General features: G+C 71.0%; 51 protein-coding genes and 1 tRNA gene (1 of these 52 cut by a window edge). 16 read left to right on the plus strand and 36 right to left on the minus strand.

The features are described 5' to 3' along the window. Positions 1-176: 176 nt before the first annotated feature. Both ACWGQ1_RS09565 and ACWGQ1_RS09570 read left to right on the plus strand, forming a co-directional pair. Positions 177-1,391, plus strand: a complete 1,215-nt coding sequence (locus ACWGQ1_RS09565) for a YihY/virulence factor BrkB family protein (protein WP_247639050.1) — start codon at positions 177-179, stop codon at positions 1,389-1,391. Positions 1,392-1,400: 9 nt separating this feature from the next. Continuing rightward, entirely contained in the window at positions 1,401-2,240 is an 840-nt protein-coding gene (locus ACWGQ1_RS09570; protein ID WP_452312851.1) for an exodeoxyribonuclease III, read from the plus strand. 31 nt (positions 2,241-2,271) lie between these two features. Here the strand turns inward: ACWGQ1_RS09570 and ACWGQ1_RS09575 are convergent, their stop codons facing one another. Beyond that, positions 2,272-2,931, minus strand: coding sequence for a DUF4166 domain-containing protein (locus ACWGQ1_RS09575; RefSeq protein WP_206253104.1), 660 nt, complete (start codon positions 2,929-2,931; stop codon positions 2,272-2,274). 60 nt (positions 2,932-2,991) lie between these two features. Here ACWGQ1_RS09575 and trpS point away from each other — a divergent pair, with 60 nt between their 5' ends. Both trpS and ACWGQ1_RS09585 read left to right on the plus strand, forming a co-directional pair. After that, positions 2,992-3,996 (plus strand): tryptophan--tRNA ligase, encoded by a 1,005-nt coding sequence (gene trpS, locus ACWGQ1_RS09580; protein ID WP_452312852.1) that lies wholly within the window; start codon positions 2,992-2,994, stop codon positions 3,994-3,996. 49 nt (positions 3,997-4,045) lie between these two features. Beyond that, on the plus strand, positions 4,046-4,750 hold the full coding sequence (locus ACWGQ1_RS09585) for a hypothetical protein (protein ID WP_452312853.1): 705 nt from the start codon (positions 4,046-4,048) through the stop codon (positions 4,748-4,750). Between the two features lie 12 nt (positions 4,751-4,762). On the opposite strand, the gene pth is transcribed toward ACWGQ1_RS09585, so the two are convergent. Together pth and ACWGQ1_RS09595 are read right to left on the minus strand one after the other, a co-directional pair. After that, positions 4,763-5,344: an aminoacyl-tRNA hydrolase gene (gene pth, locus ACWGQ1_RS09590; protein WP_136036311.1), complete on the minus strand. Its 582-nt coding sequence runs from the start codon at positions 5,342-5,344 to the stop codon at positions 4,763-4,765. 96 nt (positions 5,345-5,440) lie between these two features. Continuing rightward, positions 5,441-6,055, minus strand: a complete 615-nt coding sequence (locus tag ACWGQ1_RS09595) for a 50S ribosomal protein L25/general stress protein Ctc (RefSeq protein WP_136030399.1) — start codon at positions 6,053-6,055, stop codon at positions 5,441-5,443. Positions 6,056-6,277: 222 nt separating this feature from the next. Between ACWGQ1_RS09595 and ACWGQ1_RS09600 the strand changes: the two genes are divergently transcribed. Next, positions 6,278-6,403 (plus strand): hypothetical protein, encoded by a 126-nt coding sequence (locus ACWGQ1_RS09600; RefSeq protein WP_275090547.1) that lies wholly within the window; start codon positions 6,278-6,280, stop codon positions 6,401-6,403. On the opposite strand, the gene ACWGQ1_RS09605 is transcribed toward ACWGQ1_RS09600, so the two are convergent. Both ACWGQ1_RS09605 and ACWGQ1_RS09610 read right to left on the minus strand, forming a co-directional pair. Continuing rightward, a complete protein-coding gene (locus tag ACWGQ1_RS09605) occupies positions 6,388-6,909 on the minus strand; it encodes a gluconokinase (protein ID WP_136030402.1) in 522 nt (173 codons plus the stop codon). The genes ACWGQ1_RS09600 and ACWGQ1_RS09605 overlap by 16 nt on opposite strands. An 11-nt stretch (positions 6,910-6,920) precedes the next feature. Next, the gene (locus ACWGQ1_RS09610; protein ID WP_136030404.1) at positions 6,921-7,979 is read right to left on the minus strand and encodes a D-2-hydroxyacid dehydrogenase; all 1,059 of its coding nucleotides are present in this window, start codon (positions 7,977-7,979) and stop codon (positions 6,921-6,923) included. A gap of 149 nt (positions 7,980-8,128) precedes the next feature. Here ACWGQ1_RS09610 and gndA point away from each other — a divergent pair, with 149 nt between their 5' ends. Continuing rightward, positions 8,129-9,583, plus strand: a complete 1,455-nt coding sequence (gndA, locus tag ACWGQ1_RS09615; RefSeq protein ID WP_136030406.1) for an NADP-dependent phosphogluconate dehydrogenase — start codon at positions 8,129-8,131, stop codon at positions 9,581-9,583. Between the two features lie 60 nt (positions 9,584-9,643). Here gndA and ACWGQ1_RS09620 read toward each other — a convergent pair whose 3' ends face one another. Then, on the minus strand, positions 9,644-10,894 hold the full coding sequence (locus ACWGQ1_RS09620) for an FAD-binding protein (RefSeq protein ID WP_452312854.1): 1,251 nt from the start codon (positions 10,892-10,894) through the stop codon (positions 9,644-9,646). Between the two features lie 104 nt (positions 10,895-10,998). Here ACWGQ1_RS09620 and ACWGQ1_RS09625 point away from each other — a divergent pair, with 104 nt between their 5' ends. Further along, positions 10,999-11,727 carry a response regulator transcription factor gene (locus ACWGQ1_RS09625; protein WP_136030408.1) on the plus strand — a complete coding sequence of 243 codons (729 nt, stop codon included), beginning with the start codon at positions 10,999-11,001 and terminating at the stop codon, positions 11,725-11,727. Between the two features lie 11 nt (positions 11,728-11,738). Beyond that, positions 11,739-13,247 (plus strand): sensor histidine kinase, encoded by a 1,509-nt coding sequence (locus tag ACWGQ1_RS09630; protein ID WP_240753228.1) that lies wholly within the window; start codon positions 11,739-11,741, stop codon positions 13,245-13,247. Here the strand turns inward: ACWGQ1_RS09630 and ACWGQ1_RS09635 are convergent. The 6 genes from ACWGQ1_RS09635 to ACWGQ1_RS09660 form a co-directional block, all read right to left on the minus strand. Beyond that, positions 13,241-14,815, minus strand: coding sequence for an FAD-dependent oxidoreductase (locus ACWGQ1_RS09635; protein ID WP_452312855.1), 1,575 nt, complete (start codon positions 14,813-14,815; stop codon positions 13,241-13,243). The genes ACWGQ1_RS09630 and ACWGQ1_RS09635 overlap by 7 nt on opposite strands. Positions 14,816-14,829: 14 nt before the next feature. Continuing rightward, on the minus strand, positions 14,830-15,708 hold the full coding sequence (locus tag ACWGQ1_RS09640) for an FAD:protein FMN transferase (RefSeq protein ID WP_452312856.1): 879 nt from the start codon (positions 15,706-15,708) through the stop codon (positions 14,830-14,832). Positions 15,709-15,723: 15 nt separating this feature from the next. After that, positions 15,724-16,194, minus strand: coding sequence for an FMN-binding protein (locus tag ACWGQ1_RS09645; protein WP_136030415.1), 471 nt, complete (start codon positions 16,192-16,194; stop codon positions 15,724-15,726). Between the two features lie 81 nt (positions 16,195-16,275). Then, positions 16,276-17,310 carry a ribose-phosphate diphosphokinase gene (locus ACWGQ1_RS09650; protein WP_136030418.1) on the minus strand — a complete coding sequence of 345 codons (1,035 nt, stop codon included), beginning with the start codon at positions 17,308-17,310 and terminating at the stop codon, positions 16,276-16,278. A 7-nt stretch (positions 17,311-17,317) separates the two neighbouring features. Next, positions 17,318-18,748, minus strand: a complete 1,431-nt coding sequence (glmU, locus tag ACWGQ1_RS09655) for a bifunctional UDP-N-acetylglucosamine diphosphorylase/glucosamine-1-phosphate N-acetyltransferase GlmU (protein WP_136045702.1) — start codon at positions 18,746-18,748, stop codon at positions 17,318-17,320. Position 18,749: 1 nt separating this feature from the next. Continuing rightward, positions 18,750-18,821: transfer RNA gene (locus ACWGQ1_RS09660), tRNA-Gln, on the minus strand. Between the two features lie 114 nt (positions 18,822-18,935). Here ACWGQ1_RS09660 and ACWGQ1_RS09665 point away from each other — a divergent pair. From ACWGQ1_RS09665 to ACWGQ1_RS09680, 4 genes are all read left to right on the plus strand, one after another. Beyond that, complete coding sequence (locus ACWGQ1_RS09665) at positions 18,936-19,448, plus strand: GNAT family N-acetyltransferase (RefSeq protein WP_452312857.1); 513 nt, start codon at positions 18,936-18,938, stop codon at positions 19,446-19,448. Next, positions 19,445-19,939, plus strand: a complete 495-nt coding sequence (locus tag ACWGQ1_RS09670) for a MarR family winged helix-turn-helix transcriptional regulator (RefSeq protein WP_136030425.1) — start codon at positions 19,445-19,447, stop codon at positions 19,937-19,939. Before ACWGQ1_RS09665 ends, ACWGQ1_RS09670 begins: the two co-directional genes overlap by 4 nt. Before the next feature lie 73 nt (positions 19,940-20,012). After that, on the plus strand, positions 20,013-20,762 hold the full coding sequence (locus ACWGQ1_RS09675; protein ID WP_452312858.1) for an NAD(P)H-binding protein: 750 nt from the start codon (positions 20,013-20,015) through the stop codon (positions 20,760-20,762). Positions 20,763-20,827: 65 nt separating this feature from the next. Next, the gene (locus ACWGQ1_RS09680; RefSeq protein WP_247981952.1) at positions 20,828-21,751 is read left to right on the plus strand and encodes a pseudouridine synthase; all 924 of its coding nucleotides are present in this window, start codon (positions 20,828-20,830) and stop codon (positions 21,749-21,751) included. Positions 21,752-21,769: 18 nt separating this feature from the next. On the opposite strand, the gene ACWGQ1_RS09685 is transcribed toward ACWGQ1_RS09680, so the two are convergent. From ACWGQ1_RS09685 to ACWGQ1_RS09710, 6 genes are all read right to left on the minus strand, one after another. Further along, entirely contained in the window at positions 21,770-22,429 is a 660-nt protein-coding gene (locus tag ACWGQ1_RS09685) for a methionine ABC transporter permease (RefSeq protein ID WP_136030431.1), read from the minus strand. After that, positions 22,429-23,472, minus strand: coding sequence for a methionine ABC transporter ATP-binding protein (locus tag ACWGQ1_RS09690; protein ID WP_136030433.1), 1,044 nt, complete (start codon positions 23,470-23,472; stop codon positions 22,429-22,431). Before ACWGQ1_RS09690 ends, ACWGQ1_RS09685 begins: the two co-directional genes overlap by 1 nt. A 103-nt stretch (positions 23,473-23,575) precedes the next feature. Then, positions 23,576-24,478 (minus strand): MetQ/NlpA family ABC transporter substrate-binding protein, encoded by a 903-nt coding sequence (locus tag ACWGQ1_RS09695; RefSeq protein WP_452312859.1) that lies wholly within the window; start codon positions 24,476-24,478, stop codon positions 23,576-23,578. Between the two features lie 125 nt (positions 24,479-24,603). Further along, the gene (locus ACWGQ1_RS09700; protein ID WP_136036320.1) at positions 24,604-26,370 is read right to left on the minus strand and encodes a Na+/H+ antiporter; all 1,767 of its coding nucleotides are present in this window, start codon (positions 26,368-26,370) and stop codon (positions 24,604-24,606) included. A gap of 41 nt (positions 26,371-26,411) precedes the next feature. Then, the gene (locus tag ACWGQ1_RS09705; RefSeq protein ID WP_452312860.1) at positions 26,412-28,235 is read right to left on the minus strand and encodes an ATP-binding cassette domain-containing protein; all 1,824 of its coding nucleotides are present in this window, start codon (positions 28,233-28,235) and stop codon (positions 26,412-26,414) included. 45 nt (positions 28,236-28,280) lie between these two features. Beyond that, positions 28,281-29,021 carry an alpha/beta fold hydrolase gene (locus ACWGQ1_RS09710; protein ID WP_136036322.1) on the minus strand — a complete coding sequence of 247 codons (741 nt, stop codon included), beginning with the start codon at positions 29,019-29,021 and terminating at the stop codon, positions 28,281-28,283. A 102-nt stretch (positions 29,022-29,123) separates the two neighbouring features. Between ACWGQ1_RS09710 and ACWGQ1_RS09715 the strand changes: the two genes are divergently transcribed. Together ACWGQ1_RS09715 and ACWGQ1_RS09720 are read left to right on the plus strand one after the other, a co-directional pair. Continuing rightward, positions 29,124-30,500 carry a DUF222 domain-containing protein gene (locus ACWGQ1_RS09715; RefSeq protein WP_452312861.1) on the plus strand — a complete coding sequence of 459 codons (1,377 nt, stop codon included), beginning with the start codon at positions 29,124-29,126 and terminating at the stop codon, positions 30,498-30,500. A 303-nt stretch (positions 30,501-30,803) separates the two neighbouring features. Continuing rightward, complete coding sequence (locus ACWGQ1_RS09720) at positions 30,804-32,033, plus strand: Cmx/CmrA family chloramphenicol efflux MFS transporter (protein WP_452312862.1); 1,230 nt, start codon at positions 30,804-30,806, stop codon at positions 32,031-32,033. Positions 32,034-32,118: 85 nt separating this feature from the next. On the opposite strand, the gene ACWGQ1_RS09725 is transcribed toward ACWGQ1_RS09720, so the two are convergent. From ACWGQ1_RS09725 to mgrA, 6 genes are all read right to left on the minus strand, one after another. Continuing rightward, positions 32,119-33,237, minus strand: a complete 1,119-nt coding sequence (locus ACWGQ1_RS09725) for a substrate-binding domain-containing protein (RefSeq protein WP_136045801.1) — start codon at positions 33,235-33,237, stop codon at positions 32,119-32,121. 59 nt (positions 33,238-33,296) lie between these two features. Then, entirely contained in the window at positions 33,297-34,670 is a 1,374-nt protein-coding gene (gene mmsB, locus ACWGQ1_RS09730) for a multiple monosaccharide ABC transporter permease (protein WP_136045802.1), read from the minus strand. Further along, positions 34,667-36,280 (minus strand): multiple monosaccharide ABC transporter ATP-binding protein, encoded by a 1,614-nt coding sequence (gene mmsA / locus ACWGQ1_RS09735; protein ID WP_443677175.1) that lies wholly within the window; start codon positions 36,278-36,280, stop codon positions 34,667-34,669. Before mmsA ends, mmsB begins: the two co-directional genes overlap by 4 nt. A 185-nt stretch (positions 36,281-36,465) precedes the next feature. Continuing rightward, positions 36,466-37,479 (minus strand): LacI family DNA-binding transcriptional regulator, encoded by a 1,014-nt coding sequence (locus tag ACWGQ1_RS09740; protein ID WP_136028596.1) that lies wholly within the window; start codon positions 37,477-37,479, stop codon positions 36,466-36,468. Positions 37,480-37,597: 118 nt separating this feature from the next. Then, positions 37,598-38,530 (minus strand): 4-(cytidine 5'-diphospho)-2-C-methyl-D-erythritol kinase, encoded by a 933-nt coding sequence (locus ACWGQ1_RS09745; RefSeq protein ID WP_136045803.1) that lies wholly within the window; start codon positions 38,528-38,530, stop codon positions 37,598-37,600. Between the two features lie 7 nt (positions 38,531-38,537). Continuing rightward, a complete protein-coding gene (gene mgrA / locus ACWGQ1_RS09750; RefSeq protein ID WP_452312863.1) occupies positions 38,538-39,605 on the minus strand; it encodes an L-glyceraldehyde 3-phosphate reductase in 1,068 nt (355 codons plus the stop codon). A gap of 271 nt (positions 39,606-39,876) precedes the next feature. Here mgrA and ACWGQ1_RS09755 point away from each other — a divergent pair, with 271 nt between their 5' ends. Continuing rightward, the gene (locus tag ACWGQ1_RS09755; protein WP_452312864.1) at positions 39,877-40,698 is read left to right on the plus strand and encodes a carbonic anhydrase family protein; all 822 of its coding nucleotides are present in this window, start codon (positions 39,877-39,879) and stop codon (positions 40,696-40,698) included. Between the two features lie 198 nt (positions 40,699-40,896). Here the strand turns inward: ACWGQ1_RS09755 and rsmA are convergent, their stop codons facing one another. After that, on the minus strand, positions 40,897-41,766 hold the full coding sequence (rsmA, locus tag ACWGQ1_RS09760) for a 16S rRNA (adenine(1518)-N(6)/adenine(1519)-N(6))-dimethyltransferase RsmA (RefSeq protein ID WP_452312865.1): 870 nt from the start codon (positions 41,764-41,766) through the stop codon (positions 40,897-40,899). Between the two features lie 54 nt (positions 41,767-41,820). Between rsmA and ACWGQ1_RS09765 the strand changes: the two genes are divergently transcribed. Continuing rightward, positions 41,821-43,104 (plus strand): MFS transporter, encoded by a 1,284-nt coding sequence (locus ACWGQ1_RS09765; protein WP_452312866.1) that lies wholly within the window; start codon positions 41,821-41,823, stop codon positions 43,102-43,104. Here ACWGQ1_RS09765 and ACWGQ1_RS09770 read toward each other — a convergent pair. The 11 genes from ACWGQ1_RS09770 to rsmI all read right to left on the minus strand — a co-directional run. Beyond that, positions 43,083-43,976, minus strand: coding sequence for a TatD family hydrolase (locus tag ACWGQ1_RS09770; RefSeq protein WP_136045807.1), 894 nt, complete (start codon positions 43,974-43,976; stop codon positions 43,083-43,085). The genes ACWGQ1_RS09765 and ACWGQ1_RS09770 overlap by 22 nt on opposite strands. A 10-nt stretch (positions 43,977-43,986) precedes the next feature. Next, positions 43,987-45,564, minus strand: a complete 1,578-nt coding sequence (gene metG, locus ACWGQ1_RS09775) for a methionine--tRNA ligase (protein WP_136045808.1) — start codon at positions 45,562-45,564, stop codon at positions 43,987-43,989. A 39-nt stretch (positions 45,565-45,603) separates the two neighbouring features. Continuing rightward, positions 45,604-47,145 (minus strand): molybdopterin-dependent oxidoreductase, encoded by a 1,542-nt coding sequence (locus ACWGQ1_RS09780; RefSeq protein WP_452312867.1) that lies wholly within the window; start codon positions 47,143-47,145, stop codon positions 45,604-45,606. A gap of 28 nt (positions 47,146-47,173) precedes the next feature. Further along, positions 47,174-48,343 carry a family 1 glycosylhydrolase gene (locus ACWGQ1_RS09785; RefSeq protein ID WP_452312868.1) on the minus strand — a complete coding sequence of 390 codons (1,170 nt, stop codon included), beginning with the start codon at positions 48,341-48,343 and terminating at the stop codon, positions 47,174-47,176. A gap of 42 nt (positions 48,344-48,385) precedes the next feature. Next, entirely contained in the window at positions 48,386-50,113 is a 1,728-nt protein-coding gene (locus tag ACWGQ1_RS09790) for an ABC transporter ATP-binding protein (RefSeq protein WP_247639073.1), read from the minus strand. Further along, positions 50,110-51,042 (minus strand): ABC transporter permease subunit, encoded by a 933-nt coding sequence (locus ACWGQ1_RS09795; protein ID WP_452312869.1) that lies wholly within the window; start codon positions 51,040-51,042, stop codon positions 50,110-50,112. The genes ACWGQ1_RS09790 and ACWGQ1_RS09795 overlap by 4 nt, the downstream gene beginning before the upstream one ends. Then, positions 51,039-52,019 carry an ABC transporter permease gene (locus ACWGQ1_RS09800; RefSeq protein ID WP_136028586.1) on the minus strand — a complete coding sequence of 327 codons (981 nt, stop codon included), beginning with the start codon at positions 52,017-52,019 and terminating at the stop codon, positions 51,039-51,041. Before ACWGQ1_RS09800 ends, ACWGQ1_RS09795 begins: the two co-directional genes overlap by 4 nt. Next, positions 52,016-53,680: an ABC transporter substrate-binding protein gene (locus ACWGQ1_RS09805; RefSeq protein WP_247981966.1), complete on the minus strand. Its 1,665-nt coding sequence runs from the start codon at positions 53,678-53,680 to the stop codon at positions 52,016-52,018. The genes ACWGQ1_RS09800 and ACWGQ1_RS09805 overlap by 4 nt, the downstream gene beginning before the upstream one ends. Positions 53,681-53,823: 143 nt before the next feature. After that, entirely contained in the window at positions 53,824-54,933 is a 1,110-nt protein-coding gene (locus tag ACWGQ1_RS09810) for a substrate-binding domain-containing protein (protein WP_452312870.1), read from the minus strand. Positions 54,934-54,984: 51 nt separating this feature from the next. Next, positions 54,985-55,611, minus strand: a complete 627-nt coding sequence (locus ACWGQ1_RS09815) for a methyltransferase domain-containing protein (protein ID WP_452312871.1) — start codon at positions 55,609-55,611, stop codon at positions 54,985-54,987. Positions 55,612-55,627: 16 nt separating this feature from the next. Beyond that, positions 55,628-56,387 carry the 3' portion of a 16S rRNA (cytidine(1402)-2'-O)-methyltransferase gene (gene rsmI, locus ACWGQ1_RS09820; RefSeq protein ID WP_452312872.1) on the minus strand. 62 nt of this gene lie beyond the right edge of the window, so the window shows 760 of its 822 coding nt (coding positions 63-822); its start codon lies off the right edge, out of view — the gene reads right to left on this strand; it ends in the stop codon at positions 55,628-55,630.

The following is a 56,387-nucleotide window of genomic DNA, read 5'->3' on the forward strand; positions in this document are numbered from 1 at the left end:
GACAGGAAAAATGGCCAACATGAGGGGGGGGGGGTTGTGGGGGGGGGGGAGGGGGGGAAAAGAAACACCTCGGGGGACCCCTCCCCCAAGGGAGAAGGGCCTGCTCCAGTCCCGCCCCCCCCCTCCCCGCGTCTCGGAGGCGTCCCGGCGTGGGGCGCCTTGGATAGGGTGGGGTCGTGTCCGACCCCACTGGTGCCGCGACCGAGCCCGGTCGTCTCGATGCGGCGGTCGAGCGCGCGACCGCGCTGACGCAGCGCACCCTGGGACTGTTCCCGGTGCGGGTGTGGCGACACTTCCTGCAGCACAACGGCTTCCTGCTCGCCGCGGGCGTGAGCTATCAGGCGCTGTTCGCGATCTTCGCCGCTGTGTACCTGGCCTTCGCCATCGCCGGTCTCTGGCTGGGCGGCAGCGAAGATGCAGTCAACGGCCTCATCGACATCATCAACAACTACATCCCGAACCTGATCCTCGACCAGGGCGGCGTGTTCACACCGCAGCAGGTGCAGGAGATCGCCTCCAACACGACCGGCGTGCTCGGCGTCACCGGCCTCATCGCCCTGGGCACGGTGATCTGGACCGCGATCGGCTGGGTCACCTTCTCCCGCCGCGCCGTGCGAGACATCTTCGGGCTCGAGCCCGACCGCCGCAGCTACCTGCTGCTGAAGGCCCGCGATCTGCTCGCGGCCCTCATCTTCGGGGTGGCCCTGATCCTCGGGTCGGCCCTCAGCTCGGCCAGTGCGGCCGTGCTGCGCTGGCTCCTCACCCTCCTCGGGTGGGACTCCGGATCGGACGGGCTGAACCTCAGCATCCGGATCGGGACCGTGCTCGTGTCCTTCGTGCTCCTGACCGGGGCCCTGGCCGCGATGGTGCGATTCCTCACCGGGACCTCGCTGCACTGGGGAGTGATCTGGCCGGGCGCACTCCTCGGCGGTGCGGCCATGACCGTGCTGCAGTTCGGTGTCGGCTTCCTGCTGAGCTACACGCCGTCGAACCCTCTCCTGGCCACGTTCGCGATCTTCGTCGGACTGCTGCTGTGGTTCCGCGTGAACGGCGTCGTGATGCTCGTCGCGGCGTCGTGGATGGCGGTGACGGCACAGGACCGCGACCTGCCGCTCCTCGCCCAGACCGAGGCGGAGCGCCGCATCGACGAGCACCGGGCGCTGCTCGTCGCCGCGCGCATCCGAGCCCGAGACGCGCAGGCGGAGCGCGATGCCGCCCCCTGGTACCGCGTGTGGGCGACCGAGCGGGCGCTGCGCCGCGCACGGGAGGAAGTGACGCACCTCGAGGCCACTGCCCCGCCGCCGCTGCCGGCGGGTTCCCCGCTGGCACAGCGTCTGCTCACGGAGCTCAACCACCGCCAGGACCGCGGTGATGTCGGAGGCGCTCGTTAGGCTGGAGGAATGCCTCATCTGCGTATCGCCACGGTCAATGTCAACGGGATCCGAGCGGCGGCTCGCAACGGGATGAGCTCGTGGCTCGACGCGGCGGACATCGACATCCTCACCCTGCAGGAGGTCCGCGGCCAGGACGAGCACATCGAGGCCGCCCTCCCCGGATGGACCTTTGTGCACGACGCGGCAACGGCGAAGGGGCGCGCAGGCGTCGCGATCGCCAGCCGCCTCCCCGCCGTCGCTTCCCGCACCGACTTCGGGCCGGAGGACTTCGATTCGAAGGGTCGCTGGATCGAGGCCGACTACGTGATCGGCGACCGGCCGCTGACGGTGGTCAGCGCCTACGTACACTCGGGCGAGGCGGACACCCCGAAGCAGGACGAGAAGTGGAAGTTCCTCGACGCGTTCGAGGCCCGACTCGCGTCGCTGAACACCGACGGCGCCCTCGCCCTCGTCACGGGCGACCTCAACGTCGGCCACCGCGAGCTCGACATCAAGAACTGGCGCGGGAACCGCACCAAGGCCGGCTTCCTCCCGCGGGAACGCGCGTACTTCGACCGGTTCCTCGGCGAGGCGGGCACGTCGATCACGGGGACCGATGGCTCGGTCGGCACCGGCCTCGGCTGGGTCGATGTCGGGCGCCGCTTCCACGGTGAGGTCGACGGTCCGTACACGTGGTGGTCCATGCGCGGGAAGGCATTCGACAACGACTCCGGGTGGCGCATCGACTACCACCTCGCAACTCCCGCTCTCGCGGAACGGGTCGAGGCTTACCACGTCGCCAGGGCCGCCGCCTACGACCAGCGCTGGAGCGACCACGCACCGGTCGTCGTCGACTACTCGTACTGAGGACGCCTCACCCCGGACACGGATCGGCTCGCTAGGAGCCGGGCTGCGCAGCCGCGTGCCGGTCATGTTCGCGGTACCACCCTCGGTACTCCAAGACCGTCCCCAGCACCGGGTTCACCGCGCGCATGTCGATCGTGCGGCGACGGTGCTCCTCGTCCCAGCCGTCCACGAGATCGACGTGCACGCCGAGGGGTCCGCGGAGCGCGACCCGTCGACCGCACAGACGCAGCGCGACCCGCACCGTGCTCATGCGGAGGAACCCCTCCGATGTCACGGAGCACGCCTCGATCAGCTCGACCCGACCGCGCGAGCCGAGGAGGTTGCGCACCAGCCCAGGGCGGACGCTCACGGTCAAACGGTCGGCGATCTCCTGCGCACCGCGGGAGAAGCCGAACACGCGGACGGAGTCGAGCGTGGCACGCCCCGACGGAGACCGCCCGGACACCGTCATCAGCGTGAATGGCACCGCGCGGCCCCGGGCGGTGACGAGCAGACGCGGGCCCACGACGGGACGGGCGAGCGCCGACCATCGACCGAAGCGGCTTCCCGCGATCGCGAACACCCCCTCCGCGTGACCGACGGCCGAGGGGCGACGGAACGAGGCGAGCAGTTCCGGATGCAGTCGCTCCGCCTCCGCTCCGAGGGCGTCGAGGAAGACCTGGCCTCGTGCGGGCGGGGGTGTCTCGGTCATGCCGCCAGCGTAGGCGACGGCCGCGCGGAGGGCCGCGCGACGGGCGCATAGGATTGACGGGTGAACAAGCCTCGTCTCTACTCCGGAATGCAGCCCTCCGCCGACTCCCTCCAGATCGGCAACTACATCGGCGCTCTCCTGCAGTGGCGAGAGCTGCAGAACTCGTACGACGCCTTCTTCTCCGTGGTCGACCTGCACGCCCTGACCGTGGCCCAGGAGCCGGCGGAGCTGCGGGAGAAGACGCGCCGGACGGCTGCGCAGTACATCGCAGCGGGCATCGAGCCCTCGCAGTCGACGCTGTACGTGCAGTCCCACGTGCGCGCACACGCCGAGCTGGCGTGGATCCTCAGCACGATCACCGGCTTCGGCGAGGCCGGTCGCATGACGCAGTTCAAGGACAAGTCCGCCCGGTACGGCGCTGACGCGACCAGCGTCGGACTCTTCACCTATCCAGTGCTCATGGCCGCGGACATCCTCCTCTACCAGACCGACGTCGTTCCGGTCGGCGACGACCAGAAGCAGCACGTCGAGCTCACGCGCGACCTCGCCGAGCGCTTCAACTCGCGCTTCGGTCCCACCTTCACGGTGCCGATCCCCGTCATCCAGAAGGAGACGGCACGGATCTACGACCTGCAGAACCCGACCGCGAAGATGTCGAAGTCGGCGGAGAGCGACGCCGGCGTCCTGTGGATGCTCGACGACCCGGCCAAGTCGGCCAAGAAGATCATGCGGGCCGTGACCGACAACGAGGGCTCGGTGCGGTTCGACCGCGAGAACAAGCCCGGTGTCTCGAACCTGCTGACGATCTACGCAGCCCTCACCGGTCGGCAGATCGCCGCGATCGAGGACGAGTACGCGGGCCGTGGCTACGGAGACTTCAAGAAGGGCCTGGCAGAGGTCGTGGTGGCGGAGTTCGGGCCGGTGCGGGAACGCGCGCTCGAGCTCCTCGACGACCCGGCCGAGCTCGATCGCATCCTCGCCGCGAACGCCGCCCGCGCGGACGCCGTCGCCGATGCGACGCTGTCCGACGTGTACGACCGCGTCGGACTGCTCCGGCGGGTCTGACGGCTGCGGCGCCCGGGGGCGAGGACGGCAGCGCCTCTAGGATGGGGGCGTGACCGATCCACAGCTGCCTCCTCCCCCCGGCGCACGCTCGACCCCCGACGGACCCCCGCCGGCACTCCCGGCATACGCCCCCGCGCCGTCTGCCGCCCCGGTCCCGCCCGCATACGATGCCGCCCCGGTCCCGCCGTCGTACGCAGCCGCCCCGGTCCCGCCGTCGTACGGCGCTGCCCCGGCACCGCAGGCATACGCCGCTGCCCCCGGCGCGTACCCGACCGCGGCTCCGGTCGCACCCGCCGCCCCTCCCGGTGCCTACGCCGTGCCCGTGGGCGGCTACGCGGTGCCGTCCGGGGCCTACAGTGTGCCGGATGCGGCTCCGCAGCGCTCCGGCGTCCTGGGCTCGCTCGCCCTCGTCTTCTCCCTCGTCGCGGCCGTCGTGGCCCCGATCCTCGGCGGCATCAGCGCCTTCGAGATCGGCCGACGACTCCCCTACGGCGTCTCGAGCGGCAACGACCTGAGCGTCCTCAGCCCGGCGCGAGATCAGGTGCTGTGGGCGGAGCTGTCGTTCTGGACCGGGACGGTGTTCGGCGTCGCCGCGCTCGTCCTCGGCATCATCGCGATCCGCCGTCGGCAGGGTCGCGGTGCCGGGATCGCCGCGCTCGTGCTCGCCGTGCTCGGCGTCGTGATCTTCTCCGCCGTCGTGCTCGTCACGTTCGCCGTCGGTGGTGCCGCCGGATTCGCAGGCTCCCCCGCCTGATCGCTCGGCCGCTCAGCGGGGCGCGTGGTGCTTCTGCTGCGCGGCCAGGAGCCCCTCGTCCACCAGCAGCTCGACCGCATCGGCGGCATCCGCGACGAGGAGCGGCAGGTTCGCCCGCTCGTCCTTCCCGAACGGGGACAGCACCCAATCGGCGGGGTCCTGACGCCCGGGCGGGCGCCCGATCCCCACGCGCACGCGCGGGAACTCGGGCGTCGTGAGCGCGCGCGCCACGTCGCGCACGCCGTTGTGTCCGCCGTGGCCGCCGCCCGTCTTCAGCTTCACCGTGTCGAACGGGATGTCGAGCTCGTCGTGCACCACGACCACGTGCTCCGGCGCGACGGAGTAGAACCGGGCCAGTGCGGCGACCGGTGTCCCCGAGACGTTCATGAAGGTGTTCGGCTTGGCGAGCACGAGCTTGTCCGCCCCCGGGCGCAGCCACGTCTCCACCACACGAGCACCGCCCTTGTGCTCACGGAACGTCTCGCCGCGCCTGCTCGCCAACTCGTCGACGACCAGCTGGCCGATGTTGTGGCGGGTCGCCTCGTACCGCGGACCCGGGTTGCCGAGTCCGACAACGAGCCAGGTGACTGCCATTCCTCGTCCTCTCTCGCGGGCGCCGCGCACCCGGTCAGGATACGACGGAGGGGACGCGATGCGATCGCGTCCCCTCCGTGGTGAAGCTGTCGGAGATCACTCCGCGGCGGCCTCCTCGGCGGCCTCGGCGGGAGCCTCGCCCTCGGCGGCCTCGGCCTCGTCCTCGACCGGAGCGGCCGGAACGGCGATCGCGACGACCAGGACCTCGGGGTCGGTCAGCAGCGACGAGCCCTTGGGCAGGGTGACGTCGGCGGCCGTGATGTGCGCGCCCTCCTCGAGACCCTCGACCGACACCTCGATGTGCTCCGGGATGTGGGTGGCCTCGGCCTCGACCGACAGCGTGGTCGCGTCGAGGTTGACGATGGTGCCGGGAGCCGACTCGCCCGTGACGACGACGGGAACGTCGATCGCGACCTTCTCGCCCTTCTTCACGACCAGCAGGTCGATGTGCTCGATGATCTGGTGCACCGGGTCCTTCTGCACGTCCTTGACGAGCGCGAGCTGCGAGGTGCCCTCGATGTCGAGGTCGAGCAGCGCGTTCGCGCGACGCACGATCAGCGAGACCTGGTGGCCCGGGAGCGCGACGTGCACGGGCTCGGTGCCGTGGCCGTAGATGACGGCGGGGATCTTGCCGGCGGCGCGCAGACGACGGGCGAAGCCCTTGCCGAAGCTGTTGCGCAGCTCGGCGTGGACCGTGGTGTCTTCAGACATGGGTTCTCCTTCGGGGCACGCAGCGAAGGCGCCGCGCGGTGGTCTTGGAATTGTGAACTCGAACGCGGACGCGTGAGGAAAGCCACCGGGCTTGCTTCGCCGCGTCGATTACGGAGATCCGCGCACGCGCAGAAACATCCCTCGCCGAGGTACGTGTCCATGGTACCGGATCACCCGATAGGCTGAGGACACCGTCCCTTCTGCAGAACTCGGAGTACCCCCATGCTCGACGGCGCCTTCCTCTCGCACGTCCTCCTCTGGCTCATCGGCGCCATGACGCTCTGCGCCGCGATCGGTACCGCGGGCGCGCTGTTCTCGCTCGGCCGCTCCGGCTACCGCAAGGACTGATCGCCCCTCCGACGCTCCTCGTCCCGCCACGCGGTGACGATGGCGTCGACCTCCCCGGCGGGGTTCCGCGTGGCCTCGACCCGCACCCCGCGCTCATCGCCCTCCAGCGGCTCCAGCGCCGCGAGCTGCGAGTCCAGCAGCGACGCCGGCATGAAGTGGTCCTCCCTCGCCCGCATCCGCGCGGCCAGCACCGCAGGATCGACGACGAGCTCCGCGAAGAACGCCTCCGGCGCCCCCGCCCTGATCGCCTCGCGGTAGCGACGCCGCAGCGCGGAGCAGGCGATCACGATCCGGTCGTGCGCGCGCAGCGTCTCGCCCACGACCCGCAACCACGGCAGGCGGTCCTCGTCGTCGAGCGGGACACCGGCAGCCATCTTGTCGACGCTGGTGAGCGGATGCAGATCGTCACCGTCGACGAACCGCGCGTCCAGCGCCTCCGCGAGGGCCCGGCCCACCGTCGACTTGCCCGAGCCGCTCGGCCCCATCACCACGATGCGGACGCTCATCGCCGCCCGGATCAGTAGAACTCGACGGTGTCGACCACGGCGCGCAGCTCGCGGCCGTCGAGCAGGCGGGTGGCGTTCTCCGCGAAGCGGCGGGCGATGCGCTCCTCCTCGCGGGAGCTGAGCGCCGCGGTGTGCGGACTCACGAGCACGCGCGGGTGCGACCACAGGGGCGAGTCCTCCGGCAGCGGCTCCTCCTCGAACACGTCCAGCCCGGCGAACCCCACGCGCCCGTCGTCCAGCGCCCGCAGCAGCGCGGCCTCGTCGATCACGCTCCCCCGGCCCACGTTGGTGACGATCACCCCGGGGCGCACCGCCCGCAGCACGTCGTCGCCGATCAGGTGCCGGGTCTGCGCGGTACCGGGCAGCGTGACCACGATCGCGTCGACCTCCGCGACCACCTCGCTCAGCGCATCCGGGGAGACGAGCCGCTCGACCCCCTCCACCGGGCGGCCGGAACGGCTCGTGCCCCACACCCGCGCACCCAGCGCATCGAATCGGCGCGCGCACTCCGCTCCGATCCCGCCCAACCCGACGACGAGCACCGTCATCTCCTCGACCTGCCTCATCTCCCACCGCTCGGGCCAGCGACGGTCGCGCTGATCCTCCAGCAGACGCGGCAACCCCTTGGCACCGGCGAGCACGGCGAACACCGCGAACTCGGCGAGAGTGCCACCGTGCACGCCGGCGCTCGTGGTGAAGACGACCCGGTCCAGGTCGGCGCGACCGAGGTCCGCGGCGCGCACCGTGCTCCCGCCGCCCGCCGCCGTGGTCATGACCCAGCGCAGCCGCGGGTTCGCGGACACCGTGCGCGCCAGGGCGCGGGGATCGACGTCCGGGATCCCGAACAGCACGTCGGCGGAGTCGACCAGCGCGTCGAAGGCCTCCTGCTGCTGCGGCGTGCGCGTGAACCCGGGGTCGCCTGACCAGTCCGCGGGCCCGCGCATCGGTGGCACGAGCGACGGATCGCTCACCACCTCCAGGCGCGGCTCCAGCTCTTCGATGAGCCGGCACAGCTCCTCGGGCAGCGGCACCGCCACCACGGCGCGTACCTTCTTCTCGGACTCCGTCACGACGACTCCCTCTCTGCAGGCCTGCTCCGACCAGCGTAGAGGTCGAGGCGGGCCGCACCGCCGCGGCCTCACGAGGACACGATCGCGCACCGACCGACCGCACAGCGATACGCTGAACACAACCCTTCTTCACGATCGAGGAGCCCTCTGTGCCCGAAGCATCAGCGAACATCGGAGTCGTCGGACTCGCCGTCATGGGGTCGAACCTCGCCCGCAACCTCGCCAGCCGCGAGGGCAACACCGTGGCGATCTTCAACCGCAGCTACGAGAAGACCGAGACCCTCCTCGAGGAGCATCCGGAAGCCGGCTTCATCCCCGCCCGGACGTACCAGGAGTTCGCCGATGCGCTGCAGAAGCCGCGCACGGCCATCATCATGGTCAAGGCGGGTGCCCCGACCGACGCGGTGATCGATTCGCTGGTCGAGGTGTTCGAGCCGGGCGACATCATCGTCGACGGCGGCAACGCCTACTTCCCCGACACCATCCGCCGCGAGAAGGCCGTGCGGGAGACGGGCATCAACTTCGTCGGCGCCGGCATCTCCGGCGGCGAAGAGGGTGCGCTCACCGGTCCCTCGATCATGCCCGGCGGCTCCGACGAGTCGTGGGTCACGCTCGGCCCGATCCTCAAGTCCATCGCGGCGGTCGCCGAGGGCGAACCGTGCGTCACGCACGTGGGTCACGACGGTGCCGGCCACTTCGTCAAGATGGTGCACAACGGCATCGAGTACGCCGACATGCAGCTGATCGCCGAGGCCTACGACCTCATCCGTCGCGGCACCGGCAAGTCGCCCGCCGAGATCGCCGAGATCTTCGCGGAGTGGAACCGCGGCGAGCTCGAGTCGTACCTGATCGAGATCACCGCCGAGGTGCTCCGTCAGGTGGATGCGGAGACCGGCAAGCCCCTCGTCGATGTGATCCTCGACCAGGCCGGCGCCAAGGGCACCGGTGCCTGGACCGTGCAGACCGCGCTGTCGCTCGGCGTCCCGGTCTCCGGCATCGCCGAGGCGACCTTCGCCCGCTCGCTCTCCTCGCACCCCGAGCAGCGCGCCGTCGCCGCGTCGCTGCCCGGACCCGACGAGGAGTTCACCGTGCCGGCCGATCAGGTCGATGCGTTCATCGAGGACGTGCGCCTGGCGCTCTACGCGTCGAAGATCGTCGCGTACTCGCAGGGCTTCGACGAGATCCGCGCGGGGGCCGCCGAGTACGGCTGGAACATCGACCTCGGCGCGATCTCCAAGATCTGGCGCGGCGGCTGCATCATCCGGGCGCAGTTCCTGAACCGGATCGCGGACGCCTACGCCGAGACGCCCGACCTTCCCGTGCTGATGACGGCGCCGTACTTCGCCGAGGCGCTGACCCGCGCCCAGTCCGCCTGGCGCCGCGTCGTGGTGACGGCCGCGCAGTCGGGCATCCCCGCCCCGGCGTTCTCGTCGTCGCTGTCGTACTACGACGGCATCCGCGCCGACCGCCTCCCCGCCGCGCTCGTGCAGGGTCAGCGCGACTTCTTCGGCGCCCACACCTACAAGCGCATCGACAAGGACGGCACGTTCCACACGCTGTGGTCGGGCGACCGCACCGAGATCGAGGCCGAGGACACGCACTGACGCCTCCGTGCGACGAGGGCCCGGGAACCGCATGGTTCCCGGGCCCTCGTGCGTCGTCGCTCAGACGCTGATGTTGTGGTTGCGGCGGAACAGGTTCTGCGGGTCCCACTGCCGCTTGACCTCGAGGAGCCGGGCGAACGCCTCTTCGGCATACATGCCGGCGACCGTCTCGGACTGCTCCGTGTCGACGAAGTTGCTGTACTCGGCGAGGCGCCCCACGGCGATCCGCTGGACCTCGACGGCAGCGCGCTCGCGCGCGGCGTCGTCGAGCAGTCCGGGGATGTCGAAGGCGGCCGCCATCACGAACCAGGTCGCGGAACGGGCGGGGAACGCGGTCGCCTCCTGGGGCACGTCGGCGAAGGCGCCGCCGAGCGAGCGCAGGAACACGACCGACGCCGGATAGGCGCTCCGGAAGGCGATCAGGCGGTCGATCAGCTCGTCATCGAGGTCGGACATGAGCCCGTTGGCCGCGATGAACCCGGGAGGAGCGGGGGCTTCCTCCCCCTCGGGCTGCGGCATCTCCAGCAGGATGTCGCGGTAGGCCGGCGTACTGACCTCACTGTGCACGCCATCGAGCGCGGCGATCGGGGCGAGGGCGGCCTGCAGCGCCTCGGGCTCGGGGCCGGCCCAGACCGCGGTGAGCCTGGCGCCCGCCGGAGCACTCGGGTCCATGGGCGGCACGTCCATGAACGTGACGGTGAGCTCGCGCGGGGCATCGCGCATCAGGTCGCGTGTCGCCCGGAGGACGTCGGTGGCATCACCGTCGACGACGTTCTCGGCCAGCGCGATGCCCGGGAGCCGGTGCGCCTCGAAGTCGAAGCGGGTCACGATGCCGAAGTTGCCGCCACCGCCCCGCAGCGCCCAGAACAGGTCGGGGTGCTCGTCGGCGGAGGTCTCGATCACGTCGCCGGTCGCGGTCACGACCTGCGCGCCGACCAGCTGGTCGACCGCGAGGCCCCAGGCGCGGACCATCCAGCCGATGCCGCCGCCGAGGGTGAGACCGCCCACGCCGACGCTCGCGGTGTCGCCCGAGCTGAGCGCGAGGCCGTGGTTCGCGAGCTCCGCGGCCACGTGGCCCCAGACGGCGCCGCCGCCGATGCGGACCCTGGTGCCCTCGACCTCGACGGAGGCCAGGGCGCCGAGCTCGATGCGGATGCCGGGTGCGGGGGCGTGCGACCAGGGGCCGTGCCCGCCGGAGACGACGGTCAGCGGGACGGGTTCCCGTGCGGCGCGACGGACGAGGTCGGCGACCTCGGAGACGGTGGAGGGACGGTGGACGATGGGGGAAGGATGCTCGACGCTGTCGGTCATGAGCACACGGTAGACCCGGGCGCAGACATTCGGGAGGGCTGTTCCCAGAGAACACATAGCGGCCTCCATAGAAATCGCATAGGAGATTCCGCAGAATAGACGCTATGACCAGCGACCTGCCCGAACTGCGCCGCCCCGACGGCTCCCCTCTGCGCATCCTCGCCGTGGACGACGAGCAGATGCTCACCGACCTGCTCGCCATGGCCCTGCGGATGGAGGGGTGGGAGGTGCGCACCGCGTCGTCCGGCCTCGAGGCCATCCAGGTGGCCAAGGAGTTCGAGCCGGACGCGCTCGTGCTCGACATCATGATGCCCGACCTCGACGGGATGTCCGTGCTCAAGCGGCTTCGCGATGCGGGCAACCTCGTGCCCGTGCTGTTCCTCACGGCCAAGGACGCCGTCGGCGACCGCGTGGCGGGCCTCACCGCCGGCGGCGACGACTACGTGACCAAGCCGTTCAGCCTCGAAGAGGTGATCGCCCGCCTGCGCGCGATCATCCGCCGCACCGGCCACGCCACCGCGGACGACGGGCAGTCCATCCTCCGCGTGGCCGACCTCACACTCAACGAGGACAGCCACGAGGTCGTGCGCGACGGCACCGAGATCGAGCTGACCGCGACCGAGTTCGAGCTGCTGCGCTACCTGATGCGCAACGAGCGCCGCGTGCTGTCGAAGGCGCAGATCCTCGACCGGGTGTGGAGCTACGACTTCGGCGGGAAGTCGTCGGTGGTCGAGCTGTACATCTCCTACCTGCGCAAGAAGATCGACGCCGGACGCACTCCTCTGCTGCACACGGTGCGCGGCGTCGGCTACATGATCAAGGCCCCGCAGTGAGCGGAGCGACGATGACGCGACGCCCCATGAGCCTGCAGACGCGGCTCATGACGGCCGTGATCGGCTTCGTGTCGCTCATCCTCGTCATCGTCGCCATCATCACCAGCGCCACCCTCGGCAGCACGCTCGAACAGCAGCTCGACGACAAGGTCAAGGGCTACGCCGTCACGATCCGCGACCAGGTCGTCGAGCGGGTCGCGCCGTCCGATGCGACCGTCGAGAACATCCTCTACCGCATCGACCCCGTGCCGGGGCTGCTGCTCTCGGTGGGAAGCCCCGTCGCCGGCGCCACGGGCGTCGCGTTCCACGACAACCGCGCCGAGCTCAGCAACCGGTCGACCACCCTCACCTCCGAGCAGCTGCGACAGCTGTACGGCACGGTCGCCCTCGGCACCCAGGGCACCATCACGTTCGACGGGCTCGGCTCGTACCGCGTCTTCGCGACCACCGCGAGCAACGGCGTCGTCGTGGTCACCGGACTCCCCCGCGACGAGATCCAGAACCAGCTCACGCAGCTGCTCACCGTGATCGTGCTCGCGACCGTGGGCGGCCTGATCCTCCTCGCCCTCACCACCGCGGTGACCATCCGGGTGAGCCTTCGTCCGCTGCGCGCGGTCGCCGCGACCGCCACCCGGGTCGCGAACCAGCAGCTCGACCGCGGCGAGGTCAGCATCACCGAGCGCGTGCCGCCCGCCGAGGCCGATCCGCGCACGGAGACCGGACTGGTGGGCGCGGCGCTCAACAAGCTGCTCGACCACGTGGACGTCTCCCTCGCCGCTCGGCAGAAGAACGAGGAGCGCATGCGGCAGTTCGTCGCCGACGCGAGCCACGAGCTGCGCACCCCGCTCGCCTCGATCCGCGGCTACTCCGAGCTCTCCCTGCGCGCCCTCCGTCAGGCGGACGCCGCGACCGACCCCGCCAAGGCGCCCGAGGCGATCGAGGGCACCACGTCGTCGCTCGAGCGCATCCAGGCGCAGTCGCTGCGCATGACCAGGCTCGTGGAGGACCTGCTGCTGCTCGCCCGGCTCGACGAGGGCCGCGAGCTCGTCTACAGCAACGTCGACCTCGCGCAGCTCGCGCTGGAGGGCCTCTCCGACGCGCGGCCGACCGCGCCCGAGCACCACTGGAGCATCGAGGTCCCGGACGAGCCGGTGCTGATCCTGGGCGATGCCGGGCGCATGCACCAGGTGGTGGCGAACCTGCTCGCGAACGCCAGGGCACACACCCCGGCGGGGACCACGGTGACGCTCAGCGTCGCCCGGGAGGGCGACGACGCCGTGCTCCGCGTGCACGACGACGGGCCGGGCATCGACCCCGCGATCCGCGACGAGCTCTTCGCCCGCTTCGCCCGCGGTGACACCTCACGCGCCCGTCAGACCGGCGGCACCGGGCTCGGCCTCGCGATCGTGAAGGCCATCGTCGAGGGGCACGGGGGCGTGATCGACGTGACCAGCGAGCCGGGTGACACCACCTTCACGGTGCGGATCCCGTCCGCGCCCGCTCCGGCCCCCGCTCAGTAACCCGCGAACGCGTCGGTCGTGAGGCTGCGCGCCCTCTGCAGCGCCGGCGCGAGGTCGGCGATCAGCCGCGGCGGTCCGGAGATGAACGCGTGCCGCTCGGCCAGGTCGGGCACGGCCTGCTCGAGCGACTCCGCACCCAGGCGCGCGCCCCGCGCCCAGGACCAGTGCGCGGGAAGCCCGGTGGGCTCGTCGCGCGTGAACACCACCGTCCGCACGCCGGTCGCCTCCAGCTCCTCCCGGAACGCGAGCTCCGCGGCCTCCGCGGCGACGTAGACCAGCACCACGTCGCGCTGCTGACCCGTGGCCCGCAGCTGCCGCAACTGCGACACGAACGGCGTCACGCCGATGCCCGCCGCGACCATGAGCACGGGCTGCTCGCCGCGCGGCAGGACGAAGTCGCCCCACGTGCCGGTGACCGCGAACGTCGCCCCCGGCTCCGCGGCCGCCAGCGCGCGCTTGTAGCTGGACGGGTGATTCTGGTCGCCGTTCTTGTACGCGATGCGCAGCGTCGGCAGGTCGGCCGGTGCCGAGACGATGCTGAACTCCCGTCGAGTGCCCCGCGCGTCGGGACGGCGGTGCGGCACGTCCAGCTCGAGGTACTGGCCGGCGAGGAACCGGACCCGCCCCTTCGCGCGGAACGTGAGCTCCTGCGCGGTCGGGGTGACGAAGGTGCGACGCTCCAGCACGAGCCGCACCGAGCCGCGCAGCGCGAACGCGAAGGCGAGCAGGTTGCCGATCAGCAGCGCCCGCTCCTGGCCGAGCGTGAACAGCCCGGCCACCGAGATCGGCCAGCCGGCGAGCACACCGACCAGGACCGCGACCGCGAGCTGCTGTCGCCGTCGCGGCGGGAGCGTGAGCGGCTCGGACAGCATGAACGCGCCGAGGAACAGGAACGGCGACTGCAGCACCGCGAACGACAGCGCCGTGACGAGGTCGAACGGGATGTCGAACTGCGCCGCCTGCACGGCCTGGCGCACCAGGGACGTTGCCACCGCGGCCACGAGGAAGAGCGACACGACCCGGATCTTCTCGGTGCGCCAGAGCACGGCGAGCCCGAGCAGCACCACCGGCACGGCGAGCACCGGAGTGCCGACCCACCACGACGACGAGGTACCCAGCCACGCGAAGGCTCCGAACGCGCCGAGGATCGAGACGACCGCCGCACCGAAGGCCGCCGGGTTGAAGATGTGGCGGCCGCGCCAGGCGATCACGTACTTCGACACGCTCGCCACGGCGCCCGCGATCGCGAGCCCGAGCAAGGCTGCGGGCTCCACACCGGGACGCAGCACGAACAGCAGGATGAGCGCGGTCACCAGCGACGACTCGATCCGCCACGGCAGCCGGAGGATGCGCTGCGCCGCCGCGTCCACCGCCGAGATCACGGCCGCGAGCACCACGAACGACACCACGAGCTCGACGGGCGTCGGCGACACGATCACCCCGAACAGCGACAGGACGAGGGCGATCGCGGCGAGGGCGATGAGGGCGAACAGCACCAGGCGGTACATCGACAGCGCGCCCAGCACGGCGAGGACGCGCTGGCGTGCAGCGGCGAATGTCGTGATCACGGTTCCACTCTTCCCTAGTCAGCGGCCGCCCGGCCAGGCCCGCCCACCGTGAACAGCTCGGCCGGACAGCCCGGCGACCGCTGCAGGCGCCCATCGGTGGTCATGCGCACCCACTCCACGCCCCAGGCCAGGGCGAGCGCCGGGCCCCCGTCGAAGAACAGCGCGGTGGCCACGGCGTCGGCGATCATCGCGTCGGGCGCCAGCGCCCAGGTCGCCGCCCAGGTGCGCACGGGCACCCCGGTGCGGGCGTCCAGCACGTGATGCAGCCCGTCTCCCCACGCGCGGCGGTTCACGGCCGAGGCGCACAGCGCGCCGTCACGCACCTCGACCACGCCCACGGCCTTCCGCGGGTCGTACGGATGCTCCAGGGCGACGCGCTCACCGGAGCCGCGGACCCGGAGGTCACCGCCCGCGTCGACCACGACGTCGTCCGGCACCTCCGCCAGTTCCGTCATCACCAGGTCCACCAGGCGACCCTTGCCGAGCGCGCCGACGTCGAGCAGGGCCGGAGCCGACGCGGTCACCCCGGTCGAGGTCCACGAGACCCGCTCCGTCCAGTCCGCGGGCGCGGCGAGCGGGTCCCGCGGCACGAGCGAGTACTCACGGTCGTAGCCCAGGGCGGCGAGACTGTCGGCGACGAGAGGGTTGACGGCCCCGTCGGTCGCCGTGGTCAGCGCGCGATACGCGTCGAGCATGGGCGCCGCGTCGGCGGAGGCCAGCGTCCCTCCCTCGCGCCCGAGACGCGAGACCTCCGAGTCGGCCCGGAACCGCGACCAGGCGCGGTCGAACCTCTCGATCACCGCCGACACGGCGGATCGGACGGGCTCCGGGAGCGGCGATGACGTCTCGATCTCCCAGTGCGTGCCGATCGCCTCGAAACGCCAACCCGCCATGACGAGGCCCCGCGCCTAGGAGGCGGCCTGCTCCTTGATCGACTCGAGCGCGTCGTTGAAGCCGCCGCTGGTGAGCGACGACCCCGCGACGCGGCTCACGTTCAGCTCGTCGATGGGCTTGCCCACGACCTCGTCCGCGATGCCGTCGATGAACTGGCCCTGATACTGCTCGGTCTCGGGTGCCTTCGGGTCGCCCGTCACCTCGACGTCGGTCACGACGCCGTCCGCGAGCGTGAGAGTGACCGAGATCTGCTCGACCGTCTCCGGGGTCTGGTACGACCCCTCGGCGGTGTAGGTGCCGTCGTTGTAGGAGCCCGCGGCGTCGCCCCCGCCGGACGACGAGCTCGAACCCGTCGGCGCCGTCGAAGCGTTCGACGAGTCGGCGGCGTCGGGGGTGCCCGCGCACCCCGCGAGTACGACCAGGCCGGCGACCCCGAGAAGCGCGGAACCGGTGCGGACGGATGTGGGTACGGTCGTGCGGATCATGGGGGCCTCCGTGGGTCGGGGTCTGTCGATCCTTCGACGGTAGGGACCGCGCCTATGCTCCGGCTGTGCTGTGCCGATGCGTCAGGCGTCGCCGCCGAACATGCTCGTCACGGAGCCGTCCTCGAACACCTCGTGGATCGCCCTGGCCAGCAGGGGGGCGATCGGCAGGATCGTGAGGTTGTCCCAGCGGCGCGACGCCGACAGCGGGATCGTGTCCGTCACGACGACCTCATCGATCGAGGCGTCCTGCAACCGCTCCGAGGCGGGGTCGCTGAAGATCGCGTGGGTCGCGGCCACGATCACACGGTGCGCGCCGTTGGCCTTGAGCGCCTGAGCGGCCTTCACGATCGTGCCACCGGTGTCGATCATGTCGTCGACCAGGAGGCACGTGCGCCCCTCGACGGCGCCGACGATCTCATGCACCGACACCTGGTTGGCGACCTTCGGGTCGCGGCGCTTGTGGATGATCGCGAGCGGCGCACCGAGGCTGTCCGACCACGTGTCGGCGACGCGGACGCGGCCCATGTCGGGCGAGACGACCGTGAGGATCTCGCGGTCCTCCGGGCTCAGCGTGCGCTCGAAGTGGTCGAGCAGCACCGGCTTGGCGAAGAGATGGTCGACCGGGCCGTCGAAGAAGCCCTGGATCTGCGCCGCGTGCAGGTCGACGCTCATGACGCGGTCGGCGCCGGCCGTCTTGAGCAGGTCGGCGACCAGGCGGGCGCTGATCGGCTCACGGCCGCGGCCCTTCTTGTCCTGGCGCGAATACGGATAGTAGGGGGCGACGACGGTGATGCGCTTGGCCGACGCGCGCTTGGCGGCGTCGATCATGATGAGCGTCTCCATGAGCCACTCGTTCACCGGTTCGCCGAAGGTCTGGATGAGGAAGAGGTCGACGCCGCGGATCGAGACCTCGAAGCGGGCGTAGATCTCCCCCGACGCGAACGTGCGGTGCTCCACCGGCGCGATCTCGGTGCCCAGGGCCTCGGCGACGGCCGCTGTCAGCTCGGGGTGGGAGCGCCCGCCCGCGACGACGAGCCGCTTCTTGGTCTTCGCGATGATCCCGGGGGCCACCCCGTTGTCGCGATCCAGGTCGACCGTCTTCTTCTTCCGGGCCATGCTCCGCCTATTCCGCCGTGTTCTCCCGGGCCGCGGCGTCCGCCGCCCCCGTGCCTGCTCTGTTCTTCTCGACCCACCCCTCGACGTTGCGCTGGGGGGCCACGCTCATGGCCAGGGCACCGGCGGGGACGTCCTTGCGGACGACGGCGCCGGCACCGGTCTTCGCACCAGCACCCAGCCTAACGGGCGCGACCAGGACCGTGTGCGAGCCGGTGTGGACCTCGTCGCCGATCTCGGTGCGGTGCTTGTTCACGTCGTCGTAGTTGGCGGTGATGGTGCTCGCGCCCAGGTTGACCCCGCGGCCGATCGTCGCATCCCCCACGTAGGAGAGGTGCGGCACCTTGCTGCCCTCGCCGATCTCGGCGTTCTTCGTCTCGACGTACGCGCCGATCTTGCCCTTGGCGCCCAGCACGGTGCCGGGACGGAGGAAGGAGAAGGGCCCGACGGTCGCCTCGGCGCCGATCACGGCGAGCGTGGCGTCGGTGCGCCGCACCACCGCGTCCTCCCCCACCTCGCAGGTGACCAGCGTCGTGTCGGGACCGATCGTGGCGCCCGCGGCGACGGTGGTCGCGCGCAGGATCTGCGTGTTCGGCAGGAGCGTCACGTCGGGCGCCAGAGTGACGTCGTCGTCGATCCACGTGGTCGCCGGATCGATCACCGTGACGCCCTCGAGCTGCCAGCGGCGCACGATGCGGGCGTTCAAGCGGCGGCCGACCTCGGCGAGCTGCGCACGGTCGTTCACCCCGAACGTGACCTCGACGTCGTCGACGACCGAGGCGGCCACGCGGTCGCCGTCGCGGCGCAGCAGCCCGGGCACATCGGTCAGGTACATCTCGCCCTGCGCGTTGTCGACGCCCACCTGCGGCAGGTACGTGCGCAGCGTCGCGGCACGGAACACGTACATGCCGGCGTTGATCTCGGTGACCGCGGCCTCCTCGGCCGTCGCGTCCTTCTGCTCGACGATGCGGTCGACACCGCCGTCCGCGTCGCGGATCACCCGGCCGTAGCCGGTGGGGTCGTCGACCAGGGCCGTCATGAGGGTGGCCGCCGCACCGGAGGCGCGGTGCTCCTCCAGGAACGCGGTGAGCGTCTCGGCGTCCGCGAGCGGGCAGTCGCCCGAGAGCACGAGCACATCGCCGTCGAAGTCGCCGGGCAGCGCATCGACCGCGACCTGCACGGCCCGCCCCGTGCCCGGCACGTCGTCCTGGTCGACGAACACCGCATCGGGGTAGTCCTCCGCGAGCGCGGCCACCACCTGGTCGCGCTCGTGACGCACGACGACCTCGATGTGCGCGGCCTGCAGCCGACGCGCCGTGGTGAGCACGTGCCCGACGAGCGGTCGGCCGCCGATGGGGTGCAGCACCTTGGGCAGCCGCGACTTCATGCGGGTGCCCTGACCTGCGGCGAGGACGACGATGGCGAGATTGTTCCCAGTCATGCTCCGCCGCCAGGACTCGAACCTAGACCTCACAGCTCCAAAGGCTGTCGTGCTGCCATTACACCACGGCGGACCGCGGCCCCCGCGTGGGCACCGCCCGACAAGTCTGCCACGTCCCCGCTCGTGTTCCGATGCACGCCCGGGTGGCCGACATCGCGACGAAACACGGCTCTGCGATGCTGGGGCCATGAGCGACGTCGTCATCACCCACATCGCCTCCGCCACGCCGGACCTCGCGGCGTTCGTGTCCGCGCATCACACCGAGATGCAGGGCACCGCGCCGCCCGAGAGCCAGCACGCCCTGCCCATCGACGGACTCCTCGCACCGCACGTGCGCCTGTTCGCCGCCACCCTGGACGACCGCATCGTCGGCACGGGCGCCCTCGCCACGGTCGACCACGGGCACGAGGAGCTCAAGTCGATGCGCACCGACCCCGCACTGCGCGGCCGCGGCATCGGACGCACCCTGGTGCGGTTCCTCCTCGACGACGCCACCGCCCGCGGGGTGCGCCGGGTGTCGCTGGAGACCGGGCGCGACGACTTCTTCCTGCCCGCGGTCGCGATGTACACCCGCGCGGGCTTCCGCGAGTGCGCGGCGTTCGGCCGCTACCGGCCGGATCCGCACAGCGTGTTCCTGACCCTGGAGCTGCCCGCCCGCGGGTCGGCGGACGACGGGGCGCACGCGATAATGAACGCATGAGCGAGGTGGATGAGGTCGACCGGATCGTCGGCGCGTGGAACACGCAGCGGCCCGACCTCGACTTCTCCCCGCTCGAGGTGCTGTCGCGGATGGACCGGCTGTCGCGTCACCTCGACCGCGCCCGCCGCGAGGTGTTCCGCCGCAGCGACCTCGAGTCGTGGGAGTGGGACGTGCTGTCGGCGCTGCGCCGCGCCGGCGCCCCCTTCCAGCTCTCCCCGAAGCAGCTGCTGCAGCAGACCCTCGTGTCCAGCGGCACCATGACCAACCGGATCGACCGGCTGGTCGGGCGGCGGCTGGTGCGCAGGGAGGCCGACCCCGGCGACGGCCGCAGCGTGCTGGTGACGCTCACCGACGACGGGCGTATCCGGGTGGACGCGGCGATCACCCGGCTGGTCGACGCGGAGGCCGAGCTGCTCAGGGCACTGTCGCGCGGCGACCGCGAACGGCTCGCCGGTCTGCTGCGCAAGCTCAGCCTGAGCTTCGACGCCTGACGCCGCTCACGCGTGCGCGGCGGATGTCGGCGGCCCGGGGCAGGATAGCCACGGATCACGACAAAGGAGCGGCATGCGCATCGCAGTGGCAGGCGGGACAGGACGGATCGGGCGGCTCGTGGTGGAGGAGGCGCGACGGCGAGGCCATGACGCGATCTCCCTCAGCCGCGGCGAAGGGGTGGACCTGACGACGGGCGAGGGTCTCGCGGCGCGGCTCGACGGGGTCGACGCGGTGATCGACGCGACCAATCCCCCGGTGTCCGACGTCGCGGAGGCCGAGCGCGTGTTCGCGACGGTGACGCGCACCCTCCTGGTCACCGGAGCCGCCGCCGGGGTCGCCCACCACGTCGCCCTGTCGATCGCGGCGCTCGATCGGGTGCAGGGCAACCCGCACTACTTCGGCAAGCGGGCTCAGGAGCGCGAGGTCGCCCGCGGCGCCGTGCCCTTCACGATCGTGCGCGCGACGCAGTTCCACGACTTCCCCGCCATGATCGCCGAGTGGTCGATCGTCGACGGCGAGGGCGTCGTCCCCCCGCTGCTGCTGCAGCCGATCGCCCCGGCGGACGTGGCGGTCGCCCTCGTCGAGGCGGCTGCTGCCCCCGCGCTGGGCGGATCCTTCGACATCGCCGGACCCCGCACCGAAGACGCCGTCGACATGGCCAGGCGCACCCTCGCCGCCCGCGGACGAGAGCTTCCGCTGCGCGCCTCGTGGCGCGGTGCGGCTCTGGGCGTCGAGTTCGCGGGCGAGGTGCTGCTCCCCGCCGAGGGAGCCCGGCTCGCCCCCACCACGTTCGACGACTGGATCGCCGCCGGGGCGGACTGAGCCGAGCGGACCGGCGCCGTCGCCTAGGGTGGAGGGGTCCCGCCCCTCCACCCGAAGGCCGAACAATGGGCATGCCCTCCCCGCTCCCCGTGCGCGACGGCGTCGGCGCCACGCGGTTGCACGTTCCGCTGACCGGGGATTGGCCGACGATCGCGGACTACATGGTCGAGCGGTTCTTCCACCTCGACCCCGAGCGGCTGCTCGTGCGGTTCGACCGCGGCGAGATCGTCGCCCGCGACGGACGACCGCTCAGGCGGGAGACGCCGCTGGGCGCCGAGGAGTTCGTCTGGTACTACCGCGAGCCGCCCGTCGAGAAGGAGATCCCCTTCACCGAGGAGATCCTGCACGAGGACGACCACCTCGTCGTGATCGACAAGCCGCACTTCCTGCCCACCACCCCCGGCGGGAAGTACCTGCAGAACTCGGCGCTCGTGCGGTTGCGGAACCGGCTCGGCAACCCGGAGCTCACGCCGATCCACCGCCTCGACCGCGCGACCGCCGGGCTGCTGATGTTCTCCGTCCGCCCCGCCACCCGCGGCGCCTACCAGCTGCTGTTCGAGGATCGACGGGTCGAGAAGGTGTACGAGGCCGTATCGGCGCGGCCCGCCGGCTGGGATCCCTCCCGCTTCCCGCTGGTGTACCGCACCCACATCGAGAAGCACCGCGGAGAGGTGCGCGTGCAGGTCGACGACACCCGGGAGCCCAACTCGGAGACGCTCATCGACGTGATCGACGCCGACGACCGCGTGGTGCACACCCTGCTGCGCCCGCACAGCGGCAAGATGCACCAGTTGCGCGTGCACCTGGCCGCGCTCGGACTGGGCATCCTGCACGACGGCTTCTACCCGGAGCTGCTGCCCGAGCAGCCCGACGACTTCTCCCGGCCCCTGCAGCTCCTGGCGCGGGAACTGCGGTTCCTCGACCCGCTCACCGGTGAGGAGCGCGTGTTCACCACCCGCCGGAGCCTGCAGGACGCCCCGGCGCGCTGACCCGCGCCCCACCGGGGGTCAGCGTCGCATGATCCTCCGGGCGAGCCGCGTGCCCAGCAGCTGCACCAGGTGCACGAATACCACGATCAGGATGATGGCGGCCCACATCACGATCGGCTCGAACTGCCGGAAACCGTAGATCTGCGCGAACGCACCCAGGCCGCCGCCGCCGATCAGACCGGCCATCGCGGTCATGTCGATGAGCGCGACCACGATGAACGTATAGCCGAGGATCAGCGGTCCGAGGGACTCCGGGATCGCGACCGTGAACAGGATGCGCCACGGCCCCGCCCCCATCGCCCGCGCCGCCTCGATCACGCCGGGCGACACCGACACGAGGTGCTGCTCCACGATGCGGCCGATCGCGAACGCCGCCGCGAGCCCGATGATGAACGCGCCCGCCGTGGTGCCGATGCCCGACCCCACCACGAGCCGTGCGAACGGCTGCGCGACGGCCATGAAGATCACGAACGGGATGGGTCGGAAGAAGTTGACCCCCAGGTTGACGAGCACCGAGACGACCCGGTTCTGCAGGAGTCCACCGGGGCGCGTGATGTAGAGGATGATGCCGATCGCAAGACCGAGGATCCCGCCGAGCACGAGCGCGAACGACGCCATGTACAGCGTCTCCAGTGCGGCCGACCAGAACTCGGGCCACAGTTCGTTCAGACGATCCATCAGCGGGCCTCCTCTGCGGCGATCACGGTCACGTCCACGCGCTCACCGATCGTGGTGAGCGCCCTGTCGATCGCGGAGGAGTCTCCGCGGATCGCGAGCGTCAGGTGCCCGAACGCCCTGCCCCGGATGTCGTTGATGCCGCCGTACACGAGCTCGAAGTCGAGTCCGGCGGCCGCGAGGTCGAGGAACACCTGCGCCTGCGACGAGTCGCCGTCGCGGAACGAGAATGTGACGAGGCGCCCGCGATGCCGCTCGCGCAGCACGGCGAGCTCGGACGGCGACGGCACGCCCTTCACGACCGTGCCGACGAAGCGCTGCGACGCCGGGTTCTGCGGCGCCGAGAACACGTCGAACACGTCGCCGCGCTCGATCACGCGACCGTTCTCCATCACGGCGACCTTGGTCGCGATCGTCTGGATGACGTCCATCTCGTGGGTGATGACCACGATGGTGACGCCCTGCTCCTCGTTGACCCGCTTGAGCAGGTCGAGGACCTCGTGCGTGGTCTGCGGGTCGAGGGCGCTGGTGGCCTCGTCGGCGAGCAGGATCGCGGGCTTGGTGGCCAGGGCCCGGGCGATGCCGACGCGCTGCTTCTGGCCGCCGGACAGCTGCTCGGGGTAGGCCTTCGCCTTGTCGGACAGCCCCACGAACGACAGCAGCTCGGTCACCCGCGCCTCGATGTCGGGCTTCGACCAGCCGGCCAGCGTCAGCGGGTAGGCCACGTTCGACCGCACGGTGCGCGAGGAGAACAGGTTGAACTGCTGGAAGATCATGCCGATGCCGCCGCGCACGCGGCGCAGTTCGCGTTCGCCGAGCGTGGTGAGATCGACGCCGTCGACCGTGATGGTGCCGCTCGTCGCCGGCTCCAGGGCGTTGATCAGGCGCACCAGCGTCGACTTGCCGGCGCCGGAGTAGCCGATGATGCCGTACACGTCGCCCTGGTCGATGTCGAGGGTCACGTCGTCGACGGCGACGACCTCCGGTTCACCGTGACTGCGGGAGGGGTAGGTCTTGGACACGTTCGTCAGGGAGACGATCGGCATGTGCTGCTCCGGTCTGGGTCTCGGGAAACGGAGAATCGGGCGACGCGAGAGGCGCCACCCGATTCTCCCTCATGGGGTGGGGGTGCCCCGCACCCCCACTGCGTCACTTCTTCGCGTCGGCGTCCTTCTGGACCTTCTCCAGCGAGGCCACGAGGTCCTTCACCGGGGTCTGCAGCGCCACCGCCGTGCCACCGGAGGACTCGAGGAGTCCCGCCTGCACGTCCTCGTTCGTCTGGAAGATCTCGACCAGCTTGTTGTAGGTCTCGTTGTCGGCATCCTCCGCGCGGGCCGCGAAGATGTTCACGTACGGCAGGGCGCTCGGGTCCTCGGGGTCGTCCTGCGCGATCGCGTCGTCGAACGTGAGCCCGGCGTCCTCCACGAAGTCGTTGTTGATGATCGCAGCGGCGACATCGGGCAGTGAGGTGGGGATGAGCGCCGCCTCCAGCGCCTTCACCTGCACCTTCGACTTCTCGGTGTCGACGTCGGCGAGGTCGGAGTAGGGCGTGCCGCCGCTCTTCAGCTCGACGAGGCCGGCCTGCTGCAGCACGTTCAGCGCGCGGGCCTGGTTCGACGCGTCGTCCGGCACGGCGACAGTCTCGCCCTTGGGGATGTCGTCCACGTCGTCGTACTTCTTCGAGTACAGGCCGAGCGGGTAGATCGCGGTGGAGCCGATCGGCGTGAGGTCGGAGCCCGAGGCGTTGTTGTACTCGGCGAGGTACACGATGTGCTGGAACTGGTTGAGGTCGATCTCGCCCTCCGTCAGCGCGGGGTTCGGCTGCTCGTAGGAGCCGAAGTCGACCAGCTCGACCGTGATGCCCTCGTCGGCGGCAGCCTCGACGAAGGCGGGCCACTGCGCGTCGCCCTTGCCGACGACCCCGATCTTGACGGTCTCGTTCCCCGCGTCGCCGGAACCGGCGTCGGAGGAGGCCGTCGCGCATCCGGAGAGCGCGACGAACAGCGGGACCGCGGCGAGCGCGGCGAGGACGGTGGTAGTGCGGCGGGACATGATGAGGGGGTTCCTTCCTGGCGGGACCCGACTACGTTAGGCAGGTCGGGCGCAGGCGGCGGAATCGCGCCGTCACACGGCGTCACAGGTCCCGGCGGTGCCCGGGGCGGACCACCGGGTGAGGGTCAGTCGAACTCCTCGATGCCCTGCAGACGCACCTGTTCGAGGTCGAGCCGGGCCGAGATGCGCCGCACCACCAGGTCGTCCACGGTCCCGGCGCTGCGCAGCCCGAGCAGCACCTCGCGCTTGCGGTCGAGCAGCGCGAGCTTGAGTCGCGTGTGCTCCTCGTGCCGGATGAGCGGAGAGCGCTGGGCCAGGTCGACGTCGGCCGAGGTCGCGATCATCTGCAGCACCGTGCCGTCGCTCGACTCGGGGTCGACCGCGCCGCCGACGCCGCCGTCGGGTTCCGGCTCCCCGGTGCCCTCCTCCCCGCCGATGCCCAGGGGGTCGGGCTCGCCGAGCATGTCGTCCAGCGCCTCGGCCTCCGCGTCGATCAGGGCCTGCTCCCGCGCCAGGGTCCGGGCGTTCGCGAACTCCAGGTTGCGATACCCCTCGGCCCGCACGTGATCGCGCACCTCCGCGCCGACGCCGTGCTCGGCGGCCAGGTCGTCCAGCGCGGCCAGAGCGGCGCCGGAGATCGCGCGCTCCGCGAGCTCGAACTCCTCGGCCTCCGCGTGGTCGACCGGGAACCGCGCCCAGCGCACCAGGGCGGGCAGCATGGGGGCCTGCGCGAGCAGACTGAGCAGGATCACCCCGGCCGTCACGAGCACGATCTCGTCGCGGCCGGCGATCGCGCCGCCCTCGGTCACGGTCGTGGGCACCGACAGGGCGATCGCGAGCGACACGGCTCCGCGCATCCCCGCGACGGTGGACACGAGGCGGGCACGGGAGCGCGAGCCAGGGGCCGGGCGGGCGGACGGCCTGCCCTGGAACAGCACGTTGAGCAGCTGGAACAGGTAGCGCACGACCAGCAGCGTGGCCCACACCGCGAGCGTGATCAGCACCAGTCGCCCGATCACCGACGGCGGCACCTCGTGCACCACGTACTGCACCTCGAGCCCGATGAGCACGAACAGCGCGCCGTTGAGGAGGAACACGCCGAAGGGCCACGCCGCGTCCGCCTGGCGCCGCGACGCCGCAGTCGTCACGCGCGGCGACACCCAGGCCACGATGAGTCCGGCCACGACCACGGCCAGCACCCCCGAGGCGTGCACCATCTCGGCGACCAGGAACGCCGAGAACGGCACGAGCAGCAGCGTCACGTTGATGACGATGGTCGACGACATGCGACGCAGCAGCAGGTACGCGATCGCGGCGACCGCGACGCCCGCCGCGACCCCGCCGACGTACGACACCAGCACGTCCCACGTGACGGAGAGCGGCGTGACCTGGCCGCCGAGCGCGAGCGACACCGCGATCGCATACAGGACGAGCGCGGTGCCGTCGTTCGTGAGGCTCTCCGCCTTCAGCTTCATGAACATGCGTCGCGGCAGCAGGCGTCCGAGCGCGGCGACCGCGGTGGCATCGGGCGGGGCGACGGCGGCGCCCAGGATGAGCGCGACCTCCCACGGCATCCCGAACAGCACGCCGATGCCCGCGACCGCGAACGCCGAGGCCACCACGAGCAGGGTGCTCATCGGCAGGATGTAGCGGAAGTCGCGGCGGATCGACCGCAGCGACGTGGTGAGGCTCTCCCAGAACAGGATCACGGGCAGGAACAGCAGCAGCACGGTCTCCGGCGGCAGCTGCACCTCGCGCAGCTCCGGCACGAAACCGAGCAGCAGTCCGAGCAGGACGAGGACGAGCGGGAGCGCGAGACGCACGCGCGGGGCGATCAGGGTTCCGACGAGGATCGTGAGTCCGAGCAGGACGGTGACTTCAAGGCCTTCCATCCCTACCTCCCAACGCTATGGGGAGAAGGATATTCCTGGTCTCAGCCGATCTGTTCGGTGAGTTCGAACCAGCGCAGCTCGAGCTCCTCGATCTCGGCCTCCTGCGCCGAGATCTCCTTCATCCGCTCCCCCAGTCCGGCGTAGTCGGACTGGTCGTGGTCGGCGAGCGCGTGCTTGGCCGCGTCGACCTGCGCGGTGAGCTTCTGGATGCGTCGTTCGAGCGCCGCGACCTCCTTCTGCGCCGTGCGGAGCGCGGCACCGTCGAGGCCGGTCGGTGCCGCCGCAGCGGCACTCGCGGAGGGCTTCGACCCCTCGGCCTCCACCCGCTCGCGCAGCCGCAGGTACTCGTCCACGCCGCCGGGGAGGTGGCGCAGCCGTCCGGCGCCGTCGGGCCCCGGGAGGATCGCGTACTGCTGGTCGGTCACGCGCTCCAGGAAGTACCGGTCGTGGCTGACGACCAGGAGGGTGCCCGACCAGGAGTCGAGGAGGTCCTCGATCGCGGCGAGCATGTCGGTATCCATGTCGTTGGTCGGCTCGTCGAGGATCAGCACGTTGGGCTGGTCGAGCAGCACGAGCAGCAGCTGCAACCGGCGCTGCTGGCCGCCCGAGAGGTCTTTGACCGGTGTCGACAGCTGCGCCGACGAGAACCCGAGCCGCTCCAGCAGCTGACCGGGCGTGAGGTCTTGCGCCTTCGACCCGGCGCCGAGCGTGTAGGAGGTGCGCAACCCGGAGATCACCACGCGCACCGGGTCGTTCCAGTGCGGCGTGAGCTCGTCGAGGCGCTGCGTGAGGGTGCGCACCTGCACGGTCTTGCCGCGCTTGACCCGGCCCTCTGTCGGCTCGACGGCACCGGAGATCAGCCCGAGCAGCGTGGACTTCCCCGCCCCGTTCACCCCGAGGATGCCGGTGCGCTCCCCCGGTGCGATGCGCCACTCCACGTCCTTCAGCACCGTCTTCACGCCGCCGTCCTCGGTCGGGTAGGTCACGCCGACGTCGAGCAGGTCGACCACGTCCTTCCCGAGCCGCGACACCGCGAGCGACTGCAGCGACACCTTGTCGCGGATCTCCGGCACGTCCGCGATCAGCTCGTTGGCCGCGTCGATGCGGAACTTCGGCTTGCTGGTGCGCGCGGGGGCGCCACGGCGCAGCCACGCGAGCTCCTTGCGGGCGAGGTTCTGCCGCTTCGCCTCGGTCGCCGCGGCCATGCGGTCGCGCTCGACCCGCTGCAGGATGTACGCCGCGTAGCCGCCCTCGAACGGCTCGACGATGCGGTCGTGCACCTCCCACGTCTCGGTGCAGATCTCGTCGAGGAACCAGCGGTCGTGCGTGACGACCAGCAGCGCCCCGGCGTTCGGGGACCAGCGCTTCTTCAGATGACCGGCGAGCCAGGTGATGGCCTCGACGTCGAGGTGGTTGGTGGGCTCGTCGAGCGCGATCACGTCCCAGTCGCCGGTCAGGAGCTTGGCGAGCGACACACGCCGCCGCTGGCCGCCGCTGAGCGATCCGATCCGCGCGTCCCACGGGAGCTCCCGCAGCAGCCCGTCGATCACATCGCGCACCCGGGCGTCGCCCGCCCACTCGTGCTCCGGCACGTCGCCGACCACGGCCGCGCCGATCGTGAGGTCGTCCGGGAGCGTATCCGCCTGGGTCAGCACACCGATGCGGGTGCCGCCGCGCACGGTCACCCGGCCGGAGTCCGGCTCCTTGGTGCCGGCGAGCATGCCGAGGAGGCTGGACTTGCCGTCGCCGTTGCGGCCGACGATCCCGATGCGGTCCCCCTCCTCGATGCCGAGGGTGACGGAGTCGAAGACGACGCGGGTCGGGTATTCGAGGTGCAGGGCTTCGGCCCCGAGAAGATGTGCCATGTCCTCTCCAGGGTAGTCGCGGATCGCCGGCCGCCCGCCCTGTCGTCAGCGGGAGCCGAAGAGCTCCGGCAGCGCCGCGGTGAACACGTCGAAGTGGCTGTACCAGACGGTGTGCGCCGCGCCGGGGATGCTCCGCACGCGGACGCCCTCGTGCTCGAACCGGCGCGCGTCCTCGTCGGTGACCCACGCGCTGGGGTCGGCGCGGACCACGATCGAGCCCGGTGCGGCGCTCCAGTGCCCATCGGAGCCGCACGACACGGACGCGGCCGTCGCGGCATCGAACCGCTCGGCCGCGCGGGCCTCCGCCTCGGCATCGGCGACCGAATAGAACGGACGCGCGCGGCGCAGCTCGGCCGGCGACAGGCGTGCACGCCGGTCGTGTTCGTACTGCGACACCAGCGCCGCGCGATCCTGACCGCCCTGCAGGGTCAGCGCCGCGTCGACGTAGACGGCGAGCGCCGGTTCGAGTCGCGGGGCGGCCGCGGCGAGGACCGTGGCACCGAAGGAGTGTCCCATCGCGGCGATCAGGGGCGGGCCGGGGGTGGCGGACGGGGGCTCGAGGAGGCGCGCCAGGGTCTCGACGACCGCGTCGGCCGCGCTCTCGATCGTGAGCTGCGGGTCGCGCGGCGAGAGTCCGTGACCGGGGAGATCGAGCGCGAGCACGCGGAAACCGCGCTCCGTCAGCGCGGGCACGACGCGGTGCCAGCTCTCGGCGGAGCCCATCATGCCGTGGAGGAGCACGACCGTGTGCTCGCCCGAACCGGCTTCGACGACGTTGAGAAGCATCGCGTCAGTAAACCACGACCGTTACCTTTCCGTGACCTGACTTTCGTCCATACTCGTTCGATCCTTTGTTCGAATGTCGGTGGTCGGTGATGGAGTGAAGTCATGACCGCGCTGCTCGACGCCACCGACTCCCAGCGGGCGATGCTCGCCGAGCTGGTCGCGGGCCTGGTCGCGGCGGAGCAGACGCTGAGCAGCATGCAGGCCGCCCGCGACGGCTTGCTGGCCCTGGCCGGGCGCCTCGCGGTCGACATCGCCCGGCAGGGGCGCCACCCCGACCACGGCGACCTGGCGATCCGCACGGTCGCCGCCGAGATCGGCGCGGCCCAGCGCGCGAGCGATCGCGCGGTCGAACGGCGCATGTCCGAGGCGTCCTGGCTGGTCGAGCGCTTCCCCGCGGTGTGGGAGGCGCAGGGCCGCGGGCTGATCAGCGCGGCGCACGCGCGCGCGATCCTCGACGCGGGCGCGCATCTCCACGACGCTTCCGAGCGGTCGGCCTTCGCCGACGACGCCGTAGCCCTCGCGCAGACCACCTCGCCCAACCGGCTGCGGCCGCTCGTGCGACGCCTCGCCGAACGCTTCCAGGAGCGCACGGTCACCGAACGGCACCGCGACGCCCGCGAGCAGCGGCGGGTCTGGGTGAAAGACGCAGGCGACGGGATGGCCGACCTGGGCATGCACGGACCGGCAGCACTCGTCCACGGCATGTTCCACCGGCTGTCGCAGATGGCTCACGCCGTACAGCAGGAGAACGCTCGCGCGGAGCGGGGCGCGACCGAGCCCTCCCCTGCCACACCCGACACCCGCACGGTCGACCAGCTGCGAGCCGACCTGCTCTCCGATCTGGTGCTGACTGGCACCCCGGCCGGCCACGACACGGCGGACGGTCTGCTGGGCGAGCTGCGGGCGCGCGTGGAGGTGACGGTGCCCGTGCTGACCCTTCTTCGTGACGATCACCCCACGGCGGCGGGTGCTCCGGCTGAGCTCGACGGTCAGACGCCGATCGATGCGGAGACCGCCCGACATCTGACCGGCGGCGCCGCGGGGTGGGATCGGGTGCTGACGCATCCGATCAGCGGCGCGACGCTCGCGGTCGACCGCTACCGGCCGAGCGAGGAGCTCCGCCGGCACCTGCGAGCGCGCGACCAGCGCTGCCGTTTCCCCGGATGCGGCCTCGCGGCGCGGAAGAGCGACCTCGACCACACCCACGATGCGGCCCGCGGCGGGACGACCGAGCACCGGAACCTGGCGACCCTCTGCCGCAGACACCACACCCTCAAGCACCACTCCCCGTGGCAGGTGCGGCAGCGCCCGGGCGGCCTTCTGGAGTGGACGAGTCCGGCCGGACGGAGCTACCTCGACCGCCCGCCGCCTCGGCCATCGGTGGTGTTCGCGGAGGCGGGTGTGCAGGATGGCCGCGGCGCGGGGACCGGTGGAGGCGCATGGGACGCGGGTGCGGACATGGGCGCGGCACCGTTCTGAGTCGCGAGGCTGCGAGCGCAACGATGATGTCGGCGGGTGCGGCGAGCGGTGGGTGCAGCGAGTGCGGCAAGCGCGGTGGGTGCGGCGAGCGCGGCAGGTGCGGCGGGTGCGCCTCCCCCTAGAGTGGAAGCATGTCGAGCCCCGAATCAGACAGGTCGGGGGCTGCCGGTCGCACCGCCAGTCCCGACACTCGCTGACTCGTCGCATCCGCCCCCGGGCGGGCGCTCCCCCGTCGCATCCGTCGCACCGGGCTGGCCGTGGTGACCAGAAGACCCCTTCTGCTCTCTCACCTCGGAGTCCTCGATGCCTCTTGCCCTCTACTCCCTCGCCCTGACGGTGTTCGTCATGGGCACGTCCGAATTCATGCTCGCCGGGCTCCTCCCCGCGATCGCCGACGATCTCGCCATCCCCGTCGGGTCCGCGGGACTGCTCACCTCCGCCTTCGCGATCGGAATGGTCGTGGGCGCCCCGGTGATGGCGGCCTTCGCGCGCGGATGGCCGCCTCGCCTCACCCTGCTCCTGTGCCTGCTGGCGTTCGGCGCGTGCCACGTGCTCGGCGCCCTCACCACGTCGTTCGAGGTCCTGCTCCTCACGCGGGCGGCGAGCGCGATCGCCAACGCCGGCTTCCTCGCCGTCGCCCTGCGCACCGCGACGTCGCTGGTACCGCCCGGCCAGACCGGGCGCGCCGTCTCAGTGCTCCTGGCGGGCACCACCGTCGCCACGGTCGCGGGCGTTCCCGCGGGCGCCGTGCTGGGCGCGGTCTGGGGGTGGCGCGCCACCTTCTGGGCGGTCGCGCTGCTCTGCGTGCCCGCCCTCCTCGGGATCGTCCGCGGCGTCCCCGCGCGCGTGATCGCTCCATACCGGCCAGAGTCCACACCCACACCAGCGCCCACACCCATACCCACACCCACGCCCACACCCACGCCCGCGGCCGCGGCCGCGCCGACCCTGCGTGCCGAGCTGCGCGTCTTCGGCACCCGACCGGTCGCCATCGCTCTGGCGCTCGCAGCGCTGATCAACGGCGGCACGTTCGCCGCCTTCACGTTCCTCGCCACGATCGTGACCGAGACCGCGCACCTGGCCGAGGGATGGGTGGCGATCGCCCTGGTGCTCTTCGGCGTCGGGTCGTTCGTCGGTGTGACCGTCGCTGGGCGACTCTCCGACCGGCACCCCGGGCTGGTGGTCGGCATCGGCGGACCGCTGCTGCTCGCCGGCTGGACGTCGTTCGCGCTCCTCGCGACCCACCCCGCGGCTCTGCTCGCCGGCGTGCTCGTGCTGGGGGTGCTGTCGTTCGGGGTGGGCAGCACCCTGGTCACACGGGTGCTGTACGCCGCGACCGGGGCACCGACCATGGCCGGCTCCGCCGCGACCGCAGCCCTGAACGTCGGAGCGGCCGCGGGCCCCGTGCTCGGAGCCGCGGCACTGGCGACCGGCACCGGACCTCTCGGACCGGTCTGGGTCGCGGTCGCCCTCACCGGGATCGCCCTCACCCTCCTGCTCCTCACCCGCGCCTCCATGACGCGCACCTCGTGACGCGCGCTTCATGAGCGGCAGGCCCCACGCGGACGAGCCGCCCGCCCCGGAAGGGACGGACGGCTCGTGCGCGGTGCGAATCGTGTTACTGGTACGACTTCACGATCTCGAGGAGGCTCGGCACGTTGGCGTACGCCTCGGCCGCGTTCTCCTTGGTGACGATGACCGGCGGGAGCAGGTAGGCCGGAACGACCTTCTTGCCGTTGTCGTACTGGTCGGTGTCGTTGACGTCGACCTCGTCGCCCTTCTGCAGCTGGCCGACCATCTTGATGGCCTGCTCCACGAGCAGCGTGGTGTCCTTATTGATCGTGGAGTACTGGACGCCCTCCATGATCGACTTCACCGACTCGACCTCGGAGTCCTGACCCGTGACGACCGGGACGGGCTTGCCGGCACCCTGCACCGAGGTGATGATGGCGCGCGCGAGCGTGTCGTTCGGGGACAGGACGCCGTCGAGCGTCTCCGAGCCGTACGTCGAGGTGAGGATCGAGTCCATGCGACGCTGGGCGTTCTCCGGCTTCCATCCCTCGGTCGCGGTCTGCGAGATCTCGGTCTGACCGGAGACGACGTTCAGCGTGCCGTCGTCGATCTTCGGCTGCAGCACCTCCATCGCGCCGTTGAAGAACACGGCGGAGTTGGCGTCGTCCGGCGAACCCGAGAACAGCTCGATGTTGTACGGCGCCTCGTGGCCCGCGCGCTCGGCGAGACCGTCGAGGAGCGCCTGGCCCTGGAGCTTGCCGACCTCGAAGTTGTCGAACGCGACGTAGTAGTCCACCGCGTCGGTGTTCTCGATCAGGCGGTCGTACGCGATGACGGCGACACCGGCGTCGCGCGCGGCCTCGACCTGGGTGGTGAGCTGCTTGCCGTCCTTCGCGCCGATGATGATGACCTTGGCACCGCCGGTGACCATCGCCTGGATCTGGTTCTGCTGCTCGGCGACCGTGTTGCTGGCCGGCGCGTACTGCACGTCGGCCTTGAACCCGGCCTTCTCCAGGCCATCGGTGAACAGCTGACCGGCCAGGACCCAGTTCTCCGAGGTCTTGTCCGGGAGGGCGACACCGATCGTGGCGTCGGCGGCGAAGCCCTTCGTCGCTTCATCGCCGGAACCCGATCCCGTGTCACCGCCGCGCTCCGAGGAGCAGCCGGTGAGGGCGAATGCGCCCGCGACGACAAGCGCTGTCGCCGACAGAAGAATCTTCTTCATGTGATCTCTTTCTCTGGTGTGTGCAGGTCTCGTCGCGCGTGCGCTGCGCGACGCGGCCCTTACTTTCCGCGCGTCTCCTCGACGGCGGGGGCTTCGTACTTCTGGCTGGTGGGGTAGTTCGTCTTCGTCGGATCGAAGGTGTCGGTGGCCGGGTCCTGCTTGCGGCCGAAGCGACGCGTGAGGAAGCCGGTGATCGAGGGGCGTCCCTGCTGCTTGTTCCACACGTCGATGCCGACCGCGAACAGCAGCACGAGGCCCTTGATCATCGACACGACGTCGGCGCCGGCGCCGAGCAGGGCGAGGCCGTTGTTGAGGAACGCCATCACGAGACCACCGATGATCGACCCGATCACGGTGCCGATGCCGCCCGAGACGGCCGCACCGCCGATGAAGACCGAGGCGATCGCGTCGAGCTCCCAGCCGTTGCCGTCCTGGGGACCGGACGCGGTCGCCCTCGCGACGTAGATCATGCCGGCGAGCGAGGCCAGGACCGACATGTTCATCATCACGAAGAAGTCGACCCAGCGGTCCTTCACGCCCGACAGGCGCGCCGCCTGCCGGTTGCCGCCGACCGCGTAGATGTGCCGGCCGAACACGGTGTTGTTCGTGATGAACGAGTACAGGATGACCAGGGCGAGCAGGATGACGCCCGAGATCGGGAAGCTGGTGCCCTCACGGCCGGTGGCGAACAGCCAGCCCGCGATGAGGATGACCGCCGAGATCAGCACGACCTTGGTGACGCTGACCCACAGCGGCGCCATGTCGGAGCCCATCTTGCGCTGCACGCGACGCGTACGGATCTCCCAGAACACGATCCACGCCACGCCGGCGAGCGCCAGCATCATGGTCGGGATGTTGAACGGCAGCGGCAGTGCGATCTCCGGCAGGTACCCCGCGCCGATGATCTTGAAGCCCTCCGGAACGGGCACGGACTGCGAGTCGCCGACCCACTGGTTCGCCCCGCGGAAGAACAGCATGCCGGCCAGGGTCACGATGAACGCCGGCACTCCCACATAGGCGACCCAGAAGCCCTGCCAGGCTCCCACGAGCACACCGACCCCCAGTCCCAGCAGGATGCCGAGCGGCCAGGGAAGGTTCCAGTCCTGCATCGCCTTCGCCACCACGATGCCCGTGAACGCGGCGACCGAGCCGACCGAGAGGTCGATGTGCCCCATGATGATGACCATCACCATGCCGATCGCCAGGATCAGGATGTACGAGTACTGGTTGACGACGTTGATGAGGTTCCCGGACGACAGCGTGAGTCCGGTGCCCTTCACGATCCACGTCAGCACCTGGAAGACGACGAGGATGACGACGAGGCTGCCGAGGATGCCGAACTGGCGCAGCGTGGAGGTGCCGCCGCCGCCGAACATCTTCGTGATGTCCTTGAAGTGGAAGCCGCGCTTCGCGGTGGTCGAGTCGGTGGTCATGCGGATGCTTTCTGGGTCGCGGAGGTCATGCTGCGCATGAGGTCCTCGGGGGTCGCCTGGTCGGCCGGGATGCAGTCGGTGACCCGGCCTTCGAACACGGTGTAGATGCGGTCGGAGATGCCGAGAAGCTCGGGCAGCTCGCTGGAGATCACGATCACGCCCTTGCCCTGGGCGGCGAGCTCGTTGATGATCGCGTAGATCTCGTACTTGGCGCCGACGTCGATGCCGCGGGTGGGCTCGTCGAGGATCAGCAGGTCGGGGTCGGTGAACATCCACTTCGCGAGGACGACCTTCTGCTGGTTGCCGCCCGACAGCTTGCCGACGCCCTCCTCCACCGAGGGGGTCTTGATGCGCAGCGCCTTGCGGTAGCGTTCGGCGACCGCGAACTCCTCGCGCGCGTCGACCACCCCGTTGTGCGCGATCTTCGACAGCTTCGCCGCCACGATCGACCGTTTGATGGTGTCGAGCAGGTTGAGCCCCAGCACCTTGCGGTCCTCGCTCACGTAGGCGAGGCCGTGTTTGATGGCCGCAGCGACATCGGGCAGTTCGATCTCCTGCCCGTCCTTCACGAGCGTGCCGGAGAGGTAGGTGCCGTAGGAGCGACCGAAGATGCTCATGGCGAGCTCGGTGCGCCCCGCGCCCATGAGCCCGGCGATGCCGACGACCTCGCCGCGCCGCACGTTCAGGTTCGAGCCCTTCACGACCATGCGCTCCGGCACCGTCGGGTGCTGCACCCACCAGTCCCTGACCTCGAAGAACACCTCGCCGATCTCGGGCGTGCGGTCGGGGTAGCGGCTCTCCAGCGACCGGCCGACCATGCCGCGGATGATGCGGTCCTCGTTGATCTCGCCGCGGGAGATGTCGAGCGTCTCGACCGTGCGGCCGTCGCGGATGATCGTGATCTCGTCGGCGATCTGCTCGATCTCGTTGAGCTTGTGGCTGATCATGATCGACGCGATGCCCTTGGCCTTGAGCCCCAGGATCAGGTCGAGCAGGTGCTGGGAGTCGTTCTCGTTCAGGGCCGCGGTCGGCTCGTCGAGGATCAGGAGCTTGACGTCCTTGTTGAGGGCCTTGGCGATCTCGATGAGCTGCTGCTTGCCGACACCGAGGGTCTTGATCGGCACGTCGGGGTCTTCGCTCAGCCCGACGCGGGCGAGCAGCTCGATCGTGCGCTCCTTCTGCGCCTGCCAGTCGATGCGGCCGAAGCGGCGGATCTCGTTGCCGAGGAAGATGTTCTCGGTGACGGACAGCTCGGGGATGAGCGCCAGCTCCTGGTGGATGATGACGATGCCCGCCTGCTCGCTCGCGGCGATGTCCTTGAAGCGCTGCTCCTCGCCGTACAGCAGGATCTCCCCGTCGTAGCTGCCGTACGGGTACACCCCGGAGAGGACCTTCATCAGCGTCGACTTCCCGGCGCCGTTCTCGCCGCAGATCGCGTGGATCTCGCCGGCGCGGACGGTGATCGAGACGTCGGCGAGCGCCTTGACCCCCGGGAACTCCTTGGTGATGCTGCGCATCTCCAGGATCGGGCCTGACACGGTCGGCAACGTTGCAGTGGTGCTCACGGATCTTCCTCGCGACGTGCGGTCACCTTCGATGTGACCGTTCACATCGATACATCGTCGTCTCCCGCGGGAGCGGTGTCAAGTCGGCGCGGGCATTCCGTGTCGCGACCGTGATCTCCCCGCGATCCGCAGGAACACGGGCATCCCGGCGGCGCGGCGGATCGAAAGGATTCGATCCGTGGAGGGGCGCGGCCCGCGGGAATCGAGTGCCCCGAACGCGCCGGATCGGCTCAGCGGGCGGCGGCCGACTCGCGAGCCCGCAGCAGCGTCTGCAGCGCCCCGAACGCGGGCGGATCCTCACCGCGGATCTGCGCCAGCAGGATGCGCACCGCGCGGCGGCCCAGCTCCGGGAAGTCCTGGTGCACGGTGCTCAGCGTCGGTGCCACGTGGGCCGCGACCGGGATGTCGTCGAAGCCGATCACGCTCACGTCATGCGGCACCCGCACCCCCGCGTCGCGGAAGCCGTGCAGCAGTCCGATCGCCATCAGGTCGTTCGCCGCGAACACCGCCGTGAAGTCGCGGCGGTGCGACAGCTCCTTGCCCGCGAAGTAGCCGAAGTCCGCCGTCCAGTCCCCGCGGATGGGCGGGAACGTGGGCAGATCGGCATCGCGCAGCGCGTCGAGGTAGCCCCGCATGCGCGACTCCGCCTCGATCCAGTCCTGCGGTCCGGCCAGGTGCAGGATGTCGCTGTGCCCGAGCGAGATGAGGTGCTCCGTCGCGGCTTTGGCACCGGCGACCTGATCGGCCGACAGGCTCACGCCGTCCGAGCCCGACGCCGTCTGCAGAGTGACGAAGGGCATCGCGCCGGACATGCCGCGCAAGACATGGAACACGCGCACCTGTGGCGCGAGCACCACGATCCCGTCGACCTGCTCCCGCTCGAGCTGGCGCACCGCGTTGCCGATGGCCTCCGGCGTGGTCGAGGGGAGGTTGAGCGTGGAGACCGAGTAGCCCTCCTCGCGCGCCGCATCCTCGATCCCGGCGATGGACGAGGTGGGGCCGAACTCGCCGATCGTGGCGGACAGGATGCCCAGCATGTTCGACTTGCTCGTCACCAGCGCGCGCGCCGCGAGGTTCGGCCGGTAGTCCAGCACGGCGATCGCGTCGAGCACCTTCGCCTTGGTCTCCGGCCGGATGCTGGGGTGATCGTTCAGCACGCGGGACACCGTCTGGTGCGACACCCCCGCGAGCCGGGCGACGTCGCGGATGCTCGGCAGGCGGGCACGCTCGGAGGACGTGGACATCACTGCCTCCTCGCGTGTGCACGGTCACATCGTCACTTCATTATGTCTGCCACGACCGCGCCGTGCATCCCGAAGGCGTCACGGACCGGTGGGCCGGAGGACGTCGCGGCGGGAGACCTCAGCCGAGGATGCGGGCGCCGGGCACTGGCCCGTGCACGTGCAGCGGGTCCAACCCCTCGTCCCGCAGCCGGGTCTGCACGTCCTGCGCGGTCTCGGGATCGGGGCACAGCAGCGCGACCGTGGGACCGGAGCCCGAGACGATCCCGTGCAGGGCACCCGCCGCGATCCCGCGGTCGATCGTGTCACCCAGATCGGGCCGCTCGTGCAGCGCCGCCGCCTGCAGGTCGTTGTGCAAGGCATCGGCGAGCTGGCGCGGGTCTCCGGTGCGCAGCGCCTGGAGCACCGGGATCGGCACGTCGAGCGACAGCGGCGGGTCATCGGCGAGCGCACCCTCCTCCTCGCGCAGCAGGTCGAGCCGCTCGTACACCACCGGGGTCGACAGGCCCTGCTCGCTCGTCACCAGCAGCCAGTCGAAGCGGCCACGCGCGAGCGCGGGGTTCAGCTGATCACCGCGCCCCGTGCCCACCGCCGTGCCGCCGTGCAGGGCGAACGGGACGTCGGCGCCGAGCCGCGCCGCCAGGTCGTGCAGACGCGCGGGCGACAGACCGGTCCCCCACAGCGCATCGCACGCGACCAGGGCCGCGGCGGCGTCGGCCGATCCGCCCCCCATGCCGCCAGCGACCGGAACGCTCTTGCGCACCTCGAGCGCCACCCCGCCGGTGTGCTCGGTGGCCGTGGCGAGCAGCTTCGCCGCACGCATCGCCAGGTTGCGGTCGTCGAGCGGCACGGAGCCGTCGTCCTCGACCCCGGACACCGTGATCGAGAAGTCGTCCGCCGGCCGCGCGATCACGTCTTCGTACAGCGACACCGCCTGGAACACCGTCGCGAGGGCGTGGTAGCCGTCGTCGTGGCGGCCACCGACCCCCAGATAGACGTTGATCTTCCCCGGCGCGCGCACGTGCACGGATCCGGCGGCCGAGGCGAGGCTCATGACCGGGTCACAGATCCGAGGAGGTGGCCCAGAGGTTCACGTCGATCCCCCCGGACAGCTCGTCGATGCGGGCGAGCTCCTCCGCGGAGAACTCGGGCCCGTCGAGCGCGGCGAGGTTCTCGTCGAGCTGCTCGGGCCGGGACGCCCCGATCAGGGCCGAGGCGACCACCGGGGTGCGCAGCGTCCACTGCAGCGCCAGCTGGGCGAGCGACTGTCCGCGGCCCTTCGCCACGTCGTTCAGCGCCCGCAGCGTCTGCACGGCCTCGTCGGTGAGCTTGCCCTTCGGGAGCGAGCCGCGCTGCTGCGCCCGGTCGGCGGTGCCGTCGCCCAGGTACTTGTCGGTGAGCAGTCCCTGCGCGAGCGGCGTGAACGCGATGGCCCCGAGACCCGACTCCTCGAGCGTCGTCGTGAGGCCGTCCTCGATCCACCGGTTCAGGATGGAGTACGCGGGCTGGTGGATGACCAGCGGGGTGCCGAGATCCTTCGCCACGGCGACCGCCTCGGCCGTGCGCTCGGCGCTGTACGACGAGATGCCCACGTAGAGGGCCTTGCCCTGCCGCACGAGCGTGTCGAGCGCGCCCACGGTCTCCTCGATCGGGGTGACCGGATCGACGCGGTGCGAGTAGAAGATGTCGACGTAGTCCAGGCCCATGCGCGTGAGCGACTGCTCGGCGCTGGCGAGGATGTACTTGCGGCTCGCGTAGTCGCCGTACGGGCCCGGCCACATGTCCCAGCCGGCCTTCGACGAGATGATGAGCTCGTCGCGGTAAGGCCGGAAGTCCTCCGCGAAGATGCGACCGAAGTTCTTCTCGGCGGAGCCGTAGGGCGGGCCGTAGTTGTTCGCGAGATCGAAGTGCGTGATACCGCCGTCGAACGCGTGACGCAGCAGCGCGCGCTGGTTGTCGAGCGGGATGTTGTCGCCGAAGTTCCACCACAGCCCGAGCGAGATCGGCGGCAGGTAGAGGCCGGACGACCCGACCTGACGGTAGGCGAACCGTCCGTAGCGGCCCTCGTCGGCGGCGTACGGGCGGTGGAGCTCGGGGACATCGGGACGGAAGCGCGGGGAGTCGGTCACGGTGCCAGATTACCGGGCGGTGTGGGATCCGGGATCGCCGTTGCGTGGCGCTCGATGCGCTGGTAGGCGGGGACGACGGGCGGTGCGGGACCACGGGCAACTCCGGGTTTCGTCGCCTACACTCGTGCCGCTCGGACGCCGCGGGGCAGTGACAACTGGCCGTCCGGGTGATCACGCAGTTCGCCAGGGCATCGTCCCGATGGCGTCGCGGTGTGGTGCGCGGCGATCCGCTGTGCCTGCAGCGCGCGCCGCACACTCCGAAGGAAACAACATGAAGATCCGCCCCGCTCTCGCTCTGTCCACCGCGGCCCTCGCGATCGGCGCTCTCGCCGGCTGCGCACCCGCCGCCACGACCCCCGCCGCGTCTGCGTCGCCCTCGCCCGGCGCCTCCGCGGACGCCGAGTGGTCGTACCGCGGCTCCAACGGCCCCGAGCACTGGGGGAAGTTCGGCGCCGCGTGCGAGAACGTCGACAGCTCCCACGAGTCCCCCATCGCCATCGACACCTCGACGGTGCAGATGGGGACCGCCGCGCAGAAGGTCGTGACGCACTACGCCCCCGCCGCGTTCGACATCGAGAACAACGGCCACACCATCGAGGCGATCCCCGAGGACCCCGCGGCCGACTCGATCGAGGTGGACGGCAAGACCTACGAGCTGCAGCAGTTCCACCTGCACGCGAGCAGCGAGCACACGATCGACGGACGCACGGCCCCCGCCGAACTCCACCTGGTGCACAAGGCCGAGGACGGCTCGGTGCTCGTGCTCGGCGTGATGCTGCAGGCAGGGGCGGCCAGCACGGCGCTCGACGAGTTCTTCTCCTCGATCACGCCCACGGTGAGCGAGAAGGGCACGCCGCTGAGCCACGAGATCGACCCGAGCGCGCTCATCCCGGCGGACGGCATGAGCGTGCAGTACGACGGCTCGCTCACCACGCCGCCGTGCACCGAGGGCGTGCGCTGGAACGTCTACCTCACCCCGGTGACGGTGTCGGCGGAGGAGCTCGCCGCGTTCACCGCCGTGTACCCCGACAACCACCGACCCGTGCAGCCCCTGCACGACCGCACGCTCACCGAGATCCCCTCGGGGGTCTGAGCTCCGCGTCCTGCCCGCAGCTCCGCCGGGCTCCCGCCGCGACGGCGGGAGCCCGGCGGTGTCGAGGGGCAGAACCTCAGGCCGCGCGCGGGGCGTCAGGCCGCGCGCTGGGCGTCAGGCGGCGCGCAGGGCGTCAGGCGGCTGCGTCGAGGGGCAGGACCCGGGCCGCGCGCAGAACCTCAGGCCGCGCGCGGGGCGTCAGACCCCGGCCGCCGCGTCCGGCACCGCCGGTGCCTGCTGCGCGATGCGCTGGTAGTCGTCGACCGTGAGGTCCTCGCCGCGGGCGGTCGGAGCCACGCCGGCGGCCGTCAGCACCTCGGTCGCGGCGGCCGAGCTGCCGAAGACGCCGGACAGCGCCTGGCGGAGCATCTTGCGGCGCTGGTTGAACGCGGCATCGACGATCTCGAAGGTGCGGCGACGCTCGGCCTCGGAGCCGCGCTCCCCGTCCGACCGATCGAACCCGACCAGCAGGCTGTCGACGTTCGGGACGGGCCAGAACACCTGCCGCGACACCGTGCCGGTGAGCCGCCACTCGCCGTACCACGCGGCCTTCACGCTCGGCGAGCCGTAGATCTTCGACCCCGGCTTCGCCGCCAGGCGCTCGGCCACCTCGGCCTGCACCATCACGACGCCCCGCTGCAGGTAGGGGAAGGTCTCGAGGAAGTGCAGCAGCACCGGCACCGACACGTTGTACGGCAGGTTCGCGACCAGGACGGTCGGCTCGCCGGGCAGCTCGGCCACCCGCAGCGCGTCGGCATCGACCACCGTGAGCGCCCCCTCGGGAACGCCGTGCTCGGCGGCGGTCTGCGGCAGGCGGGCGGCGAGGCGGTGATCGATCTCCACGGCGGTGACGGCGGCCCCGGTCTCCAGGATCGCGAGCGTCAGCGAACCCAGGCCGGGCCCCACCTCGACCACGCGCTCGCCCGGCTGCACGCGCGCGGCCTGCACGATCTTGCGGACCGTGTTCGCGTCCGTGACGAAGTTCTGGCCCAGCTTCTTGGTGGGGGTGACATCGAGCTCGGCGGCCAGTCGGCGGATCTCGGCGGCTCCGAGCAGGGTGACGGTCATGCGTCCATTCTCGCCGAAAGCCCGACCGTCCCCGGCACTCGCTATCCTGCGGGGATGCCCTCCCTCGGTGAACTGATCGCTCCGCGGCGCATGGGCAGGGACTTCCGCTGGCTGCTCGCGTCGTCGTGGACGAGCAACATCGGCGACGGCGTGGCGCTGGCCGCCGCTCCCCTGCTCATCGCCTCGATGACCTCGTCGCCGATCCTCGTCGCCTCCGGCGCCGTCCTCCAGTTCCTGCCCTGGCTGCTGTTCGGCCTGCACGCGGGGGCCATCGCCGACCGCTTCGACCGTCGGCGCTTGGTGATGATCGCGAACGCCGCGCGGGCGGTCGTGCTCGCGGCGCTGTGCGTGTTCCTCGTGACGGGCACCGCGAACATCGGGATCGTGCTCGCGGTGGCCTTCCTGTACGGCTCGGCCGAGGTGTTCGTCGACACCGCGAGCAGCACGCTGCTGCCGATGATCGTGAAGCCGGATGACCTCGGGATCGGCAACGCGCGGCTCCAGGCCGGCTACCTCGTGGCCAACCAGTTCGCCGGTCCTCCCCTCGGGGCGTTCCTGTTCGCCGCGGGGCACGCCTGGCCGTTCCTGGTCGAGATGCTGTGCGTCAGCCTCGCGGTCGTGCTGATCTCCCGCATGGCCCGCACGCCCGTGCCGCCCCGGGCGGACGCCGCCGCACACCCGCCCGTGCACACCGACATCGCGGAGGGGCTGCGCTGGCTGTGGCGCAACCCGCCCGTGCGCATGCTGGTGATCATCATCCTCGTCTTCAACGTCACGTGGGCGGCGCCGTGGGGCGTGCTCGTGCTGTACGCGACCGAGCACCTGCAGATGGGCCCGGTGGGGTACGGCGCCCTCACCACGGCGTCCGCGGCCGGCGGCATCCTCGCGACGTTCAGCTTCGGGTGGCTCGAACGGCACGTGTCGTTCGCGACCCTCATGCGCATCGTGCTCTCGCTGGAGGTGCTGATGCACCTGGCGTTCGCGCTCACCACCGCCGGCTGGGTGGCGCTGATCATCATGTTCTTCTTCGGCGCGTACGCCTTCGTGTGGGGCACGATCTCCACGACCGTCCGGCAGCGTCTCGTGCCCGCCGAGCTGCAGGGGCGCGTCGCCTCGGTCAACATGGTCGGGGTGTTCGGGGGCATGATCGTCGGCCAGGCGCTCTGCGGAGTGATCGCCCAGCTGTGGGGGCTCACCGCACCGTGGTGGTTCGCGTTCGGCGGCGCAGCGATCACGCTGCTGCTGGTGTGGAGGCCGATCTCGCAGATCGTGAGCGCGAAACCGGTCGCCCAGACCGGCCCGGACGACGTGGACGCTCAGTCGGTGAACGAGCCGTAGACCCGCAGGGTGTTCTCGGCGAGCTGCGCGGACAGCTCGTCGACGCCGATGCCGAGCTCGGCGGCCAGGAAGCGGACCGTGATCGGCACGAGGTAGGGCGCGTTCGGACGGCCCCGCAGCGGCGTCGGCGTGAGGAACGGGGCGTCGGTCTCCACCAGAAGTCGGTCGAGCGGCGTGACCTTCAGCGCGTCGCGCAGGTTCTGCGCGTTCTTGAACGTGACGTTGCCCGCGAACGACAGGTGGTAGCCCGCGTCGGCGCACACCCGGGCCATCGCGGCGTCGCCGGAGAAGCAGTGGAACACCGTGCGATCGGGAGCGCCCACACGCGACAGGGTCTCCAGCACCGCGTCGTGCGCGTCGCGGTCGTGGATCTGCATCGCGATGCCGTGCTTCTTCGCGAGCGCGATGTGCGCCTCGAACGACTCGAACTGCGGCCCGCGGCGCTCCGGCTCGGTGCGGAAGAAGTCGAGCCCGGTCTCGCCGATCGCGCGGGTGCGCGGATGCGCCGCCAGCTCGTCGATCACCGCGAGGGCCTCGTCGAGACCGACACCGCCGCGACGGCCCTGCTCGGCATAGGTCGGCGCGTCGTTCGGGTGGATCGCCACCGCGGCGAGCACGCGCCGGTCCGAAGCCGCCGCCTCGACCGCCCAGCGCGACGACTCGATGTCGCCCGATGCCTGCACGACCCCGGCGATGCCCACGGCCTCGGCGCGGTCGAGCTGCTCCGTCAGGCTCAACGGCTCGTCGCCGTCCATGATCTCCAGGTGCGCGTGGTTGTCGTACACCGGGACGGCGAGGGGCTCAGGGGCTGCGGGATACCGCAGGTCTTTGCGCCCGTCGCCGTCTCGGCGCTGCACGTACGTCTCGGTCATGGGGTGTCGGTCAGGCCGTGGACTCCACGCGCGGGAACAGCGGCGCGAGGCCGTTGACGCTCGTGCCCGGCTTCAGCACGCCCCACGCCCCCGCCTCACGGATCGGCTGGTCCTGCAGACGACCCAGCGTCTCGGCGGCGCCCAGTGCGATCCACAGCTTCTCGGTGGACTGCGGCATCACCGGCGACAACAGCACCGCCAGGGCCCGCAGGCCCTCGGCACACGTGTACAGCACCGTGCCCAGACGCTCGCGCTTCTCGTCGTCGCGGGCCAGCGCCCACGGCTCGTTCTCGGTGATGTAGCCGTTGAGCGCGTCGACGATGGTCCAGATCGCGGAGATCGCCTCGTCGATGCGGAACTGGCCGATCGCGGCATCCGCCTTCGTCGCGGCGTCGGCGACGATCTTCTGGATCGCGAGGTCCGCCTCGGTGTACTCGGCCGCCGGCGGGACGATGCCCTCGAAGTACTTCTCGATCATCGCGGTCGTGCGGGAGGCGAGGTTGCCGAAGCCGTTCGCGAGCTCGGCCTGGTAGCGGGCGGACAGGTCCTCCCAGGAGAACGAGCCGTCCTGGCCGAACGCGATCGCCGACAGGAAGTAGAAGCGGTAGGCGTCGGAGCCGAACACGTCGGTGATCTCGGTCGGCGCGATGCCGGTCAGCTTCGACTTGGACATCTTCTCGCCGCCGACCAGCAGCCAGCCGTGCGCGAACACGCCCTGGGGAACGTCGAGCCCCGCCGCCATCAGCAGCGCGGGCCAGATCACCGCGTGGAAGCGCAGGATGTCCTTGCCGACCACGTGGTACGCGGGCCAGCGGCGCGCGAACGTCTCCTCATCGGAGCCGTAGCCCACGGCGGTGGCGTAGTTGAGCAGCGCGTCGACCCACACGTAGATCACGTGCGACTCGTCCCACGGCAGCGGGATGCCCCAGTCGAACGTGGAACGCGAGATCGACAGGTCCTTGAGCCCCTGGCTCACGAACGACACGACCTCGTTGCGCGCCGAGTCCGGCCGCACGAAGTCGGGCTCGGTCTTGTACAGCTCGAGCAGCCGGTCCTGGAACTCGCTCAGCTTGAAGAAGTAGTTCTTCTCCTGCAGCAGCTCCAGCGGCTTGGAGTGGATCGCACACACCTTCAGCCCCTCGAAGGGACCGGTGCCGTCGACGATCTCGGACTCCGGCTTGAACTCCTCGCAGCCCACGCAGTAGAGCGCCTCGTACTCGCCCGCGTAGATGTAGCCGCGGTCGTACAGGCGCTGGAAGAACGTCTGCACGTTGGTCTCGTGGCGCTCCTGCGTCGTGCGGATGAAGTCGTCGTTGGCGACATCGAGGGTCGTCAACAGCGGGAACCAGCTCTCGCTGACCAGCTTGTCCACCCACTCCTGCGGCGTCACGCCGTTGGCCGCCGCCGCCCGCAGCATCTTCTGCCCGTGCTCGTCGGTGCCCGTGAGCATCCAGGTGTCATCCCCCGCCTGGCGGTGCCACCGCGCGAGCGTATCGACCGCCACCGTCGTGTACCCGTGGCCGATGTGGGGCACGTCGGACGGGTAGTAGATGGGCGTGGTGATGTAGAAGGATTCGCCTGCGGGCATGGAGCAATTCTAGGTGGCGCGGCGCTCGTGGTTACGCGCTCACGCGACCGTCACCTCGACGCGGTGCCAGCCCTGGGCGCCGTCCGGCACGGGAGCCGCCCGGTCCGCGGTCTGGGTCTCCCCCTCGGCGTTCACGGCGCGGCACTCGATGGTGTGCGCGCCGCTCTCCGCCGTCCACGGCAGACGCCACTGCACCCACGTGTCGGCGGAGATCGCGGCGGCCAGCTCCGCGCGCTGCCACGGCCCCTCGTCCACCCGCACCTCGACGCCCTCGATGCCGGTGTGCTGCTGCCACGCCATGCCCGCGATCACCGCGTCGCCCGCGTCGATACGCTGCCCGGGGCGCGGCACGTCGATGCGCGACTGCAGCTTGACGGGCCCGCGCTCCGACCACCCCCGGGTCGTCCAGTACGCGGCGGCCCTGTCGAAGCGGGTGACCTCCAGCTGCGTCACCCACTTCGTCGCCGACACGTAGCCGTACAGCCCCGGCACCACCATCCGCACCGGGAAGCCGTGTTCGAGCGGCAGCGGCTCGCCGTTCATGCCCACCGCGAGCAGGGCGTCCCGGTCGTCGGTGAGGGCCTCGAGCGGGGTCGAGGCCGTGAAGCCGTCGGCCGAGGTCGAGAGCACCATGTCGGCATCGGGGTCGACGCCCGCGCGGGCGAGCATCTCCCGCACCGGGTACCCCAGCCAGCGCGCGGTGCCGATCAGCGAGCCGCCCACCTCGTTCGACACGCACGCGAGCGTGACATCGGCCTCCACGAGCGGCAGGGCGAGCAGCTCCTCCCACGTGAGCACGACCTCGCGATCGACCATGCCGTGGATGCGCAGCGACCAGTCGGCGGGGTCCACGCGCGGTACGATGAGAGCGGTGTCGATGCGATAGAACTCGGCGTTCGGGGTGACCACCGGCGCGAGACCGGGGATGTCGAGCTCGGCCGCGGCGGGCACGGCAGCGGCGGGGCGAGCCGGGGAGGGCAGCCGCAGCGCCGCGCGGACGGCTTCGACGGAGCGCGTCGCGCCACGGGCGAGCGAGCTGCCGATGAGCGCGACGAGACCGACCGCGGCGGCCCCGGCCGTCCACAGCAGGAAGCGGCGGCGATCCTCGTGGTCCGGTGCGAGTCCGGCGACCGGGCGGAGGCGGCGGATCAGCAGGCGCAGCACGATCACGGAGACGAGACCGGCGACCAGTCCGGGAAGCCACGCGAACGGGCCGGAGCCGGGGCGGATCAGCGCGACGACGACGGCGACGGCGCCCAGCGCCCCGAGGACCGCGGCGCCCGCGCCGGACCAGCGACGCTCCGCGATCCCGGCGAGCGTGGCGACCACCGCGAGCACGATCGCGATCCCGGTGAGCAGCGCGACCTTGTCGCCGGTGCCGAACAGCGCGATCGCGGCGTCCTTCGCCCAGCTCGGCGCGAGGTCGATCAGCCCGCCGCCGATCACCGCGAACGGGCTCGCCGCCGGCTCGACGAGCGCGGCCGCCAGTTCGCCCAGCGCGACGCCGAGCAGGGCGGCGCTCAGCCCGGCGGCGGCCGACCGGAGCCGGTCCCGCCGGGCCGACCCCGCCCCGTGCGTCATGAACCGAGGGTAACCCCGGCGCAGCGGATCAGAGCGCGTTGCGTCGTGCGACCTCGCCCAGCCACGCCAGCGACGGCTTCGGGAACCGCTCGAACGTCTCGTGATCGAACCCGATCAGCCCGAAGGTCGGCCGGAAGCCGCTCGCCCACTCGTAGTTGTCCAGCGCGCTCCAGTGCTGATACCCGCGCACCTCGATGCCGTCCGCGATCGCGCGGTGCAGGCCCTCCAGTGCGCCCTGCGTGTAGGCGATGCGGCGGGTGTCGTCGGCCGTGGCGATGCCGTTCTCGGTCACGATCACCGGCACCCCGCCACTGCGCTGCCACGCGCTGCGCACCCCCAGCTCGAGCGCGGGCGGGTAGAACTCCCACCCGGTCAGCGTCGTCTCCACGTCGTCGGCGACCGGCCGCGGTCCCTCCGGACCGATGAACGTGCGCGTGTACGCCTGCACGCCCACGAAGTCGTCACCGGCCGACTGCTCCAGGTACCAGTGGTCGCGCGGGTCGCCGTAGGCCGCCAGCATCTCGTCGGCGCCCGGCTCGCCCGTCGAGTGGAAGGCCTGGGTCGCGATGGTCCACCCCGCCTGCGCGCCCGGCACGGTGTGCACGAGTTCGGAGGCCCGGCGGTGCGCGGCCAGCAGCGTGTCCGCCACGGCGAGGTCGGGATTGGGCAGGCCGTAGGCGACGAGGTTGGCCGCGTCCTCTCCCCCGGCCAGCATCGCGGCGATGTTGGGCTCGTTGATCGTGCACACGTAGCGCACGCCGTCGAGGATGGGCAGCACGGTCTCCACGTAGCGCGAGAACAGGTCGACCGCGTCGTCCGCGCGCCAGAAGCCGTCGCGCTGGAACCACTGCGGCACCGTGAAGTGCATGAGGGTGACCGTCGGGTCGAGCCCGTGCTCCCGCGCGGTGTCGATCATGCGGAGGTAGTGGTCGAGCATCGCCCGTGACACGAAGCCGCGCTCCGGCTCGATCCGCGCCCACTCGACCGAGAAGCGATAGGAGTTCAGCCCCGCCTCGGCCAGCAGCCGCATGTCCTCCGGGTAGCGGTGGAAGTGGTCGGCGGCGTCGCCGGAGGGCTCGACCATGGGCGAGTCGGGGGCGTGCTCCATCGCCCACCAGTTGCTCGTGGTGTTGTTGCCCTCCACCTGATGGGCGGCGGTCGCGGCGCCCCAGAGGAAGCCGTCGGGGAATGCGAGCACGGATGCGCTCCTCTCTCTTTCTTGCAGATCTCCCGGCGCGGTTCAGCGCGCGCGGGAGGGGTTGGGCACGGCGTCGAGCAGCTCGACCGTGTACGGGTCCTCGGGGTGCTGGAGCACGTGCGAGGTCTCGCCGCGCTCCACGACCCGTCCGCCGTTGAGCACCAGGATGTTCTCGGTGACCAGGCGCGCGCTCAGCAGGTCGTGCGTGATGTAGAGCATGCTGATGCCCCAGCGCTCACGCAGGTCCTCCAGCAGCGCGAGCACGCCGGCACGCAGCGACACGTCGAGCATCGACACGGGCTCGTCGGCGATCAGCACCTGCGGGTCGCTCGCGAGCGCACGGGCGATCACGACGCGCTGCCGCTGTCCGCCGGAAAGCTGGTGCGGCAGCTTGGCCGCGAACTGCTCGACGGGCGTGAGGCCGACGGTCTCCAGCAGTTCGAGCACGCGCGCCCGCGCCTCGGTGCCGCGCAGCGTCGTGTAGTTGCGGATCGGGCGGGACAGCGCATACTCGACCGTGTGCAGCGGGTTCAGGGCCGCATACGGGTCCTGGAACACCATCTGCACGTCCTTGCGGAGGTCGCGCAGGCCCCGGCGCTTCAGTGCGGCGACGTCGGTGTCGCCGAAGCGGATCGTGCCGGCGGTGGGCTTCTCGACGCCGGTGAGCATCTTCGCGATCGTCGACTTGCCCGACCCCGAGGCGCCGACCAGCGCGAGGGCCTCCCCCGGCTCCAGCCGGAAGGACACGTCGTCGACCGCGACCACCGGCTCCTGCCCGCGCCGCGGCGCCGGGTATCGCTTGGTGACGCCGTCCACCACGATCGCCGCGTCCGCGCGCCGGGTGTCGCGCGCAGACACGGTCGGCAGGGTCTCGGTGACGTCGGTGCGGCTGCGGCCCTCGCGGCGGCGGGTGCCCACATCGAGGAACCCGGGGATCTCGATCTTCTCCGCCCGGGGGTCGGCGTAGTGGCTCAGCAGCATGCGCGTGTACTCGTCCTGCGGACGGTGCAGGATGTCGTGGCTCGGGGCGTCCTCCACGATGCGGCCCTCGTGCATCACCATGACCCGGTCGGTGGCCTCGAGCACGATGCCGAGGTCGTGGCTGATGAGGATCGCCGTGAACCGTTCCGACCGCTGCAGCTCCTGGATCGTGTCCATCACCGCGTGCTGCACGAGCACATCGAGGGCCGTGGTCGGCTCGTCGAACACCATGAGCTGCGGCTCCAGCGACAGCGCGAGGGCGATCGAGGCGCGCTGCCGCATGCCGCCCGAGAGCTCCCCGGGGTAGCGGTCGAGCACCTCGGGCTTCAGGCCGACCTTCCCCACGAGCTCGCGGGCCCTGGCCTCACGGGCCTCGCGGGGCACATGCCCGTGCGCGGCGAAGATGTCGCGGAAGTGACCTGCGACCGTGCGCACGGGGTTGAGCGCGTTCATGCCCGACTGCAGCACCATCGCGAAGCCGCCCTGCCGCTGGCGGCGCAGTCCCTCGGCGTCGAGCTCGCGGATGTCGCGCCCGTCGAACAGGATGCGACCGCCGCTGATGCGCGCCGGGGGCTTCTGCAGCCGGGTCAGCGCGAACCCGAGCGTGGACTTGCCCGACCCGGACTCGCCGACGAGTCCGACGAACTCGCCGCGTCGCAGCGTGAACGACACGTCGTGCACGGCCTGCACGGGCTGCTGCCCCGGGGAGGCGTACTCGACGGACAGGTTCTGCACGTCGAGGAGGATTCCGGCGTTGCGATCCGAGGTGTGCGCGGTCATGGCGCTCATCGCCCCTTCCCTTCCCGCAGGCGCGGATTGGAGATGCCGTCCACGCCGAAGTTGATGAGTGTGAGGCTGAGGGCCAGCAGGGCGATGCACAGACCGGGGGCGAACAGCAGCAGCCACTGCCCGGTGAGCAGCGAGTTGGAGTTCTGCGCCCAGTAGAGCATGGTGCCCCAGCTGACGATGCTGGAGTCGCCGAGGCCGAGGAACTCCAGGCCCGCCTCCGCCAGGATCGCCGCGGTGGCCGCGCCGAACAGGGTCCCCGCGATGATCGAGGTCATGTTCGGGAGGATCTCGCGGAACACGATGCGGGCCCTGCTGTCGCCGGAGAACTGGGCCGAGGTGACGAAGTCGTTGCCGCGCAGCGACTGGGTCTGGCTGCGCAGAACGCGCGCGCCCCACGCCCATCCGGTGACCACGATCACGGCGATGATCATGAGGATGCCGCCGTTCTGCAGGTACGCGGCGATCACGATCATGAGCGGCAGGCCGGGGATCACGAGGAACAGGTTCACGATGAACCCGACGACCTCGCCGGCGAAGCCGCGCATGTACCCCCAGCTCAGGCCGATCAGCACCGCGACGATCGTGGAGAGGATGCCGGCTGCGAACCCGACCAGCAGACTCACCTGCGCGCCGTAGATGAGCTGGCTGAGCACGTCCTCGCCCGCGGCGGTCGTGCCGAGCCAGTGCTCCCACGACGCGTCGGCGTTGCGCTCGAAGCCGTTTTCCTTCGGGCCGTACGGCGCGAGGAGCGGCGCGAACACCGCGACCAGGACGAAGAAGGCGAGGATGCACAGCCCGAGCCGTGCCTTGCCGTTGGCCCACAGGGTGCCGACCATGCGCCCGAAGGAGCGCCACGGGCTGGGGGCCGCGATCCGATCGGCCGGGATCTTGACGTTCATGGTGGAGGGTGCCTGATTCGGAGCAGTCATCGTCGCGTCCTCGGGTCGAGTACCCCGTAGAGGATGTCCACGAGGAAGTTGGCGATGAGCACGCTCACGGTGATCATCAGGAACAGCGCCTGCATGAGCGGGTAGTCCTGCCCGATCACGGCGTTGAACAGCAGGTAGCCGATGCCCGGATAGCCGAACACCTGCTCCACGAGGATCGACCCGCCCACCACGCCGCCGAGCGTGAGCCCGAAGCCGGTGAGGTTCGGCAGGATCGCGTTGCGCGCGGCGTAGCGGAGCGCGATCGTGCGCCCGCGCAGCCCGTTGGCCTCACCGAAGGTGATGTAGTCCTCGCCGAGCGTGTTGATCATGGCGTTGCGCATGCCGATGATCCAGCCGCCGAGCGACGTGAGCAGGATCGTCAGCGCCGGCAGGAACGCGTGGCGCACCAGGTCGACGATGAAGTCCCACGTGAACCCGGGCGTCGTGGTCGCCGAGTAGGCGCCGGTCGTCGGGAACCAGTGCAGCACGTAGCCGAGGAAGAACAGCAGCAGCAGCGCGGTCCAGAAGTACGGGAAGGTGCTGAGGAACGAGCCGGTCAGCGTGGGCAGCGAGTCGAGCCAGGTGCCGCGCCGCCACGCGGCCATCACGCCGATGAGGGTGCCGATCACGAACGCGAGGATCGTGACGATGCCCACCAGGCCCAGCGTGTACGGCAGCGCCGTGGACACCATGCTCGACACCGACTGCGGGTAGAACGTGTACGAGACGCCGAAGTCGAGCCGTACGACCTGACCGAGGTAGGCGACGTACTGGTCCCACAGCGAGCCGGTCGGCACGCCGAGCTGCGCCTCGATCGCGGCCCTGGTCGCATCCGACACGGGTCCGTTCTGCGAGAGCTTGGCGATCGCGGCGTCGGCGGGCGAGCCGGGCATCATGCGCGGGAGGAAGAAGTTCAGCGTGACCGCGGCCCACAGGGTCAGGACGAACAGGCCGAGTTTCTGGGCGACGTACTTCACTGGTCGTCTCCGTTCACTCGCTTCAGGTGGGTGAAGATCATCAGGGGCGCCGAGTCGTAGTTCTGCGGGATCATGTACGGGTCGTCGGCGGACGGCCACCCGGTGAACTTCGCGTCGTTGAACAGGCCCCAGATGCCGCCGTAATACATGCCGATCACGGGCAGCTCGTCGTACACGATGTTCTGCAGCTCGTGCACGATCTCGCCCTGGCGCTGCGGGTCGACCGTCGCGCGGTACTCCGCGAGCAGCGCATCGGCCTCCGGTGAGCGGTAGCGCTCGAAGTTGTTCGTGGTCGACTCCCCGGACGGCACGTAGAAGTCGCTGGAGAGCAGGCTGTTGAACGCCTGGTAGACGTCGCCGTTGCCCATGCCGCCGATCGCCATCTCGAAGTCGCCGTTGCCGATCGCGCTCTGGTAGCCCGCGGGCTGCGGCAGCTTCAGCGAGACCTTGATGCCGATGTCTCCGAGCTGGCGCTGCACGGTCTGCGCGGCGCGGGTCCAGTCGGAGAAGCCGTTCGCGGTGGTGAGCGAGAACTCCAGCTGCTCGCCGTCCGGCCCCACCAGCCGATCGCCGTCGAGCGTGTAGCCGGACTCGGCGAAGGCGGCGAGCGCGGCGTCCTCGTCCTGCGCGATCATGCCCGCGTCGGGGATCTCGGGGTCGAGGTACTGCTCCTGGTTCGGCAGGATCAGGCCGGTCTGGCCGGCGGGCTTCATGTAGCCCTCGGACGCGGTCTCGGCGATCTCCTCGCGGTCGAGCGCGAGCGCGATGCCGCGGCGCACGTTGACGTCGTCGAACGGGGCGACCTCGAGGTTCGGCACCAGGGAGATTACGCCGCCCGGCGGGAACCACCAGGTGTTGTCCGGGCTGGCCGCGCCCCACGTGCCCTCCACGTCGGAGATGAACGCGTACGCCCAGTCGTAGCCGCGCGTGACGGTGTCGAGCTGGCTGTTGGTCGCCGGGAGGATGATGTGCTCGATCTCGATCCGGTCGGCCTGCCAGTAGTCGGGGTTGCGGTCCATCGAGTACTGCTGATCGTTGTAGTTGCCGAGCACGAACGGGCCGGTGCCGACCGGATCCTCGTTGCGCCAGGTGCCCGGATCCTGCACGTCCTTCCAGATGTGCTCCGGCACGATCATGGTCTGGCCGAGGATCGACAGCGACGGGGCATCCTCGCTCTGCAGGTGGAAGATCACGTCGGAGCCGTCGACCTCGACCGAGTCGATGTGCTGCCAGGCGCCCTTGATGTCGAGAGACGGCTCATCCTTCAGCAGCTGGAACGTAAAGGCGACGTCGTCGGCCGTGAAGTCCTCGCCGTCGCTCCACTCGACCCCGTCGCGCAGCGTCATCACGATCGTGCGGGCGTCGGGCTGCGACCACGCGGAGGCCAGCCACGGGTTGAGCTCGCCGTCGAGCGGGTTCACCAGGATCAGCGGCTCGTAGATCCACCGCGAGGCGGTGCGCGTGTTGGTCAGGTACGGGTTGAAGTTCTTCGTGAAGAACGGGTTGCCGTGGTCGGCGTTGATCAGCATCGTGTCCTCGCCGATGGAGGGGTCGGGCTGGGAGCTGATCTGGATGCTGCAGCCGCTGAGCGCGATCGCCGCGGCCGCGAGCCCCACGACGGCGGCTCTGCGCCAGCGTCGGAAGGTGTGCGTCTCTGCCACTGGGGGACCTCATGTCGTCTCTGTCATGATGGGCGCCCCACGGGTCGGAGCGTCCGTCGGCCGAAGCCGCATGAGCGAGTGTAAGCGCATACATTTGCGATCGGCAACCCCTTGACACCGCGCTCCCGTCCGTTCGAGGCGCGTCAGGAGGGTCGCGCGGAGCTCTCCCGCAGGAGGATCTGCAACGGCAGCCGCACCACCGCGGGCGGGGCCTCCGGCTCCTCCAGCCGGCGCGCCAGCACCTGCACCGCGGCGCGGCCCAGCTCGATCATCGGCTGCCGGATCGTCGTCAGCGGGGGGACGGAGAGGGCGGCGGCGTCGATGCCGTCGAACCCGGTCACGAGCACGTCGTCGGGCACGCGCACGCCCGCGCGGTGCAGCACGTCGACGACCCCCAGCGCCATCTGGTCGTTCGCCGCGATCACCGCGGACGGGGGTGCGCCGTCGCGCAGCAGCTTCTCGGCCGCGCGCCGCCCCGATGCCCGCGTGAAGTCGCCGCGCAGCAGCCGCAGCTCCTCGGTCGCCCGGCCCGACGCCGCCACGGCCGCCACCACGCCCTCGCGCCGCTGCTCCGCGTCGGGCGAGTCCGCGGGACCCGCGAGGAACGCGACCGCACCCTCCCCGACCTGCGCGAGAACGTGCCGCGCGAGCTCGCCCATCGCCTCGGCGTTGCTGACCGTGACGTGGTCGTAGTCGTCGCCGCGCGGCGGACCGGACAGCACCACGACCGGGATGCGGCGCGCGAGCCGCGCCAGCACGTCATCCGGCACGCTGCTCGCGAGCACCATGAGCCCGTCGACACGACCGGCCATGTCCCGCACGGTCGACCGGTCGGGGTCGTCGCGCCCCACGCCCACCATCAGCACGAAGCCCTGCTTCCACGCCTCCAGCTCGGCCCCGCGCAGCACCTCGTCCAGGAACAGCATCGAGGCGGCAGGGGCGCCGGGCTCGCCCTCGTCCTCCACCACCGTGAACGGCGGGGCCGCGGCTCCCGCACTCGACAGGACGTCGAGCGCGGGGGCGTCCTCCGCCGCGTCGAACCCCGGGAAGTACAGGCCCAGCACGCCCGTCCGGCGCTCGGCCAGCCCGCGCGCGCTCCCGCTCGGGACGTAGCCGAGAGCCGTGACCGCATCGAGCACCCGCTCGCGGGTCGCCGGTCGTACGGCATCGGGCGACCGCAGCACCCGCGACACGGTGGCGATCGAGACGCCCGCGTGCGCGGCGACGTCGTACACGGTCGCGGCCTTGCTCACGGCGGATCCCCCAGGGTCGAGTCGTCGGATCGGGTGTCAGGACAGCGTAGATCAGACCCGGCGGGCGATCAGCGCACCGTGCGGGCGCGTGCTCGCCTCCCCGGGCACGCGGGCGCGGGTCTCGGTCCCCTCGACCTCGAGCCCCGCGGCGGCGAGCAGCGGCGTGAGCGCCCCCGCCGACCAGAAGTACGCGGTCGTGATCGCGTGGTCGAACGGCGCGCGCGGCTCGCCGTCGAAGAAGCCCAGCAGCAGTCGTCCTCCTGGCGCGAGCACGCGCGCGAACTCGCCGAGCGCGGCGGGCACCTCGGTCGGCGGCGCGTGGATGAGCGAGTACCACGCGAGGACGCCGCCCAGCGACCCGGCGGGCTGCGGCAGCGCGAGGAAGGAGCCCTGGGTGACGTCGAGGCCGGGGCGCCGCGTGCGAGCCTCCGCGACGAACTCCGCCGACAGGTCGATGCCCGACACGTCGTGCCCCGCGTCGTGGAGGAACCGCGTCCACAGCCCGGGACCGCACCCGGCGTCGAGCAGGGCACCCGAGGTGGCTCGGCGCCAGCGATCGATCGTGTCGCGGTCGCGGGGGTCCAGCTGCTCCACCGTGCCGGCGATCGCGACGTACTCCGCGGCGCGGCGGTCGTAGGCGGCCGCGATGGCGTCGTGCGCCTCCGCCGGTGTCGTCATCGGGTGCCCCCCGAGCTCATCGGGTACGGGCGGCGAGGGCGGCCTGGTAGAGGTCGCGCGTGGAGAGGCCGGTCTGCGCCGCCACCTCGGCCGCGGCCTCCTTCAGGCGCGTGCCGTCCGCGACCAGGGCCTGCACCTGGGCCAGCGCGTCGTCGGCCGACACCGCGCGGCGGGGCGCGCCCTCGACCACGACCACGATCTCGCCCTTCACGCCGTCGGCGGCCCAGGCGGCGAGCTCGGCGGCGGTCCCGCGGCGCACCTCCTCGTACAGCTTCGTCAGCTCCCGGCACACCGCGATCCGGCGGTCCTCGCCGAACGCCGCCCCCATGTCGGCGAGCGTCGCGGCCAGGCGCGACGGCGACTCGAAGAACACCATGGTGCGCGGCTCCGCGACGAGCGCCGTCAGGGTCGCCCGGCGCTCCCCCGGCTTGCGCGGCAGGAACCCCTCGAACGTGAAGCGGTCGGTCGGCAGACCCGAGATCGCCAGCGCCATGAGCACGGCGCTCGGACCGGGGATCGCGGTGACCGTGACCCCCTGCGCCACGGCCTCGGCCACGAGCCCGTAGCCCGGGTCGCTCACGGTCGGCATGCCCGCGTCGCTCATCACCACGACATCGGTGTCCGCGGCGAGGGCCGCCAGCTCCGCGGCCTTCTGCTTCTCGTTGTGGTCGTGCAGCGCGATCAGGCGCGGGCGGTTGGCGATCTGCAGCGCCTGCAGAAGCCGCTGCGTGGTGCGGGTGTCCTCCGCGACCACGACCTCCGCGTTCTCCAGCACC

The sequence above is a fragment of the Microbacterium sp. NPDC055599 genome (assembly GCF_053618975.1).

Coding starts and splice junctions, on each gene's coding strand:
- pth (WP_136036311.1), bottom strand. CDS start 5,344: ATGGCAGTCACCTGGCTCGTTGTCGGACTCGGCAACCCGGGTCCGCGG.
- ACWGQ1_RS09605 (WP_136030402.1), bottom strand. CDS start 6,909: ATGAGCGTCCGCATCGTGGTGATGGGGCCGAGCGGCTCGGGCAAGTCG.
- ACWGQ1_RS09625 (WP_136030408.1), top strand. CDS start 10,999: ATGACCAGCGACCTGCCCGAACTGCGCCGCCCCGACGGCTCCCCTCTG.
- mmsB (WP_136045802.1), bottom strand. CDS start 34,670: ATGACCACCGACTCGACCACCGCGAAGCGCGGCTTCCACTTCAAGGAC.
- ACWGQ1_RS09765 (WP_452312866.1), top strand. CDS start 41,821: ATGCCCTCCCTCGGTGAACTGATCGCTCCGCGGCGCATGGGCAGGGAC.
- ACWGQ1_RS09780 (WP_452312867.1), bottom strand. CDS start 47,145: ATGACGCACGGGGCGGGGTCGGCCCGGCGGGACCGGCTCCGGTCGGCC.
- ACWGQ1_RS09720 (WP_452312862.1), top strand. CDS start 30,804: ATGCCTCTTGCCCTCTACTCCCTCGCCCTGACGGTGTTCGTCATGGGC.
- ACWGQ1_RS09570 (WP_452312851.1), top strand. CDS start 1,401: ATGCCTCATCTGCGTATCGCCACGGTCAATGTCAACGGGATCCGAGCG.
- ACWGQ1_RS09690 (WP_136030433.1), bottom strand. CDS start 23,472: ATGCCGATCGTCTCCCTGACGAACGTGTCCAAGACCTACCCCTCCCGC.
- glmU (WP_136045702.1), bottom strand. CDS start 18,748: ATGACTGGGAACAATCTCGCCATCGTCGTCCTCGCCGCAGGTCAGGGC.
- ACWGQ1_RS09595 (WP_136030399.1), bottom strand. CDS start 6,055: ATGTCTGAAGACACCACGGTCCACGCCGAGCTGCGCAACAGCTTCGGC.
- ACWGQ1_RS09790 (WP_247639073.1), bottom strand. CDS start 50,113: ATGAGCGCCATGACCGCGCACACCTCGGATCGCAACGCCGGAATCCTC.
- ACWGQ1_RS09700 (WP_136036320.1), bottom strand. CDS start 26,370: ATGGAAGGCCTTGAAGTCACCGTCCTGCTCGGACTCACGATCCTCGTC.
- ACWGQ1_RS09710 (WP_136036322.1), bottom strand. CDS start 29,021: ATGCTTCTCAACGTCGTCGAAGCCGGTTCGGGCGAGCACACGGTCGTG.
- ACWGQ1_RS09575 (WP_206253104.1), bottom strand. CDS start 2,931: ATGACCGAGACACCCCCGCCCGCACGAGGCCAGGTCTTCCTCGACGCC.
- ACWGQ1_RS09685 (WP_136030431.1), bottom strand. CDS start 22,429: ATGGATCGTCTGAACGAACTGTGGCCCGAGTTCTGGTCGGCCGCACTG.
- ACWGQ1_RS09815 (WP_452312871.1), bottom strand. CDS start 55,611: ATGACGACACCGGCGGAGGCGCACGACGCCATCGCGGCCGCCTACGAC.
- ACWGQ1_RS09630 (WP_240753228.1), top strand. CDS start 11,739: ATGACGCGACGCCCCATGAGCCTGCAGACGCGGCTCATGACGGCCGTG.
- ACWGQ1_RS09695 (WP_452312859.1), bottom strand. CDS start 24,478: ATGTCCCGCCGCACTACCACCGTCCTCGCCGCGCTCGCCGCGGTCCCG.
- metG (WP_136045808.1), bottom strand. CDS start 45,564: ATGCCCGCAGGCGAATCCTTCTACATCACCACGCCCATCTACTACCCG.
- ACWGQ1_RS09715 (WP_452312861.1), top strand. CDS start 29,124: ATGACCGCGCTGCTCGACGCCACCGACTCCCAGCGGGCGATGCTCGCC.
- ACWGQ1_RS09705 (WP_452312860.1), bottom strand. CDS start 28,235: ATGGCACATCTTCTCGGGGCCGAAGCCCTGCACCTCGAATACCCGACC.
- ACWGQ1_RS09795 (WP_452312869.1), bottom strand. CDS start 51,042: ATGACTGCTCCGAATCAGGCACCCTCCACCATGAACGTCAAGATCCCG.
- ACWGQ1_RS09680 (WP_247981952.1), top strand. CDS start 20,828: ATGGGCATGCCCTCCCCGCTCCCCGTGCGCGACGGCGTCGGCGCCACG.
- ACWGQ1_RS09665 (WP_452312857.1), top strand. CDS start 18,936: ATGAGCGACGTCGTCATCACCCACATCGCCTCCGCCACGCCGGACCTC.
- rsmA (WP_452312865.1), bottom strand. CDS start 41,766: ATGACCGTCACCCTGCTCGGAGCCGCCGAGATCCGCCGACTGGCCGCC.
- ACWGQ1_RS09670 (WP_136030425.1), top strand. CDS start 19,445: ATGAGCGAGGTGGATGAGGTCGACCGGATCGTCGGCGCGTGGAACACG.
- ACWGQ1_RS09725 (WP_136045801.1), bottom strand. CDS start 33,237: ATGAAGAAGATTCTTCTGTCGGCGACAGCGCTTGTCGTCGCGGGCGCA.
- ACWGQ1_RS09620 (WP_452312854.1), bottom strand. CDS start 10,894: ATGACCGACAGCGTCGAGCATCCTTCCCCCATCGTCCACCGTCCCTCC.
- ACWGQ1_RS09650 (WP_136030418.1), bottom strand. CDS start 17,310: ATGGCCCGGAAGAAGAAGACGGTCGACCTGGATCGCGACAACGGGGTG.
- ACWGQ1_RS09745 (WP_136045803.1), bottom strand. CDS start 38,530: ATGAGCCTCGCCTCGGCCGCCGGATCCGTGCACGTGCGCGCGCCGGGG.
- ACWGQ1_RS09770 (WP_136045807.1), bottom strand. CDS start 43,976: ATGACCGAGACGTACGTGCAGCGCCGAGACGGCGACGGGCGCAAAGAC.
- ACWGQ1_RS09600 (WP_275090547.1), top strand. CDS start 6,278: ATGCTCGACGGCGCCTTCCTCTCGCACGTCCTCCTCTGGCTCATCGGC.
- ACWGQ1_RS09740 (WP_136028596.1), bottom strand. CDS start 37,479: ATGTCCACGTCCTCCGAGCGTGCCCGCCTGCCGAGCATCCGCGACGTC.
- ACWGQ1_RS09675 (WP_452312858.1), top strand. CDS start 20,013: ATGCGCATCGCAGTGGCAGGCGGGACAGGACGGATCGGGCGGCTCGTG.
- ACWGQ1_RS09755 (WP_452312864.1), top strand. CDS start 39,877: ATGAAGATCCGCCCCGCTCTCGCTCTGTCCACCGCGGCCCTCGCGATC.
- ACWGQ1_RS09640 (WP_452312856.1), bottom strand. CDS start 15,708: ATGGCGGGTTGGCGTTTCGAGGCGATCGGCACGCACTGGGAGATCGAG.
- ACWGQ1_RS09645 (WP_136030415.1), bottom strand. CDS start 16,194: ATGATCCGCACGACCGTACCCACATCCGTCCGCACCGGTTCCGCGCTT.